This window comes from Pseudomonas abietaniphila, from assembly GCF_039697315.1.
Lineage (GTDB): Bacteria > Pseudomonadota > Gammaproteobacteria > Pseudomonadales > Pseudomonadaceae > Aquipseudomonas > Aquipseudomonas abietaniphila_B.
Genome location: NZ_CP155619.1, coordinates 4,305,180 through 4,361,837 on the forward strand (window position 1 = coordinate 4,305,180; position 56,658 = coordinate 4,361,837).

The 56,658-nt window shown below is 59.6% G+C and carries 53 protein-coding genes and 1 tRNA gene; 42 read left to right on the forward strand and 12 right to left on the reverse strand.

What is annotated here, in order from left to right:
* Positions 1-51: 51 nt before the first annotated feature.
* Together ABDX87_RS18985 and ABDX87_RS18990 are read right to left on the reverse strand one after the other, a co-directional pair.
* Positions 52-714, reverse strand: coding sequence for a hypothetical protein (locus ABDX87_RS18985; protein WP_346829264.1), 663 nt, complete (start codon positions 712-714; stop codon positions 52-54).
* A 159-nt stretch (positions 715-873) separates the two neighbouring features.
* Positions 874-1,878: a LysR family transcriptional regulator gene (locus tag ABDX87_RS18990; RefSeq protein ID WP_346829265.1), complete on the reverse strand. Its 1,005-nt coding sequence runs from the start codon at positions 1,876-1,878 to the stop codon at positions 874-876.
* 67 nt (positions 1,879-1,945) lie between these two features.
* Between ABDX87_RS18990 and ABDX87_RS18995 the strand changes: the two genes are divergently transcribed.
* Entirely contained in the window at positions 1,946-2,689 is a 744-nt protein-coding gene (locus tag ABDX87_RS18995) for an SDR family oxidoreductase (RefSeq protein WP_346829266.1), read from the forward strand.
* A gap of 952 nt (positions 2,690-3,641) precedes the next feature.
* Positions 3,642-4,160, forward strand: coding sequence for a BRO-N domain-containing protein (locus ABDX87_RS19000; protein ID WP_346829267.1), 519 nt, complete (start codon positions 3,642-3,644; stop codon positions 4,158-4,160).
* 206 nt (positions 4,161-4,366) lie between these two features.
* Here the strand turns inward: ABDX87_RS19000 and ABDX87_RS19005 are convergent.
* Positions 4,367-4,451, reverse strand: a tRNA-Leu gene (locus ABDX87_RS19005).
* Positions 4,452-4,559: 108 nt separating this feature from the next.
* Between ABDX87_RS19005 and queA the strand changes: the two genes are divergently transcribed.
* From queA to ABDX87_RS19045, 8 genes are all read left to right on the forward strand, one after another.
* Entirely contained in the window at positions 4,560-5,639 is a 1,080-nt protein-coding gene (queA, locus tag ABDX87_RS19010; protein ID WP_346829268.1) for a tRNA preQ1(34) S-adenosylmethionine ribosyltransferase-isomerase QueA, read from the forward strand.
* 14 nt (positions 5,640-5,653) lie between these two features.
* On the forward strand, positions 5,654-6,769 hold the full coding sequence (tgt, locus tag ABDX87_RS19015; RefSeq protein ID WP_175500231.1) for a tRNA guanosine(34) transglycosylase Tgt: 1,116 nt from the start codon (positions 5,654-5,656) through the stop codon (positions 6,767-6,769).
* 55 nt (positions 6,770-6,824) lie between these two features.
* Positions 6,825-7,163: a preprotein translocase subunit YajC gene (gene yajC / locus ABDX87_RS19020; RefSeq protein ID WP_062383548.1), complete on the forward strand. Its 339-nt coding sequence runs from the start codon at positions 6,825-6,827 to the stop codon at positions 7,161-7,163.
* 62 nt (positions 7,164-7,225) lie between these two features.
* Positions 7,226-9,094 (forward strand): protein translocase subunit SecD, encoded by a 1,869-nt coding sequence (gene secD / locus ABDX87_RS19025; RefSeq protein ID WP_346829269.1) that lies wholly within the window; start codon positions 7,226-7,228, stop codon positions 9,092-9,094.
* Positions 9,095-9,103: 9 nt separating this feature from the next.
* Entirely contained in the window at positions 9,104-10,015 is a 912-nt protein-coding gene (gene secF, locus ABDX87_RS19030) for a protein translocase subunit SecF (protein WP_346829270.1), read from the forward strand.
* Positions 10,016-10,132: 117 nt separating this feature from the next.
* Positions 10,133-10,675 (forward strand): glycine zipper 2TM domain-containing protein, encoded by a 543-nt coding sequence (locus tag ABDX87_RS19035; protein WP_074752850.1) that lies wholly within the window; start codon positions 10,133-10,135, stop codon positions 10,673-10,675.
* A gap of 221 nt (positions 10,676-10,896) precedes the next feature.
* Positions 10,897-12,138, forward strand: coding sequence for an OprD family porin (locus ABDX87_RS19040; protein WP_346829271.1), 1,242 nt, complete (start codon positions 10,897-10,899; stop codon positions 12,136-12,138).
* Positions 12,139-12,204: 66 nt separating this feature from the next.
* Complete coding sequence (locus ABDX87_RS19045) at positions 12,205-13,803, forward strand: argininosuccinate lyase (RefSeq protein ID WP_346829272.1); 1,599 nt, start codon at positions 12,205-12,207, stop codon at positions 13,801-13,803.
* A 25-nt stretch (positions 13,804-13,828) separates the two neighbouring features.
* On the opposite strand, the gene ABDX87_RS19050 is transcribed toward ABDX87_RS19045, so the two are convergent.
* Entirely contained in the window at positions 13,829-15,049 is a 1,221-nt protein-coding gene (locus ABDX87_RS19050) for a cation:dicarboxylate symporter family transporter (RefSeq protein ID WP_346829273.1), read from the reverse strand.
* A 134-nt stretch (positions 15,050-15,183) separates the two neighbouring features.
* On the opposite strand from ABDX87_RS19050, the gene ABDX87_RS19055 reads away from it, so the two are divergent.
* On the forward strand, positions 15,184-16,119 hold the full coding sequence (locus ABDX87_RS19055) for a LysR family transcriptional regulator (RefSeq protein ID WP_346829274.1): 936 nt from the start codon (positions 15,184-15,186) through the stop codon (positions 16,117-16,119).
* A gap of 40 nt (positions 16,120-16,159) precedes the next feature.
* On the opposite strand, the gene suhB is transcribed toward ABDX87_RS19055, so the two are convergent.
* Positions 16,160-16,975 carry a type III secretion system regulator SuhB gene (gene suhB, locus ABDX87_RS19060; RefSeq protein WP_346829275.1) on the reverse strand — a complete coding sequence of 272 codons (816 nt, stop codon included), beginning with the start codon at positions 16,973-16,975 and terminating at the stop codon, positions 16,160-16,162.
* A gap of 236 nt (positions 16,976-17,211) precedes the next feature.
* Here suhB and trmJ point away from each other — a divergent pair, with 236 nt between their 5' ends.
* The 23 genes from trmJ to ABDX87_RS19175 all read left to right on the forward strand — a co-directional run bounded on the left by trmJ (position 17,212) and on the right by ABDX87_RS19175 (position 36,961).
* A complete protein-coding gene (gene trmJ / locus ABDX87_RS19065; protein WP_346829276.1) occupies positions 17,212-17,985 on the forward strand; it encodes a tRNA (cytosine(32)/uridine(32)-2'-O)-methyltransferase TrmJ in 774 nt (257 codons plus the stop codon).
* Positions 17,985-18,770 (forward strand): serine O-acetyltransferase, encoded by a 786-nt coding sequence (gene cysE, locus ABDX87_RS19070; RefSeq protein WP_346829277.1) that lies wholly within the window; start codon positions 17,985-17,987, stop codon positions 18,768-18,770. The genes trmJ and cysE overlap by 1 nt, the downstream gene beginning before the upstream one ends.
* Positions 18,771-18,941: 171 nt before the next feature.
* Complete coding sequence (iscR, locus tag ABDX87_RS19075; RefSeq protein WP_074752842.1) at positions 18,942-19,433, forward strand: Fe-S cluster assembly transcriptional regulator IscR; 492 nt, start codon at positions 18,942-18,944, stop codon at positions 19,431-19,433.
* Between the two features lie 44 nt (positions 19,434-19,477).
* Entirely contained in the window at positions 19,478-20,692 is a 1,215-nt protein-coding gene (locus ABDX87_RS19080) for an IscS subfamily cysteine desulfurase (RefSeq protein ID WP_346829278.1), read from the forward strand.
* Between the two features lie 92 nt (positions 20,693-20,784).
* Positions 20,785-21,171, forward strand: coding sequence for a Fe-S cluster assembly scaffold IscU (iscU, locus tag ABDX87_RS19085; RefSeq protein WP_062383507.1), 387 nt, complete (start codon positions 20,785-20,787; stop codon positions 21,169-21,171).
* A 38-nt stretch (positions 21,172-21,209) separates the two neighbouring features.
* On the forward strand, positions 21,210-21,533 hold the full coding sequence (gene iscA / locus ABDX87_RS19090) for an iron-sulfur cluster assembly protein IscA (RefSeq protein WP_346829279.1): 324 nt from the start codon (positions 21,210-21,212) through the stop codon (positions 21,531-21,533).
* Between the two features lie 8 nt (positions 21,534-21,541).
* Positions 21,542-22,060, forward strand: a complete 519-nt coding sequence (hscB, locus tag ABDX87_RS19095; RefSeq protein ID WP_346829280.1) for a co-chaperone HscB — start codon at positions 21,542-21,544, stop codon at positions 22,058-22,060.
* 45 nt (positions 22,061-22,105) lie between these two features.
* Positions 22,106-23,968, forward strand: coding sequence for a Fe-S protein assembly chaperone HscA (gene hscA, locus ABDX87_RS19100; protein WP_346829281.1), 1,863 nt, complete (start codon positions 22,106-22,108; stop codon positions 23,966-23,968).
* A gap of 3 nt (positions 23,969-23,971) precedes the next feature.
* Positions 23,972-24,313, forward strand: coding sequence for an ISC system 2Fe-2S type ferredoxin (gene fdx, locus ABDX87_RS19105; protein ID WP_062383494.1), 342 nt, complete (start codon positions 23,972-23,974; stop codon positions 24,311-24,313).
* Between the two features lie 13 nt (positions 24,314-24,326).
* Positions 24,327-24,527 carry a Fe-S cluster assembly protein IscX gene (iscX, locus tag ABDX87_RS19110; RefSeq protein WP_346829282.1) on the forward strand — a complete coding sequence of 67 codons (201 nt, stop codon included), beginning with the start codon at positions 24,327-24,329 and terminating at the stop codon, positions 24,525-24,527.
* A 90-nt stretch (positions 24,528-24,617) separates the two neighbouring features.
* Positions 24,618-25,043: a nucleoside-diphosphate kinase gene (ndk, locus tag ABDX87_RS19115; protein WP_346829283.1), complete on the forward strand. Its 426-nt coding sequence runs from the start codon at positions 24,618-24,620 to the stop codon at positions 25,041-25,043.
* A 27-nt stretch (positions 25,044-25,070) separates the two neighbouring features.
* Positions 25,071-26,219 carry a 23S rRNA (adenine(2503)-C(2))-methyltransferase RlmN gene (gene rlmN, locus ABDX87_RS19120; RefSeq protein WP_346829285.1) on the forward strand — a complete coding sequence of 383 codons (1,149 nt, stop codon included), beginning with the start codon at positions 25,071-25,073 and terminating at the stop codon, positions 26,217-26,219.
* Between the two features lie 26 nt (positions 26,220-26,245).
* Positions 26,246-27,004 carry a type IV pilus biogenesis/stability protein PilW gene (gene pilW / locus ABDX87_RS19125; protein ID WP_346829286.1) on the forward strand — a complete coding sequence of 253 codons (759 nt, stop codon included), beginning with the start codon at positions 26,246-26,248 and terminating at the stop codon, positions 27,002-27,004.
* Positions 27,004-28,026, forward strand: coding sequence for a RodZ domain-containing protein (locus tag ABDX87_RS19130; protein WP_346833565.1), 1,023 nt, complete (start codon positions 27,004-27,006; stop codon positions 28,024-28,026). Before pilW ends, ABDX87_RS19130 begins: the two co-directional genes overlap by 1 nt.
* 3 nt (positions 28,027-28,029) lie before the next feature.
* Positions 28,030-29,139, forward strand: a complete 1,110-nt coding sequence (gene ispG / locus ABDX87_RS19135) for a flavodoxin-dependent (E)-4-hydroxy-3-methylbut-2-enyl-diphosphate synthase (RefSeq protein WP_074752832.1) — start codon at positions 28,030-28,032, stop codon at positions 29,137-29,139.
* Between the two features lie 21 nt (positions 29,140-29,160).
* Positions 29,161-30,450, forward strand: coding sequence for a histidine--tRNA ligase (gene hisS / locus ABDX87_RS19140; protein ID WP_346829287.1), 1,290 nt, complete (start codon positions 29,161-29,163; stop codon positions 30,448-30,450).
* A gap of 36 nt (positions 30,451-30,486) precedes the next feature.
* Complete coding sequence (locus ABDX87_RS19145) at positions 30,487-31,128, forward strand: YfgM family protein (RefSeq protein ID WP_346829288.1); 642 nt, start codon at positions 30,487-30,489, stop codon at positions 31,126-31,128.
* Positions 31,121-32,272 carry an outer membrane protein assembly factor BamB gene (gene bamB, locus ABDX87_RS19150; protein WP_346829289.1) on the forward strand — a complete coding sequence of 384 codons (1,152 nt, stop codon included), beginning with the start codon at positions 31,121-31,123 and terminating at the stop codon, positions 32,270-32,272. Before ABDX87_RS19145 ends, bamB begins: the two co-directional genes overlap by 8 nt.
* Before the next feature lie 152 nt (positions 32,273-32,424).
* On the forward strand, positions 32,425-33,894 hold the full coding sequence (gene der, locus ABDX87_RS19155; protein ID WP_346829290.1) for a ribosome biogenesis GTPase Der: 1,470 nt from the start codon (positions 32,425-32,427) through the stop codon (positions 33,892-33,894).
* Between the two features lie 119 nt (positions 33,895-34,013).
* Positions 34,014-35,162: a pyridoxal phosphate-dependent aminotransferase gene (locus ABDX87_RS19160; RefSeq protein ID WP_346829291.1), complete on the forward strand. Its 1,149-nt coding sequence runs from the start codon at positions 34,014-34,016 to the stop codon at positions 35,160-35,162.
* Positions 35,150-35,941: an amidohydrolase gene (locus ABDX87_RS19165; RefSeq protein WP_346829292.1), complete on the forward strand. Its 792-nt coding sequence runs from the start codon at positions 35,150-35,152 to the stop codon at positions 35,939-35,941. The genes ABDX87_RS19160 and ABDX87_RS19165 overlap by 13 nt, the downstream gene beginning before the upstream one ends.
* A gap of 58 nt (positions 35,942-35,999) precedes the next feature.
* A complete protein-coding gene (locus ABDX87_RS19170; RefSeq protein WP_346829293.1) occupies positions 36,000-36,434 on the forward strand; it encodes a hypothetical protein in 435 nt (144 codons plus the stop codon).
* A gap of 119 nt (positions 36,435-36,553) precedes the next feature.
* A complete protein-coding gene (locus ABDX87_RS19175) occupies positions 36,554-36,961 on the forward strand; it encodes a hypothetical protein (protein ID WP_346829294.1) in 408 nt (135 codons plus the stop codon).
* A 210-nt stretch (positions 36,962-37,171) separates the two neighbouring features.
* On the opposite strand, the gene leuA is transcribed toward ABDX87_RS19175, so the two are convergent.
* The 3 genes from leuA to xseA form a co-directional block, all read right to left on the reverse strand.
* Complete coding sequence (gene leuA, locus ABDX87_RS19180; protein WP_346829295.1) at positions 37,172-38,857, reverse strand: 2-isopropylmalate synthase; 1,686 nt, start codon at positions 38,855-38,857, stop codon at positions 37,172-37,174.
* Positions 38,858-39,289: 432 nt separating this feature from the next.
* Positions 39,290-40,132 carry a peptidoglycan DD-metalloendopeptidase family protein gene (locus tag ABDX87_RS19185; protein WP_346829296.1) on the reverse strand — a complete coding sequence of 281 codons (843 nt, stop codon included), beginning with the start codon at positions 40,130-40,132 and terminating at the stop codon, positions 39,290-39,292.
* 3 nt (positions 40,133-40,135) lie between these two features.
* Positions 40,136-41,515 (reverse strand): exodeoxyribonuclease VII large subunit, encoded by a 1,380-nt coding sequence (gene xseA / locus ABDX87_RS19190; RefSeq protein WP_346833566.1) that lies wholly within the window; start codon positions 41,513-41,515, stop codon positions 40,136-40,138.
* 238 nt (positions 41,516-41,753) lie between these two features.
* Between xseA and ABDX87_RS19195 the strand changes: the two genes are divergently transcribed.
* The 4 genes from ABDX87_RS19195 to guaA all read left to right on the forward strand — a co-directional run bounded on the left by ABDX87_RS19195 (position 41,754) and on the right by guaA (position 46,434).
* Positions 41,754-42,539: a sulfite exporter TauE/SafE family protein gene (locus ABDX87_RS19195; RefSeq protein WP_346833567.1), complete on the forward strand. Its 786-nt coding sequence runs from the start codon at positions 41,754-41,756 to the stop codon at positions 42,537-42,539.
* A gap of 72 nt (positions 42,540-42,611) precedes the next feature.
* The gene (locus ABDX87_RS19200; RefSeq protein WP_346829297.1) at positions 42,612-43,160 is read left to right on the forward strand and encodes a sugar ABC transporter ATPase; all 549 of its coding nucleotides are present in this window, start codon (positions 42,612-42,614) and stop codon (positions 43,158-43,160) included.
* Positions 43,161-43,286: 126 nt separating this feature from the next.
* Positions 43,287-44,756, forward strand: a complete 1,470-nt coding sequence (guaB, locus tag ABDX87_RS19205; RefSeq protein WP_346829298.1) for an IMP dehydrogenase — start codon at positions 43,287-43,289, stop codon at positions 44,754-44,756.
* 100 nt (positions 44,757-44,856) lie between these two features.
* Positions 44,857-46,434, forward strand: a complete 1,578-nt coding sequence (guaA, locus tag ABDX87_RS19210; protein ID WP_346829299.1) for a glutamine-hydrolyzing GMP synthase — start codon at positions 44,857-44,859, stop codon at positions 46,432-46,434.
* Positions 46,435-46,697: 263 nt separating this feature from the next.
* On the opposite strand, the gene ABDX87_RS19215 is transcribed toward guaA, so the two are convergent.
* Entirely contained in the window at positions 46,698-47,069 is a 372-nt protein-coding gene (locus ABDX87_RS19215) for a PH domain-containing protein (protein WP_346833568.1), read from the reverse strand.
* A gap of 268 nt (positions 47,070-47,337) precedes the next feature.
* Here ABDX87_RS19215 and ABDX87_RS19220 point away from each other — a divergent pair, with 268 nt between their 5' ends.
* Positions 47,338-48,708 carry a multicopper oxidase family protein gene (locus ABDX87_RS19220; protein ID WP_346829300.1) on the forward strand — a complete coding sequence of 457 codons (1,371 nt, stop codon included), beginning with the start codon at positions 47,338-47,340 and terminating at the stop codon, positions 48,706-48,708.
* On the forward strand, positions 48,708-49,190 hold the full coding sequence (gene tadA / locus ABDX87_RS19225; RefSeq protein ID WP_346829301.1) for a tRNA adenosine(34) deaminase TadA: 483 nt from the start codon (positions 48,708-48,710) through the stop codon (positions 49,188-49,190). The genes ABDX87_RS19220 and tadA overlap by 1 nt, the downstream gene beginning before the upstream one ends.
* Before the next feature lie 225 nt (positions 49,191-49,415).
* Here the strand turns inward: tadA and mltF are convergent, their stop codons facing one another.
* Positions 49,416-50,876, reverse strand: a complete 1,461-nt coding sequence (mltF, locus tag ABDX87_RS19230) for a membrane-bound lytic murein transglycosylase MltF (protein ID WP_346829302.1) — start codon at positions 50,874-50,876, stop codon at positions 49,416-49,418.
* Positions 50,877-51,091: 215 nt separating this feature from the next.
* Between mltF and purL the strand changes: the two genes are divergently transcribed.
* Together purL and ABDX87_RS19240 are read left to right on the forward strand one after the other, a co-directional pair.
* On the forward strand, positions 51,092-54,991 hold the full coding sequence (gene purL, locus ABDX87_RS19235; protein WP_346829303.1) for a phosphoribosylformylglycinamidine synthase: 3,900 nt from the start codon (positions 51,092-51,094) through the stop codon (positions 54,989-54,991).
* A gap of 6 nt (positions 54,992-54,997) precedes the next feature.
* Positions 54,998-55,309, forward strand: coding sequence for a YqfO family protein (locus ABDX87_RS19240; RefSeq protein ID WP_346829304.1), 312 nt, complete (start codon positions 54,998-55,000; stop codon positions 55,307-55,309).
* A 167-nt stretch (positions 55,310-55,476) separates the two neighbouring features.
* Here the strand turns inward: ABDX87_RS19240 and ABDX87_RS19245 are convergent, their stop codons facing one another.
* Positions 55,477-56,040 carry a L,D-transpeptidase family protein gene (locus ABDX87_RS19245; RefSeq protein ID WP_346829305.1) on the reverse strand — a complete coding sequence of 188 codons (564 nt, stop codon included), beginning with the start codon at positions 56,038-56,040 and terminating at the stop codon, positions 55,477-55,479.
* A 49-nt stretch (positions 56,041-56,089) separates the two neighbouring features.
* On the reverse strand, positions 56,090-56,641 hold the full coding sequence (locus ABDX87_RS19250; protein ID WP_346829306.1) for an NUDIX hydrolase: 552 nt from the start codon (positions 56,639-56,641) through the stop codon (positions 56,090-56,092).
* Between the last annotated feature and the right edge of the window lie 17 nt (positions 56,642-56,658).

Genomic DNA, 56,658 nt, shown 5'->3' on the forward strand with positions numbered 1-56,658 from the left:
CGACCAAACCTGAACGCCAACAGTTCTATCGCGCTTCAACGTCGAGCAGGGTCACTCGCTGTACTCAGCCTCCAGCGCCGCCAGGTCTTTTTCGATCACCTTCATCAACATTTCCCACTCCCCCTGAGTGCGTTTCAGGGCCTCGCCTTCGCGAGAGTAGAGGAAGTCGATGATGTTGGCGGTTTCCTTGGCCTTGGTGGTCGGGCGGAAGGCGTCCATGCTCAGCACGCGCGCCAGCATGTCCAGTTCCGTGGCGTGGTTGACCCACTGCCAGTCATCCTTGATCACCACCTTGTCGATGAGGATGCACTGCTTCTTGAAGTTGCGCAGGCTCGCGCCAAACGGGCTGGCCGCCAGCAACGAAGTAATGCGCGACCCTTCGCTGTTGGCCTTGTCCACTGCATTGGGGCCGAAGAACCACTCGTTGAAACTCAGCTCGATTTCGCGAAAGGCGACGTTGGCATCCCAAATGATGCCCAGCGCCTTGTTGTGAATGATCTCGTTCTTCCACGCTCGGTACGCCTTGAACGCCAGGCCCACCAGGCCTATCGCCGCGAGCGCCTGCACCAGCGCGGAACACGAATTGATGACGTCATACGCGCGCGCCGACCCTGAGAAGCCGGCACCGGTGTAGGACTCGTAGAACACCGCGCCGGTCATCGCTGCAAGAGCGAACAAGGCGCAATAAAACCCGAACGCATAAGGATCTTTCATTGTTGTTTTTATCCGATCAGCGAGGTTAAACGTTTGGTCCATTCGCTCTGGATCAGTCAATTTTCAGGCTAGTTGAGAACTGGGGTTTTGCAGGGGCGAGGGGATGAAAAAGGGCAGGTGGTTGAATCCGGGCTCAGAGCAAAACCGGACACGCCAACCCTATCCGTTCTCCCTCGACGACTTGGGAAAACTTGCTTTGTCCGAAAGACAGGCAATCAGATGGTCATACACCAACCGGACTCTGGGCGGCACCGGCCCTGACTGGGTGCGGTACACAATCAAGTCCACCGTCGGCGGCGCGCAGTCGGCGAGCACCTCGACCAGCAAGCCGTCACTCAGATGAGGCTCCGCCAGATAGTGCGGCATCTGCGCGAACGCCAGCCCGGCCAGTACAAACTCCAGTTCTGTTTCCGGGTCATCGCAGCTGAACGCAGGGGAGGGCGGCAAATAACTCTCACCGTCCGAAAAGAACCATGGCCACGGCCTGCCGTTGTTCCGGTCGATCAGCACCGACAGCGGCAACGGCTTGAGCGCCTCCATGCTCGACGGTGCGCCCACCGCTGCAATCAATGCAGGGGCCGCCACGATCTTCAACGGCACCTGCGCCACTGCCCGCGCGATGAATCGCCGATCACGCACCGCCCCGATACGGACCCCGATGTCGATCCGCGACAGCACCGCATCCGTCAGTTGGTCATCCAGATTCAACTCGATTCGCAACCCGGGATGCTGTTGCATCAGCGGCTTTAGAAACTCCGCCATATACAGCTTGCCGATGGCATGGGGCGCGGTGATCCCGACACGGCCAACGATCTCGGCGCTCTTCGGTTTTGAGTGAGACACGAACAGCCGGTCAAACTGATTCAACGTCTCCCGCGCCTGCTGCGCGATCTCTGCCCCGAACGCCGTGAGCGTCGCCTGTCGTGTGCTGCGATGAAAGAGCGGCTCGGCAAAGGTGCGCTCCAGCTCCTTGATCGCCCGCGTCACCTTCTGCGGCGATGTCCCCAGCCGATGCGCAGCCTCACGAAAGCTCGGCGCTTCCACCGCGACCAGAAAGACACGGAGCATTTCCATGCGATTGAGCATTGATCGGGATCCTTGTTGCGACGTTGAGATGAAGAGCGTGTTCCAGAAAGTGGAATTCTCAAAGCCAAACTCTTCCATTTTCTGAGCAGAAGATCCACTGCAAACTCCTGCTCAACCACCTCCCACCCTCTGCAGGAGATTCACCATGAGCAACGGTATCCAAGGCAAAGTCGTCGTCATCACCGGCGCGAGCAGCGGTCTGGGCGAATCAACCGCCCGCCATCTGGCCAAACTCGGCGCCAAAGTCGTCCTTGGCGCACGTCGTCAAGAGCGCATGGACGTCATCGTCCAGGACATCAAAGCCACAGGCGGCGAAGCATCGGCCTACACCGTCGACGTCACGCGCCGGGAAGATCTGACCGCGCTGGTGGAAAATGCCATCAAGGACTTCGGCAAAGTCGACGTCATGATCAACAACGCCGGCTTCATGGCCATCGCGCCCATCGCCGAACTGCGCGTCGACGAGTGGGACCGCATGATCGACATCAACGTCAAAGGCGTGCTCTACGGCATTGCCGCCGCGCTGCCGAAATTCGAAGCCCAAGGTTTTGGCCACTTCATCAACATCTCGTCCGTGGCCGGCATCAAAGTCTTCAGCCCGGGCGGCTCCGTCTACAGCGGCACCAAATACGCCGTGCGCGCCATCTCCGACGGCCTGCGCCACGAAGTCGGCGGAAAAATCCGCACCACCACCATCGAACCCGGTGCTGTGGACTCCGAACTCAAATTCGGCAGCGGCCACCAGCCAAGCGCCGACGTCGTGAAAGAGTTCTACAAACAAGCCATCCCCGCCGAATCCGTCGCCCGCGCAATTGCCTACGCGATCGAACAACCGGGCGATGTCGACATCAACGAAATCGTCCTGCGCCCGACCTCGCAGGATTTCTGATCCAGTGAGCGGGGTTGCGACAGGCCCGCCCCTGTCGCAACCCACGCAATGCTCGCGCCCCCTGCAATAGATCGTCTCAAGAGTCACCCCTGTAGGAGCGACCGGGGTGGCGTTCCACCTTGCCCGCGATCTGCCGAGAACCGGCAACAAAACCTGTGCATGCGGAGTACCAGGCACAATCAAGTCGCCTGATTCTGCCCGGAAGACGTAGGAGCGCGCTTGCCCCGCGATCTGCCGGGAACCGGCAGCAAAACTGTGCATGCAAAGTACCGGGCACAATCAAGTCGTCTGATTCTGCCCGGAAGGCGTAGGAGCGTGGCTTGTCCCGCGATCTGCCGGGAACCGGCAGCAAACCCTGTGCATGCGGAGCACCAGGCACAATCGAGTCGCCGTTTCTGCCCGGAAGGCGTAGGAGCGCGGTTTATCCCGCGATCTGCCGGGAACCGGCAGCAAACCCTGTGCTCTCGGAGTACCAGGCACAATCGAGTCGCCTGGTTCTGCCCGGAAGGCGTAGGAGCGTGGCTTGTCCCGCGATCTGCCGGGAACCGGCAGCAAAACCCGTCAACCTGTCCCTACCAGGCAGACCTAGATCCAAAGGTACTTGTAGGACGTTTCTGAATTTCCGCCGTCGGGTTGTCGACGAACAATGCCCACGTTAGCCTCCCCGCCGTCGTTGTGATCAGCGACCGGATTTGACGATCTGAGACTAAGGCGCACAGCGCTCCAACTATGCTTTGAGCTATTACGCTTGCAGCACGTGTTATGGCAGCTGTGCGTCGGAGACCTTCGGGTCTGCCGGTAGCCTTAGGCCGGTTCGTCAACCTTCGCACAGCTGCCACCTAATGTTTGACGACATTGGAGCCAGCGCTAACTAAGGAGCTTCACCCATGCAGGTATCGCATCAACCCAAATCCCCACCCCCATCGCTAACCCCGGAAAGGGAAACCAGGCGATGACCGACTGCTTCGAACCTCAAATCTTCATCCGCCACCACCGCCAACTCCGCGCTTTCCAGCTCGAAAACCAAGCCTGGTTCTGCCTCCAGGACACCGCCCGCCTCATGGGCAAACCCCTCGACGAACGCGCCACCTACAAACTCGATCCAGACCAACGCCGCACTGCCTGGCTACACAGCAACGGCCAATGGAGCAAACAACTCCTCATCAGCGAATCCGGCCTCTTCGCCATGCTGGTCCACCACTACGTCCCCGAAAACCGAGCGTTGAGGCATTGGCTGACCCACGAGGTATTGCCAGCGTTGCGTGACAAGGCCGAGCCGCATTCGCCCAGTATGGACGCCATGAAATGGTCGGGATGTTCGGTGGGGTTACTGCAATGGCAGAGCGACTATTGGGTGCGGTTAAGGGACATGCCCGAACTCATGGTCGAGCGGAGTGCGAAGCGTAACGTCGTCCGCGATGGCTGGAAGAGCGTTTTGAGCAGATGGCGAGATAAGTTGATCGGTAGATGATGGTGGGGCGAGGGGGTATTTGAGGGGACGCATGCGCAAATAGCGGGCATTGGTGTCAGGGAAACGTGCCCATAACGATCCGGATTCTGGACGGGAAGATAACCCCGCTCACCTCATCTACAAATCCTGCCCACAAAAAAACCGGCTCAAATCTGGCCGGTTTCTCTGTGCTTCAAGCTACGTAACCACTTGAAGGTGTTGCTGTTTGGTGCCCCGAGGGAGACTCGAACTCCCACTCCTTTCGAAAACGGATTTTGAATCCGCCGCGTCTACCAATTCCGCCATCAGGGCTCAATGGCGGCGAAGTATAGAGACGCTCCTACCGTTGGTCAATCATGTTTCATGGTCAATTTTCACTTATTCGGCTAAACTTCCCGGCCCTGCTAGACGAACCCCATCATGCGTGTCGCTGACTTTACCTTCGAGCTCCCTGATTCATTGATCGCTCGCCATCCTTTGGCGGAGCGACGCAGCAGCCGTTTGCTGACCCTCGACGGGCCAAGCGGCGCGCTGGCACACCGCCAATTCACTGATTTGCTGGAGCATTTACGCCCCGGCGATCTGATGGTTTTCAACAATACCCGGGTGATTCCGGCCCGTTTGTTCGGGCAGAAAGCCTCGGGCGGCAAGCTGGAAATTCTGGTGGAGCGGGTGCTCGATCAGCACCGCGTGCTGGCGCACGTGCGCTCCAGCAAGTCGCCTAAAGCGGGTTCGACGATCCTTATCGATGGCGGTGGCGAGGCCGAGATGGTCGCGCGCCACGATGCGTTGTTCGAGCTGCGTTTTGCCGAACCCGTGCTGCCGTTGCTGGAGCGCGTCGGGCACATGCCGCTGCCTCCTTATATAGATCGCCCGGATGACGACGCCGATCGCGAGCGTTATCAGACCGTGTACGCGCAGCGTGCGGGTGCGGTGGCGGCGCCGACGGCGGGGCTGCATTTCGATCAGACGATGATGGGCGCGATTGCCGAGAAGGGCGTCGAGACGGCGTTCGTGACGCTGCACGTCGGCGCGGGGACGTTCCAGCCGGTGCGCGTGGAGCGGATCGAAGATCACCACATGCACAGCGAATGGCTCGAGGTCACGCAAGACGTGGTCGATGCCGTTGCCGCGTGCCGCGCCCGTGGCGGTCGGGTGATCGCGGTCGGTACGACCAGTGTGCGTTCGTTGGAAAGCGCGGCGCGCGATGGCGTGCTTAAGCCGTTCAGTGGCGACACCGACATCTTCATCTACCCGGGGCGGCCGTTTCATGTGGTCGATGCCTTGGTCACCAACTTCCATTTGCCTGAATCCACGCTGTTGATGCTGGTTTCGGCCTTCGCCGGTTACCCGGAAACCATGGCGGCCTACGCGGCAGCGGTGGAGCACGGTTACCGCTTCTTCAGTTACGGTGATGCGATGTTCATCACCCGCAATCCCGCGCCGACTGCCCCTGAGGGTTCAGACCCTGTGGACTCGGCCTCAGAGGATCAAGCATGAGTCGCACCTGTCGTATGTCGTTCGAGCTGTTGGCCACTGATGGCAAGGCTCGTCGTGGTCGTCTGACCTTTCCCCGTGGCGTGGTCGAAACCCCGGCGTTCATGCCGGTCGGTACCTACGGCACGGTCAAGGGCATGCTGCCTCGGGATATCGAAGCCACGGGTGCGCAGATCATCCTCGGCAACACCTTTCACCTGTGGCTGCGTCCAGGCACTGAAGTGATCAAGGGCCACGGCGACCTGCACGATTTCATGCAGTGGAAAGGGCCGATCCTGACCGACTCCGGTGGTTTCCAGGTGTTCAGCCTGGGTGCCATGCGCAAGATCAAGGAGGAGGGCGTGACCTTCGCTTCTCCGGTGGATGGCGCCAAGGTGTTCATGGGCCCGGAAGAGTCGATGCAGGTCCAGCGTGATCTGGGCTCGGACATCGTGATGATTTTCGACGAATGCACGCCGTACCCGGCGGACGAAGACGTCGCGCGCACCTCCATGGAATTGTCGCTGCGTTGGGCCAAGCGGTCGAAGATCGCCCACGGCGAAAACACGGCGGCGCTGTTCGGCATCGTTCAGGGCGGCATGCATGAAAACCTGCGCATGCGCTCGCTGGAAGGCTTGAACGAGCTCGACTTTGACGGCCTGGCCATTGGCGGTCTGTCGGTGGGCGAGCCCAAGCACGAAATGATCAAGGTGCTGGACTATCTGCCAGGCCGCATGCCGGCTGAAAAACCTCGTTACCTTATGGGTGTAGGCAAGCCGGAAGACCTGGTTGAAGGTGTGCGCCGCGGAGTCGACATGTTCGACTGCGTGATGCCTACGCGCAATGCTCGCAACGGTCATCTGTTCATCGACACCGGTGTCCTGAAGATTCGTAATGCATTTCATCGCCACGATGAATCGCCTCTGGATCCGACCTGCGATTGCTACACCTGCAAGAACTTCTCCCGCGCTTATCTGCATCACCTGGACAAGTGCGGCGAAATGCTGGGGAGCATGCTCAATACGATCCACAATTTGCGGCATTACCAACTGCTTATGGCTGGTTTGCGCGAGGCTATTCAACAGGGTACATTGGCCGCCTTTGTCGACACGTTCTATGCCAAACGCGGGCTTCCCGTGCCGCCGCTGGACTGAATGACATCCGGTCTTACCGCTTCTTATTATTAAAATTATGCAACTGGAGTGTTAAATGAGCTTTTTCATTTCCAATGCCATGGCAGACGCCGCGGCACCTGCGGCCGCTGGCCCGGCAGGTTCGGGTTTTGAGTGGATTTTCCTGGTCGGCTTCCTGGTCATCTTTTATCTGATGATCTGGCGTCCTCAGGCCAAGCGTGCCAAAGAGCAGAAGAACCTGCTGGGCAACTTGCAGAAGGGCGACGAAGTTGTCACTTCCGGCGGTATCGCGGGCAAGATCAATAAAGTGACTGACGATTTCGTGGTGATCGAAGTTTCCGACACCGTTGAGCTGAAGATCCAGAAGGGCGCCATCGCTGCCACCCTGCCGAAGGGCACTCTGAAAGCCATCTGATTCCAGTCTTTTACCAATCGACGGGGCGCGCAAGGCGCCCCGCGTTATAAGCAGGCGGCGTGATGTTGAACAAATACCCTCTGTGGAAATACATCCTGATCCTGGCAGTGCTAGTGGTCGGCTTTATTTATTCCGCACCCAATCTCTACCCTGATGACCCGGCCGTTCAGGTCAGCGGCGCAAGCACCGCGCTGCAGGTCACTCAGGCTGATCTGGATCGCGTAAGCAAGGCGCTTACCGATGCTGGCATCGCGGTCAAGGGCGCGTCTCTGGCCGAGAATGGCAAGGGCGGTTTGTTGCGTCTGACCAAGCAGGAAGACCAGCTGCCAGCCAAGGATGTCGCACGCAAGGCACTGGGTGACGACTACGTCGTTGCACTGAACCTGGCACAAACCACGCCGAAGTGGTTGCGCAATCTGGGCGCCAGCCCGATGAAGCTGGGTCTGGACCTTTCCGGCGGCGTGCACTTCCTGCTCGAAGTGGACATGGACAAGGCGCTCAACGCTCGTCTGAATGTCTACGAAGGCGAAGTGAAGAGCCTGTTGCGCAAGGAAAAACTGCGTTATCGCAGCCTGCCGCAAGACGGCAATGCTATTCAGCTGGGCTTCAGTGACACCGATTCCCGCGAGCAGGCCCGTGCCCTGATCCGCAAGGACTACACCGATTTCGATATCACCATGACCGATCGTGGTGAGATGCCGATCCTGCGTCTGGCGATGACCCAGGCCAAGGTCGCCGAGATTCGTGAATACTCGATCAAGCAGAACTTGACCACCGTGCGTAACCGGGTCAACGAACTGGGTGTGGCCGAGCCACTGGTTCAGCGTCAGGGTGCCAACCGCATCGTGGTTGAGCTGCCGGGCGTGCAGGACACTGCCGAAGCCAAGCGTATTCTCGGCAAGACCGCCAACCTTGAGTTCCGTCTGGGCGCAGGCCCCGATGACACCAAGGCCACCACTGAAATGTTCGAGTTCCGCGAAGGCGGTCGTCCGGCAGCAGCGGTTGAGCGTGGCCTGATCATCACCGGTGACCAGGTGACTGACGCCAAGGCTGGCTTTGACGAACACGGCCGTCCACAGGTGAACATCAAGCTGGATGGTCACGGTGGCGATCTGATGAGCCGCGCAACCCGCGCCAACGTCGGTCGCAGCATGGCGGTGATCTTCATCGAGCAGAAACCGACTACAACCTACACCAAGCAGATGGTGGATGGCGTCGAGAAAGACGTGCCGGTCCAGACCTTCAAAGAAGAGAAGAAGATCATCAGCCTGGCGACCATCCAGTCGCCGCTGGGTGCTCAGTTCCGCATCACCGGCCTGAACGGTCAGGGTGAGTCTTCTGAGCTTGCGTTGCTGCTGCGTGCCGGTGGTCTGGCTGCGCCGATGTACTTCGCTGAAGAGCGCACCATTGGCCCGAGCCTGGGTGCCGACAACATCACCAAGGGCGTTCACGCATCGCTCTGGGGCATGCTGTTCGTTTCGCTGTTCATCCTCGCCATCTACCGTTTCTTCGGTTTGATCGCGACCGTCGCACTGGCCTTCAACATGGTCATGCTGCTGGCGCTGATGTCACTGCTGGGTGCAACGCTGACCCTGCCAGGTATCGCCGGTATCGTGTTGACCATGGGCATGGCGGTGGACGCCAACGTGCTGATCTTCTCGCGTATCCGTGAAGAGATCGCCAATGGCATGACCGTGCAGCGCGCGATCAACGAAGGTTTCGACCGCGCCTACACCGCGATCCTCGACGCCAACCTGACGACGTTGCTGGTCGGCGGCATTCTCTTCGCGATGGGCACCGGCCCTGTGAAGGGCTTTGCGGTGACCATGTCGCTCGGGATCTTTACCTCGATGTTCACAGCCATCATGGTGACCCGCGCAATGGTCAACCTGATTTTTGGTGGTCGTGACTTCAAGAAGTTGTGGATTTAAGGGGCTGCCATGAAACGTACCATCAACTTCATGGGCGTTCGCAACGTTGCGTTCGCCATCACCATGCTCCTTACCGCACTGGCGTTGTTCAGCTGGTTCCATAAAGGGCTCAACTTCGGTCTGGACTTCACCGGCGGTACGCTGATCGAACTGACTTACGAGCGTCCTGCCGATCTGGGCAAGGTGCGTGAGGAGCTGGTTTCTTCGGGTTACCACGAGGCCATCGTGCAGAGCTTCGGTGCAACCACCGACCTGCTCGTGCGTATGCCGGGTGAAGATCCACAGCTGGGTGCCCAAGTGGCCGAAGCGCTGCGCAAGACCGGTGCTGACAACCCTGTGACCGTCAAGCGTGTCGAGTTCGTCGGCCCGCAGGTCGGTGAAGAACTGCGCGATCAGGGCGGTATCGGCATGTTGCTCGCGCTGGGCGGCGTACTGATCTACCTGGCCTTCCGCTTCCAGTGGAAGTTCGCGGTCGGTGCGATTGTCTCGCTGATCCACGACGTGGTCGTGACCATGGGTATCCTGTCGTTCTTCCAGGTGACCTTTGACCTGACGGTACTGGCCGCGGTGCTCGCGATCATCGGCTACTCGCTCAACGACACCATCGTGGTATTCGACCGGGTTCGTGAGAACTTCCGCCTGCTGCGCAAGGCATCGCTGATCGAGAACATCAACATCTCGACCACGCAGACCCTGCTGCGCACCATGGCGACGTCGATTTCCACCTTGCTCGCCATCGTGGCGCTGTGGATCTTCGGTGGCGACAGCCTGCACGGTTTTTCCGTCGCGCTGTTCATCGGCGTTCTGGCAGGTACGTACTCCTCGATCTACATCGCCAACGTGGTGTTGATCTGGCTGAACCTGCGCAGTGAAGACCTGCTTCCACCCGTGACGACTGACAAGGTGGACGATCGTCCTTAACGATCCATCCGACCGGTCATCATGTAAAAAGGCGCGAGTGTGAACTCGCGCCTTTTTTTGTGCTCCAAGGCTGGGAGTAGCGCGAGCAATTGCGCTGAATATCACCAGGAGGTTCACGTGAACAAGTCGTTGCTAGTTGGTGCAGTATTGGGTGCTGTCGGTGTCACCGCCGGTGGCGCTTTGGCCACCTATAGCCTCGTAAAATCAAACGGCCCAGAGTACGCAGAAGTACTCGCCGTCGAGCCTGTAAAAGAACAGATCAAAACGCCACGCCAAGTGTGCAAAGACGTCGCGGTGACCCACCGCGCGCCGGTCAAGGACGAGCACCAGATCGTCGGCAGCGTCATCGGTGCCGTCGCCGGTGGGCTGCTCGGTAATCAGGTGGGTGGTGGTAACGGCAAGAAGATCGCGACCGTTGCCGGTGCTGTCGGTGGTGGTTATGCCGGTAACAAGGTTCAGGAAGGCATGCAAAACCGCGACACTTACACGACCACTGAAAGCCGTTGCAACACGGTCAACGATATCAGCGACAAGGTCGTGGGCTATAACGTGAAGTACAAATTGAACGACAAGGTTGGCCAAGTCCGTATGGATCGTGATCCGGGCAGCCAGATTCCAGTCAACAAGGACGGTCAGCTGGAGTTGAGTCAGGCTCAGTAAGCCTGACCGTCGGCCCCGCTTCAAATAAACGCCCCATTGAATGGGGCGTTTTTTTTGTCCGGATTTTCCTCATATCCATAAAGTATTGAATGGGTAGTAACTATATATTTTTAATCGCCAATCTCGCCGCGTAAGCTTTTTCATGTGGCCCCGCGACGGACGCGTTACCGGGCTCGCACGACAAATCTAATAAGAATCAGCGACGACACGCGGGAATAAAAATGCATAAAAACCCTGTTGCCCTTGGCCTCACGTCGGCTGCCTTCGGGTTGACCATGGCGTTTCCTGGCTTCGCCGAAGCCGACTTTTTCGAGGACAGCAAAGCTGATCTCGAACTTCGCAATTTCTACTTCAACAGTGACTACCGACAGGACGGCGCCAGCCAGTCCAAGCGTGATGAATGGGCCCAGGGCCTGATCCTCAATTATGAGTCCGGGTTTACCGACGGCACGGTCGGCTTCGGTGTCGATGCCATTGGCCTGTTCGGCCTGAAACTGGATTCCGGTCCTGACCGTCGCAACACCGGACTGCTGCCAGTCGGGGATGAAAAGGCCCCAGATGACTACGGCCGCGCAGGCGTGACCGCCAAGGCGCGAATCTCCAAGAGTGTGTTGCGGGTCGGCACCTTGCTGCCGAGATTGCCGACGGTACTCCCCAACGATGGGCGTCTGTTGCCGCAGACCTTTCGGGGTGCACAGGTGACGTCCAGGGACATCACCGACATGACCCTCAATGTCGGCCGCCTGACCAGTAATACTGAGCGCAATGACAGCGGGCACGAAGACATCGAGGCTGAAGGAAAGGGCCTCAAGGGTGGCCGTCCCAGCGACAAGTTCGACTTCGCCAGCGCAAGCTACAACTGGAGCAAGGGGCTGACCACGTCTTACAACTACGGGGGGCTTGAGAACAACTATAAGCAACACATCGTGACGCTGGTTCACAGCTTTCCGCTGGGCGAGTCACAGTCAATCAAGAGTGACCTGCGTTACGCGCGTTCGCTCAAGGACGGTAACACCAACGTCGACAACACGGCCGTCGGCGCGAAGTTCACCTACAGCGTCGCAGGCCACGGTTTTGGCGTGGCGTATCAGCGCATGAACGGCGAAACCGGGTTTCCGCACCTGGCGGGCACCGACTCCTTCCTCGTCAATTACGTGATGATTTCTCCGGATTTCGCCAACCCTGAAGAGCGCTCATGGCAGGCCCGTTACGACTATGACTTCGCAGCGGCGGGTTTGCCTGGCTTGAGCTTCATGACGCGCTATCTGCAGGGCGACAACTTCGCTCGCGGCAACAAAGAAGGCACCGAGTGGGAGCGCAACACCGACATTGCCTACGTGTTCCAGAGTGGCGCACTGAAGAACCTCGAACTGAGGTGGCGCAACGGCACCTACCGCAGTAACGGCGGCAACAACATCGACCAGAACCGCGTCATCGTTAGCTACACGCTGCCGCTGCTCTGAGTACCGACACATTTGACACCTTCCCGACAACGCTCATCTTCGGCACTCGCCGCAACGGAGCTTGATATGCCCATAAGAAAGTCCCTCATCCATCTCGCCATCGCCTTCGCGCTGTTCAACAGCTATGGCGCTTATGCGGCCAACACGGCCGAGTTGCCGTGTGCGACGACGGAGCAATGCGCCGCCCAGGCGGCGAAAATCGGCGCCACGGTCGATAAATCGAGCGCCAAAGGCAACAAGGGCGACAGCCAGTTTTCCTGGCTGAACCGCATCAACAAAGCCTCGATTGTCATGTTGACCGAAGAAGGCATTGTGAAACCCGAAATGGGCCAGAAGATCGCGACCGGCGTGCGCTACGCCATCGATCAGGCCGATCAGCCCAACGGCAAGCGCCCGAGCGATGTGCTGCAACTTGAGCAGATCATGACCGACAAAATCGGCCCGGAAGCTTCGTTGATTCATTCGGGTCGCAGTCGTCAGGACATGCTCGCCACTTACCGTCTGGCCAAACTCCGTTCGGACGTGCTGGCCTACAGCGAAGCCATGAACGCGACCCGTAAACGCCTGCTGGACCTCGCCGACAAGAACATCGACACCCTGATTCCGGCCTACACCAACGGTGTCCAGGCGATGCCGATCACTTATGCGCACTACCTGCTGGCATTCGAGGCCTCGTTTGATCGCGACGGGCAGCGAATCCGCGAGCTGTATCAACGCCTGAATCAGAGTCCGATGGGCACTGCCGTGCTGGCCAACTCGGCTTACCCGCTGAATCGCGAGCGCATGGCCGAGTTGCTGGGTTTCGATGGCGTGCGTGAAAACTCTCTGGATTCCAGTCAGATTTCCACCTACGACATCCCGATCGAGGCTGCAAATATCGCGTCGTCCTCGGCGATTCGGGTGGGCGCGATGATTGGCGACATCCACACTCAGTATCACCAGATTCGGCCGTGGTTGTTGCTGGACGAAGAAAAGACCTACACCAGCAGTGCGATGCCGCAGAAACGGAATCCGGGGTTGTTGATGCGTGCGCGGGAAAGCGCATCCGACGTGGTGGGGCTGGCGCAAAGCGTGACCTTGCGCGCGCACAACGTCACGCCCGGCATGACTGACTACAAATTCGCCTTCGACTCGCTGGGCGTGTTCGATTCGACCAAAGAGATGTTCGGTGCGATGGATGCCGTGCTGGATGCGTTACAGGTCAATCCGCAGCGTGCTCGCGAAGAACTGGAAAACGAATGGACCACCTCCATGGAACTGGCGGACACGCTTGAGCGTACCCAGAAAGTGCCGTTTCGCATTGGCCACAGCTTCGCGTCACTCATCGTCGAGCAGGCCCGCGATCAAGGCCTGACGCCGAAAACTTTCCCGTATGCCGATGCGCAAAAGCTCTACACCCAAGCGGCGGACAAGTATCAGTGGAAGCAGAACACCCTGCCTCTGGATGAGGCGACTTTCCGCGCGTCATTGTCGCCGGAAAACATGGTCAAGACCCGTAAAGGCACGGGTGGGCCTCAGCCCGAAGAGGTCAAGCGCATGCTGGCCGAGGCGCACAAGACGCTGGATGCCGATCAGGCGTGGCTGCGTGAGCGTCGGGAAAAGCTGACCCAGGCGGAAGGTAACCTGGATCGGGCGTTCGAGAAATTGCTGTCGTCCAAAGGCTGACGTCACTCGGTTTCTGTCCGGAGGGCTACGTTCTTCGGGCAGAAACAAAAGCAATTGCATTCTGCCAACGCGCAATCGCCAGGCACGCCACGCAGTTGCCCAGCACGTTGGTTAACACCCTGCATTTCATCAGCCGCTCCACGCCCAGCAGCAAGCCGACCCCTTCCAGAGGCACGAGGTGAAACAGGTTCAGCGTGGCGATCAATGTGAAGAAGGCCGAACCCGCCATGCTGGTCGAGCCCAGTGACGTCACCAGTGATATCAGCAGCAGCGTCAGGAGTTCGCTGCCGGTCAGTTCGATCCCTGCCATCTGCGCCAGGAACAGCGCCGCTGTGATCAGGTAGATATTTGAACCGCTGAGGTTGAAGGTATAGCCGGTGGTCATCACCAAGCGAGTCAGTTGCCGGTCGCAGCCCAGCGCCTGCATCTTCTCGATCAGGCCAGGCAGCGCGGCCACGGAGGAGCCGGTGAAGGTCACCAGCAGCAACTCGTCCTTCAGATGCACGATCAACCGCCATAGCGGAACCCCGGACGCCTGGGCCACGGGGGCCAATATCAGCAGTACGAACGCGGCCGATGCCAGGTACATAACGGCCACGAACTTTAGCAGCGGTAATGCCGACGCCGGGCCGAATCGTCCGATGGTGAAGGCGATGGCGCCAAAAGCGGCAAGCGGTGCAAAACGTAGAATGACTTTCAGAACCTTGAAGAGCAGGCCCACGGCCTTTTCCAGCAACGCGCGCAAAGCATCGGCATGAGGATGCCCCTTCGCGCGGGCGAGCAGGGCTCCTGCCAGTAACCCGGAGAGCATGATCGGCAATATCGGGTTTTGCACAAGTGCACGGGTAACGACAGCCCCTGCGGCTGACCACGAAAACTCGCTACGGGTCGTGTCCGCATCGAGCAAGGGCAGGGACAGATCTGACGTACTGGATGCGACCCCATTACCCGGATGCAGGACTTCTGCGATCAGGCAGCCCAGCAACAACGACAGCAGCGCCATCGTCTGGAAATAGATCAGGACCCTGGACCCCAGCCCGCGTTGCCTGACCTGCAAACCGGCGACGCCCGACGCAATCAAGAGGAACATCATGAACGGCATCAGCCAGCCGATGACGCGAATGAATCCATCGCTCAGCGGTTTCATGTCCACGGCAAGTCGCGGGTCGAAAGCACCCAGCAGCATGCCGCAGGCGATGGCCATGAGCAGGTGGAGCGTGGGATTTCGCAGAAGCCTGAGTGGCATCGGTGTTCCGGGTTTTCAGCGTATTTATTGTTATGAGCGTGCCTTGTCAGCGCTGGATGGATTGGGCACGCTTGCCGGTCAATGTCGCGTTGATCGGGCGGCCATCATAAAACCTTGATGCGGGATAGACCACCATGGAGCTTCGTCATCTGCGCTATTTCGTCATGGTGGCCGAGGAGCGCCATTTCACGCGTGCCGCCGCTCGCCTGAACATGCAGCAACCGCCGCTCAGCCAGCAAATTCGCGCGCTGGAAGAAGAACTTGGGTTCGACCTGTTCAAGCGTCACCCCAAGGGCGTGGATCTGACGGCGGGTGGTTTGGTGTTCCTACAGGAGGCTCGGGGCATTCTGGCACGTGTCAAAGAGGGTTCGCTCAAGGCGTCCCGTGCCGCTCATGGTATCGAAGGCCAGTTGAGCATCGGTTTCACCAGTTCGGCCGCCGCTCATCCGCTGATCCCGCGCATCATTCGCGCTTACCGTGAGCGTTATCCAGGCGTTGCGGTTTCACTCAAGGAGGGGAGTGCGCAAAAGCTCACGGAGATGAGCATTGAGGGAGGTGTCGACGTCGGCATTCTGCGGGCTCCGGTCAGTCGTCATCAGAGCATCGAATTTCATCGCCTGCTCAACGAGGAAATGCTGCTCACCCTGCCTGTGGGTCATCGCTTGCTGGCGGAGCATCACCCGTCTGCGAAGCCGCCGTCCATTTCGCTCGATGACCTGCAGGATGAGCAGTTCATTCTCGTGCGACGGCCCGGTGCTCCTGGGATGTACGCCAACCTGATCAAAGCCTGTCAAAACGCAGGCTTCAATCCGAAGATCGCCTTCGAGGTGGAGCGCATGCTGACCAACGTCAGTCTGGTGGCCGCGGGCGCAGGGATCTCCATCGTCCCGGCTTCGATGAAGGATGTGCACAAAGAGAGTGTCGTCTATTGCCCGATTGCTCATGCCAGGCCTCGGCTGCATGCGCCGATCACGCTGGTGTGTCGCAGCTTCAATCAGCTGCCGCCGTTGCAGAACTTCATTGATTTGTCGCGCGAGCTCAGCGGGCGCAGAGCGCTGCCGCGAGCATAAAAAAACCGGCACAGGGCCGGTTTGTTTGCAGCGGCGAAGCTTAGCGCTTCAGCGAGGCTGGAACGTACGGAGCGATCGAGGTCAGTACGGCTTTGAAGCACTTGGTGTTGCCGGCAACGATGTGGCCCTTCTCGAGGAATTCGTGGCCACCGTTGAAATCGCTGACCAGTCCGCCTGCTTCCTGAATCAACAGGGCGCCAGCAGCCATGTCCCACTCGGACAGACCCGATTCCCAGAACGCGTCAAAGCGACCGGCAGCCACATAAGCCAGGTCCAGGCTCGCTGCGCCAGCGCGGCGGATACCAGCGGTCTGGCCAACCAGCGAACGGAACATGTTCAGGTAGTTTTCGAGGTTATCCAGCTGGTTCTCGCGGAACGGGAAACCGGTGCCGAGGAGGGCGCCTTCCAGGCTCTTGCGAGGGCTGACGCGCAGGCGGCGGCCGTTCAGTTGAGCACCACGGCCACGGCTGGCGGTGAATTCTTCCTGGCGGACCGGGTCCAGAACAACGGCGTGTTCCAGGCGACCACGGTATTTGCAGGCAATGCTGACCGCGAAGTGCGGAACGCCACGAACGAAGTTGGTGGTGCCGTCGAGTGGGTCGATGACCCAAAGGTAATCGGCGCCTTCACCGCTGCCTTCGCGCAGGCCGGTCTCTTCGCCAAGAATGCCATGAGTGGGGTAAGCCTTAAGCAGGGCGTCAATGATGACTTTTTCTGCTGCGCGATCAACCTCGGTTACGTAGTCTTTCGCGTCTTTTTCGTCGACCTTGATGGTATCCAGGCGCTCGATGGAGCGGAAAATCAATTCGCTGGCGCTGCGGGCGGCGCGCAGCGCGATATTCAGCATGGGCTGCATGGATGTATCACCTAGGTCGTTAAAGAGAGCCGGGCATTCTATGGGTTCTTTCCGACGATTTCCAGCGCGAGTGCAGCCTTTACCCTGCGTCCGGTCGCCTCATTACCCCTTGAACGTCGCTGGTCCTGCGCGCCTTAACGGTGTATCTAGGTCGAATGGCGCACGGGTTCATAGCCTTGCGCCGGGCGCTTCTGTAAGATTCGTCCCCCTTTTCACCTGCTAGCGAGACTTCACCAGTGCTGCAAAATATTCGTGTCGTCCTGGTCGGTACCAGTCATCCGGGAAATATCGGTGGCGCTGCTCGTGCCATGAAGAACATGGGGCTTTCGCGTCTGGTGCTGGTTGATCCGGCGATGTTCCCCCACCACGAAGCGGACGCCCGTGCGTCGGGGGCTGGCGACATCCTGGAAGGTGCCCAGGTGGTCGCAACGCTTGAGGATGCGCTGGTGGGCTGCAATCTGGTGCTGGGCACCAGTGCGCGGGACCGCCGCATTCCCTGGCCGTTGCTCGACCCGCGCGAGGCGGGCGTGAAGACCGTTGAGCACGCCGCGCAGGGCGAAGAAATCGCCCTGGTATTTGGTCGCGAATACGCCGGTCTGACCAACGAAGAGCTGCAACGCTGTCATTACCATGTGCACATCCCGTCCGACCCGGAATTCAGCTCGCTGAATCTGGCGGCTGCGGTACAGGTACTGAGCTACGAAACCCGCATGGCGTGGCTCGCGGCAGGTGGGCAGGCGACCAAGGTCGAGAAATTCGAAGTCAACTCCGTACGCAGCACCGAGCTTGCGACAATGGATGAGATGGAGAAATTCTATGAGCATCTGGAAGCCACGCTTGTGACTATTGGCTTCCTCGATCCGGAAAAGCCTCGTCATCTGATGGCCAGGTTGCGCCGGCTCTACGGACGCTCCGCTGTCAACCGATCTGAAATGAGCATTTTGCGTGGCATCCTCACCGAGACTCAGAAAGCGGCCAACGGTGAGCCCTACAAGCGGAAGGATCAGTGATGTTCGAGCGTCTGCGAGAAGACATTCAAAGCGTGTTTCACCGTGACCCGGCAGCCCGAAACGCATTCGAAGTGCTGACCTGCTATCCCGGTATGCACGCGATCTGGTTGCATCGTTTGTCTGGCTGGTTGTGGCGCAATGACTTGAAGTGGCCGGCCCGTATGGTCTCCAACTTCGGTCGCTGGTTGACGGGTATCGAAATCCATCCCGGCGCCAAAGTCGGGCGGCGCTTCTTTATCGATCACGGCATGGGCATCGTCATTGGCGAGACGGCCGAGATCGGCGACGACGTGACGCTTTATCAGGGTGTGACCCTGGGCGGCACCAGCTGGAATAAAGGCAAGCGTCATCCGACGCTGGAGTCCGGCGTTGTCGTGGGTGCGGGTGCCAAGGTGCTGGGCCCGTTCACTGTGGGGGCGGGCGCCAAGGTCGGTTCCAACGCCGTGGTGACCAAGCCGGTGCCGGCGGGTGCGACAGTGGTCGGTATTCCCGGGCGGATCATCGTCAAGTCAGACGACAGCGAGGCTGAAGCCAAGCGCAAGGCGATGGCCGAGAAGATCGGTTTCGATGCGTACGGTGTGAGCGAGGACATGCCGGACCCTGTCGCCAAAGCGATCGGTCAGTTGCTGGATCACTTGCAGGCAGTGGATGTGCGCATGGAAGACATGGGCAAGGCGCTCAAGAGTCTGGGGTGCGAATACCGTGAGAAGGCGCTTCCGGAGTTGCATCAGGAAGTCTTCGATTGCATTAAAGAGCGCAGCGAAACCAAAGCCGTCCACGACTAAAGGAGGGGGTGGGGGCTGGAAAACGCATAAGTGCCATTCCAGTCTGGGTTTTGCTATGATACGGCCCGCTGTTTTGCGGGTAATCCCGACTGTTTCACTAGGTCTTATAGTTGACTTAAATACTCGGGAATAGCATACTCGCCCTCATTCCGAACCTCCGCGGTACACGTCATGCGACTGACTACAAAGGGCCGATACGCCGTCACTGCCATGCTTGATCTGGCATTGCACGCGCAGCATGGGCCAGTGTCTCTGGCCGATATCTCCGAGCGGCAGGGGATTTCCCTTTCCTACCTCGAGCAACTGTTCGCCAAGCTGCGCCGCAGCAATCTGGTGTCCAGCGTGCGTGGGCCCGGCGGTGGCTACCAGCTGTCCCGTACGATGCAAGGCATTCAAGTGGCGCAGGTGATCGATGCGGTCAACGAATCGGTCGACGCGACACGCTGTCAGGGACTCGGTGATTGCCATGCTGGCGATACCTGTCTGACCCACCACTTGTGGTGTGACCTCAGCCAGCAGATTCACGAATTTCTAAGCGGTATCAGCCTGGCCGACCTCGTCACTCGCCGTGAAGTGCAGGAAGTCGCCCAACGTCAGGATCTGCGTCGTTGCAACAACAAGACGCAGCAACTGGACAAGATTGAAACATCCGCCGTTGAGTGAACGCAGATGAACGCGCGGCGCGCCTGCCCGATAGGAGATATTCAATGAGATTGCCGATTTACCTCGATTATTCCGCGACGACCCCGGTCGACCCGCGTGTTGCGCAGAAAATGAGCGATTGCCTGCTGGTTGATGGCAACTTCGGTAACCCGGCGTCGCGCTCCCACGTCTTCGGCTGGAAAGCAGAAGAAGCGGTCGAGAATGCCCGTCGTCAGGTCGCTGATCTGGTCAACGCCGACCCGCGTGAAATCGTCTGGACCTCCGGTGCTACCGAGTCCGACAACCTGGCGATCAAAGGTGCTGCGCATTTCTACGCCTCCAAAGGCAAGCACCTGATCACCAGCAAGATCGAACACAAGGCTGTCCTCGACACCATGCGCCAACTGGAGCGTGAAGGTTTCGAAGTCACCTACCTGGAGCCGACCGAAGACGGTCTGATCACTCCGGCCATGATCGAAGCGGTCCTGCGTGACGACACCATCCTGGTTTCGATCATGCACGTGAACAACGAAATCGGCACCGTGAACGACATCGCTGCGATTGGCGAGCTGACCCGTTCGCGCGGCGTGCTGTTCCATGTCGACGCTGCTCAGTCCACCGGCAAGGTCGACATCGACTTGTCGAAGCTGAAAGTCGACATGATGTCCTTCTCGGCCCACAAGACCTACGGTCCAAAGGGCATTGGCGCGCTGTACGTAAGCCGCAAGCCGCGTGTTCGCATCGAAGCGACCATGCACGGTGGCGGTCACGAGCGCGGCATGCGTTCAGGCACACTGGCGACTCACCAGATCGTCGGCATGGGTGAAGCGTTCCGCGTCGCCAAAGAAGACATGGCTGCCGAGAACGTGCGCATCAAGGCACTGAGCGACCGCTTCTACAAGCAGGTCGAGCACCTGGAAGAGCTGTACGTCAACGGCAGCATGACCGCACGCGTACCGCACAACCTGAACCTGAGTTTCAACTACGTCGAAGGCGAGTCGCTGATCATGGCGCTCAAGGACCTCGCGGTGTCGTCCGGTTCTGCGTGCACTTCGGCTTCCCTGGAGCCGTCCTACGTGCTGCGCGCCCTGGGTCGCAACGACGAGCTGGCTCACAGCTCGATCCGTTTCACCTTCGGCCGTTTCACCACGGAAGAAGAGATTGACTGGGCTGCGCAGAAAGTTTGCGAGGCTGTCACCAAGCTGCGCGCTCTGTCGCCGCTGTGGGACATGTTCAAAGACGGTGTCGACATCTCCAAAATCGAGTGGGCGGCGCACTAATTTAAAGTCGCCACAGATGCGGCGCTCTAAAAACGCGTTGTACGGTTTTTGAAGTGTCGCGAGAGCGATTTACCTGATGAGAGGATTGCACCATGGCTTACAGCGAAAAGGTCATTGACCACTACGAGAACCCGCGCAACGTCGGCAAGATGAACGCGGAAGATCCTGATGTCGGCACCGGCATGGTCGGCGCTCCAGCGTGCGGCGACGTGATGCGCCTGCAGATCAAGGTCAACGAGCAAGGCATCATCGAAGACGCCAAGTTCAAGACCTACGGCTGCGGTTCTGCCATCGCTTCCAGCTCCCTCGCCACTGAGTGGATGAAGGGTAAGACCCTGGACGAAGCAGAAACCATCAAGAACACTCAACTGGCGGAAGAGCTGGCGTTGCCGCCGGTGAAAATCCACTGCTCCGTACTCGCTGAAGATGCCATCAAGGCCGCTGTTCGCGACTACAAGCAGAAGAAAGGCCTGCTCTAAGCAGTCTTCATCCCGCTTGCAAGAGGTAAGGAGTTCCGATGGCTATCAGCATGACCGAAGCTGCCGCTAACCACGTGCGTCGCTCCCTTGAAGGGCGCGGCAAAGGTGACGGCATTCGTCTGGGTGTCCGCACGACCGGGTGTTCTGGCCTGGCGTACGTTCTCGAGTTCGTCGACGAGCCGGAAGGCGAAGACACGGTGTTCGAGTACCACGGCGTCAAGGTGATCATCGATCCCAAGAGCCTGGTTTACCTCGACGGCACTGAGCTCGATTTCGTCAAGGAAGGGTTGAACGAAGGCTTCAAGTTCAACAATCCCAATTCGCGCGGTGAATGTGGCTGCGGCGAAAGCTTCAACGTTTGAGGCTGACTGTGGGCACTCCTTGTCATTTCGCTTTATTCGATCTGCAGCCGGATTTCCGTCTGGATCTCGACCTGCTGGCGACGCGTTACCGCGAGCTTGCCCGTAGCGTGCACCCCGACCGCTTCGCTGACGCTTCCGAGCGTGAGCAGCGCGTTGCGCTGGAGCGCTCGGCGAGCTTGAACGATGCCTATCAGACGCTGAAGAACGCGCCTAAACGGGCGCGTTATCTGTTGGCGCTCAAGGGCGAAGTTCCGCTTGAAGTCACCGTGCAGGACCCTGAGTTTCTGATGCAGCAGATGCAATGGCGCGAAGAACTCGAGGACTTGCAGGACGAAGCGGACCTGAACGGTGTCGCGACGTTCAAGCGTCGGCTCAAGGTGGCGCAGGAAGAACTGAACGAAAGCTTCGCGGCCTGTTGGGATGATGCTGCACAGCGTGAGCAGGCCGAAAGGTTGATGCGCCGCATGCAGTTCCTCGACAAGCTCTCTTACGAAGTGCGCCAGCTGGAAGAGCGCCTCGACGATTAACCCCGCGCCGCCCTTGGGCGGCGCGCCAGTGATATCAGAAAAGCAATGGCTCTACTGCAGATCGCCGAACCCGGCCAAAGTCCAAAACCTCATCAGCGTCGTCTGGCCGTCGGGATCGATCTCGGCACCACCAACTCGCTGGTGGCTGCGTTGCGCAGCGGCATCAGTGAACCGCTTCCCGATCAAAACGGGCAGGTCATCCTGCCGTCGGCGGTGCGTTACCACGCCGATCGCGTCGAAGTGGGCCAGTCGGCCAAAGACGCTGCCGCCACCGATCCCCTGAACACGATCATTTCGGTCAAGCGCCTGATGGGCCGCGGCATCTCCGATGTGAAGCATCTGGGCGATCAACTGCCTTACCGCTTCATCGGCGGTGAGTCGCATATGCCGTTCATCGAGACGATTCAGGGCGCCAAAAGCCCGGTTGAAGTTTCTGCCGATATCCTGAAGGTACTGCGTCAGCGTGCCGAAGCGACGTTGGGTGGCGATCTGGTCGGTGCAGTGATTACCGTGCCAGCCTATTTCGACGACGCTCAGCGCCAGGCGACCAAGGACGCCGCCAAACTGGCGGGTCTGACGGTCCTGCGTTTGCTCAACGAGCCGACTGCGGCAGCCGTGGCTTACGGTCTGGACCAGAACGCCGAAGGTGTCGTGGCCATTTATGACCTGGGCGGCGGCACTTTCGATATTTCGATTCTTCGCCTGACCGGCGGTGTGTTCGAAGTCATGGCCACCGGTGGCGACAGCGCACTGGGCGGCGACGATTTCGACCACGCCATCGCCAGCTGGATCATTACTGAAGCCGGTCTTTCCGATGACCTCGATCCTTCGGCCCAGCGCAGCCTGATGCAGACTGCCTGTGCGGCCAAGGAAGCGCTGACGTACACCGATTCGGTCGACGTCGTACACGGTGCGTGGACGGGCGTGCTGACCCGCGCAGCGTTCGACGCGCTGATCGAGCCAATGATTGCCCGCAGCCTCAAGGCCTGCCGCCGCGCCGTGCGTGACAGCGGTATTGAGCTGGATGAAGTCGAAGCCGTGGTCATGGTCGGCGGATCGACCCGCGTGCCCCGCGTTCGCGAAGCCGTTGCCGATCTGTTCGGTCGTCAGCCGTTGACCGAAATCGACCCTGATCAAGTGGTGGCCATCGGTGCCGCGATCCAGGCCGACACATTGGCGGGCAACAAGCGTGACGGCGGCGAGCTGTTGCTGCTGGACGTGATTCCACTGTCCCTGGGGCTTGAAACCATGGGCGGTCTGATGGAAAAGGTGATCCCGCGTAACACCACGATCCCGGTGGCGCGTGCGCAAGAGTTCACCACGTATAAAGATGGCCAGTCGGCCATGATGATTCACGTGCTGCAAGGCGAGCGTGAACTGATCAGCGACTGCCGTTCACTGGCGCGTTTTGACCTGCGCGGCATTCCCGCCATGGTCGCGGGTGCCGCCAAGATTCGTGTCACCTTCCAGGTCGACGCCGACGGTCTGCTGAGCGTGTCCGCTCGCGAGCTGGCGTCCGGCGTGGAATCCAGCATCCAGGTCAAGCCGTCCTACGGGCTGACCGACGGCGAAATCGCTCGCATGCTCAAGGATTCGTTCCAGTATGCCGGTGACGACAAGGTCGCTCGTGTGCTGCGTGAGCAGCAGGTCGACGCCCAGCGTCTGATCGAGGCTGTCGAAGGTGCGCTGCAGGCGGATGGCGAGCGCTTGCTCGACGCCGAAGAGCGCATGGTTATCGACATGCAGGTGGACGAACTCCGTGAATTGATGAAGGGCACCGACGGTGCGGCCATCGAGCAGCAGACCAAGCGTCTGTCGCAGGTGACCGATGCCTTCGCGGCCCGCCGCCTGGACTCGACGGTGAAAGCCGCGTTGGCAGGGCGCAACCTGAATGAGATTGAGGAATAACTGATGCCGCAGGTCATTTTTCTGCCACACGCCGAGCATTGCCCGGACGGTATGGTTGTCGAGGCCGAAACCGGCAAGTCGATTCTCGAAGTGGCACATGACAACCACATCGAAATCGAGAGTGCTTGCGGCGGCGTCTGTGCCTGCACCACTTGTCACTGCATCATCCGCGAGGGTTTCAATTCCCTGGAAGAGGCTGACGAGCTGGAAGAGGACTATCTTGATCGTGCCTGGGGCCTGGAAGCGCAATCGCGTCTGTCCTGCCAGGCGAAGGTCGGCACTGAAGACCTGACCGTCGAGATTCCGAAATATTCGCTTAACCATGCAGCTGAAGCGCCGCACTGACCGAGGGATTGTCATGAGCTACGGTTGGAATGATGTACAGCGTATCGCCGAGGAATTGTACGAGGCTCATCCAGATACCGATCCGTATTCGGTTAGCTTCGTCAAACTGCAGCAGATGATTCAGCAACTGCCTGATTTCGACGACACCTCTGGCCGAGTCGGCGAGAAGGTGCTCGAAGCGGTTCAGACCCTTTGGGCCGATGAAATAGACTGATCATCTTTGCACGTTAGGCAATACACCAGAACCCGCGTATAATTCGCGGGTTTAATTTTTCGCAACAATCACTGTTTCTGGAGTTACACCATGGCTGTTCAACGTACTTTCTCGATCATCAAGCCTGACGCCGTTGCTAAAAACGTAATCGGCGAAATCACCACCCGCTTCGAAAAAGCCGGTCTGCGTGTTGTGGCTTCGAAACTGAAGCAACTGTCCAAGGCCGAAGCAGAAGGTTTCTACGCTGAGCACAAAGAGCGTGGCTTCTTCGGTGACCTGGTTGCTTTCATGATCTCCGGTCCGGTTGTCGTTCAGGTTCTGGAAGGCGAAAACGCCATCGCTCTGAACCGTGAGCTGATGGGCGCTACCAACCCTAAAGAAGCGGCTGCCGGCACCATCCGCGCTGACTTCGCCGAGTCCATCGACGCCAACGCTGTTCACGGCTCGGACTCCGAAGCTGCTGCCGCTCGCGAAATCGCTTACTTCTTCGCTGCTACCGAGGTAACCGCTCGCTAAGCTGCCGCTGCGAGTGAGGGTGAATCCATGACTGATACAACTGGCAAAATCAACCTGTTGGGTCTGACCCAGCCGGAAATGGAAAAATTCTTCGAGTCCATCGGGGAGAAACGCTTCCGCGCCGGTCAGGTCATGAAGTGGATTCACCATTTTGGCGTCGATAATTTCGAAGCCATGACGAACGTCGGCAAGGCGCTGCGCGAAAAGCTCGAGCGTCGTGCCGAAATTCGTGGTCCTGAAGTCGTCAGCGAGGACATTTCCACCGACGGTACCCGTAAATGGGTCGTTCGCGTGGCGTCCGGCAGCTGCGTCGAGACTGTCTACATTCCGCAAGGCAAACGCGGCACCCTGTGTGTTTCGTCCCAGGCGGGCTGCGCGCTGGATTGCAGTTTCTGCTCTACCGGCAAGCAAGGCTTCAACAGCAACCTCACCGCCGCCGAAGTGATCGGTCAGGTGTGGATTGCCAACAAATCCTTCGGCAGTGTCCCGGCTACCGTCGACCGTGCCATCACCAACGTGGTGATGATGGGCATGGGCGAGCCATTGCTGAACTTCGACAATGTCATCTCCGCCATGCATCTGATGATGGATGACTTCGGCTATGGCATTTCCAAGCGCCGGGTGACCTTGTCCACCTCGGGCGTGGTACCCATGATCGATGAGCTGGCCAAGCACATCGACGTTTCGCTGGCCCTGTCGCTGCACGCGCCAAACGACGCGCTGCGCAACCAGCTGGTGCCGATCAACAAGAAGTACCCGTTGAAAATGCTGCTCGAGTCCTGCCGCAACTACATGTCGGCACTGGGCGAGAAGCGTGTGCTGACCATCGAATACACGCTGCTCAAGGACATCAATGATCGTCCGGAGCACGCGGTCGAGATGATCGAGCTGCTCAAGGACACCCCTTGCAAGATCAACCTGATCCCGTTCAACCCGTTCCCGCATTCGGGTTACGAGCGTCCCAGCAACAACGCGATCCGTCGTTTCCAGGATCTGCTGCATCAAGCCGGATATAACGTCACCGTGCGTACCACGCGCGGCGAGGACATCGATGCTGCCTGTGGCCAGTTGGTCGGGCAGGTAATGGACCGCACGCGTCGCAGCGAACGTTACATCGCTGTGCGTGAGCTCAGCGCAGAGACCGACGGGACCCAGGTCGCGGCGGCCCGCACCTGACTGCGAACTTGACTGAGAGGATCTCTATGTCCCTGCGCGCTGCGCTGCTGCTGTGTTTTGCCACGTTGCTGGTAGGTTGTGTGTCCACTGGCAACGTCGATCCGCTGAGTACCGGCAAGGGACGTGATGAAGCTCGTCATGCATATGTGCAATTGGGCCTCGGCTATCTGCAGCAAGGTCAGATGGAGCGGGCGAAAGCGCCGCTGAAAAAGGCGCTTGAGCTGGACAGCTCGGACGCCGACGCAAACGCTGCCCTGGGACTTGTGTTTCAAGCCGAACTCGAACCTGAGCTGGCCAATGAGTATTACACCAAGGCACTGTCCTCACGTCCCAAGGACGCACGCATTCTCAACAATTACGGTGGTTTTCTTTACGAGCAAAAGCGCTACAAGGAAGCTTATGAGCGCTTTCAGCAGGCCGCCGATGATAATCTCTACGCCGAGCGCGCCAGGGTCTTCGAGAATCTGGGCATGACGTCCCTGATGCTGGGAAATCGTGACGCAGCACTGGAAGAATTCACCAAAGCCTTGAGGCTTGATCGTCAACAACCGCGCGCGTTGCTCGAAATGGCTGAGATGTCTTACGAAGACAGGCATTATGTGCCGGCACGTGACTATTACGACCGTTTCAGCCAGCTTAGTGAGCAGAATGCACGTAGCCTGTTGCTGGGCACACGGTTAGCAAAGGTTTATGACGATCGCAACAAGGCAGCCAGTTATGGCCTGCAACTAAAAAGACTCTATCCCGGTACGCCGGAATATCAGCAATACCTGTCGGAGCAATGATGAAAGCGGCGCATCCCGAAGTTGTAGCAGCCACTCGCAGAAATCCTGGTGAAACGTTGCGCCAGGCTCGCGAGAGCAGAAACTGGTCGCTGCCAGATGTGGCTTTGAGGCTGAACCTCACCGCGACTTCCCTGGGTTATGTAGAGTCGGGCGATTTCGACAAGCTCCCCGGCCATACCTTTGCCCGGGGTTACATTCGTGCCTACGCGAAACTGATGGGCCTGGATCAGGCAGCCCTGGTCAGCGAGTTCGATCAGTACACCGGCACCGACGGCAAGGGCAGCAACGTTCATGCCCTGGGTCGTATCGAAGAACCTGTGCGCCTGTCCCACAATATCCTGCGCATTGTCAGCCTGTTGCTGCTGATCGCGCTGATCGGTGGCGGCTTTGTCTGGTGGCAGGATCAGGCGACGCTGCGCGGTAAAGAGCCGACCAGTCTGGGCATGGAGCACGTCGAAGTCGAAAGCGCAGACGGCACCACACAGATTCATCCGCTGGACGAGCCGGAAGATCAGGCTGTCGCTGACGCACAGAGCAATACGTCTGCGCCGCTGCCATTGAATAACGCCGAGCCGGCCGCCGCCGTACCGACGACGCCGACTGCACCGACCACCGCCGCGCCAGCCACAGGTGCAGCGGCGACTGCGCCTGCGCATGGCACCGCAGCCACACCTGCTGCTCCGGCGCACACCGCGCCGACGACGCCCGCCACGGCTGCCGTACCTGCGCCAGCCCCTGCTCAAACGCCAGCCACCACTGAGGCTGCGCCGGTTCCCGCGGGTTTCGGTCAGGTGCATATCACGTTCAATGCCGACTGCTGGTTTCAGATCACCGACGGTAACGGCAAGGTGCTGACCAGTGGCCTCAAGCGCACTGGCGACAGCGTCGATGTCAGCGGCAAGCCGCCTCTTGCGGTCCGACTGGGCGTGGCCCGTGCTGCACAGGTCAGCTACAACGGTCAGCCGGTCGACGTCGCACCTTTCACTTCGGGCCAGACGGCTCGCATGAAGTTGGGGCAATAAGTCATGCACGGCGAATCTCCGATCAAACGTCGCGAATCTCGTAAAATCTGGGTCGGCTCGGTGCCGGTCGGTGGCGATGCCCCGATCGCTGTACAGAGCATGACCAATAGCGACACCAACGACGTCGCTGCAACCGTTGCACAGATCAACCGTCTGGAAGCCGCAGGCGTGGACATCGTCCGCATTTCCGTCCCGGACATGGACGCCGCCGAGGCGTTCGGTCGTATCAAGCAGCTGGTCAAGGTGCCTCTGGTCGCCGATATCCACTTCGACTACAAGATCGCGCTGCGCGTGGCCGAGCTGGGTGTCGATTGCCTGCGGATCAACCCGGGCAACATTGGCCGTGAAGACCGTGTTCGCGCGGTGGTCGATGCTGCGCGTGATCGCGGCATTCCGATTCGTATCGGCGTAAACGCCGGTTCGCTGGAAAAAGATCTGCAGAAGAAATACGGCGAACCGACGCCAGCGGCGTTGGTCGAGTCTGCGCTGCGCCATGTCGAGCACCTCGATCGCCTTGATTTCCAGGACTTCAAGGTCAGCGTCAAAGCCTCCGATGTGTTCATGGCCGTGGAAGCCTACCGTCTGTTGGCCAAGCAAATCGTTCAGCCGTTGCACCTTGGCATCACCGAAGCCGGTGGATTGCGTTCAGGCACAGTGAAATCGGCCGTCGGCCTAGGTATGCTGCTGGCCGAAGGAATCGGCGATACCATCCGTATCTCGCTGGCCGCCGATCCTGTCGAGGAAGTGAAAGTCGGTTACGACATCCTCAAGTCGCTGCACCTGCGTTCCCGTGGCATCAACTTCATCGCCTGCCCGAGCTGCTCGCGGCAGAACTTCGATGTGGTCAAGACCATGAACGAGCTGGAAGGGCGCCTTGAAGATCTGCTGGTCCCGCTCGATGTCGCGGTGATCGGTTGCGTGGTGAACGGTCCGGGCGAAGCCAAGGAAGCCCATATCGGCCTCACTGGCGGCACGCCGAACCTGATCTACATCGATGGCAAACCGTCGCAAAAGCTGACCAATGACAATCTGGTGGACGAGCTTGAACGCTTGATCCGCGAGAAAGCGGCCGAGAAGGTCCAGGCCGACGCAGCGCTGATCGTTCGCGGCTAACCCAGTTTCCAAGGAATTTTTGTGAGCAAGTCCCTGCAAGCCATTCGTGGCATGAACGACATCCTGCCGGACCAGACGCCGCTGTGGCGCTACTTCGAAGGCACCGTATCGCGTTTGCTGGATAACTACGGTTATCGCCAGATCCGCATGCCGATCGTCGAGTTCACCGAGCTGTTCAAGCGCTCCATTGGAGAAGTGACCGACATCGTCGAGAAAGAGATGTACACCTTCGCCGACCGTAACGGCGACTCGCTGACCCTGCGCCCTGAAGGCACGGCGGCGTGCGTACGTGCGGTGCTCGAGCATGGCATCACGGGCGGTGGTCAGGTGCAGAAGCTCTGGTACATTGGCCCTATGTTCCGCCACGAGCGTCCGCAGAAAGGCCGTTATCGTCAGTTCCACCAGATCGGATGCGAAGTGTTCAACCTCGACGGTCCGGACATCGACGCCGAGCTGATCGTGCTGACCTGGCGTCTGTGGGGCCTGCTGGGCATCCGCAACGCGGTCAAGCTCGAACTCAACAGCCTGGGCACCAGCGAAGCGCGTGGACGTTATCGCGAAGCGCTGGTCGAGTACCTCTCGGCCCGCCTCGAACAGCTGGACGAAGACAGCCAGCGCCGTCTGAAAACCAACCCGCTGCGCGTGCTTGACACCAAAAACCCTGAAACCCAGGCGGTGCTGGTCGATGCGCCGAAGCTGGCGGACTACCTGGACGACGAGTCACGGGTTCACTTCGAAGGCCTCAAGGCGCGTCTCGACGCGGCTGGCATTCCTTACGTGATCAACCCGAAACTGGTTCGTGGTCTGGACTATTACAGCAAGACCGTTTTCGAATGGGTCACCGACCAACTGGGTGCTCAGGGCACTGTCTGCGCGGGCGGTCGTTACGACGGTCTGGTCGAGCAGATGGGCGGCAAGCCGACCACCGGCGTGGGTTTTGCCATGGGCATCGAACGTCTGGTGCTGCTGCTGGAAACCCTGGAGCAGGTCCCGGAAGAGATTTCGCGCACCATCGACGTGTACGTCTGTGCCTTTGGCGAAGCCGCAGAGCTGGCTGCCCTGGCGCTGTCGGAACGTCTGCGCGATCAGGCACCGAACCTGCGTCTGCAGGTCAACGCCGGAGCTGGCAGTTTCAAGAGCCAGTTCAAGAAAGCCGACAAGAGCGGCGCGCTGTATGCGCTGATCCTGGGCGATGAAGAGCTGGCTCGCAAGGAAGTGGGCGTCAAGCCTCTGCGCGGTCAGGGCGAACAACAAAATATTGCCTGGGATGCTCTTTCCGAGCACCTGGCCACCTGCATCGTGCAGGGTTGAAGCTGATAAACAGCCGAATCAGATAGGAGTATTGGGGTGTCGAGTACCGATGATGAACAGCTGGCGGCGGTAAAAGACTGGTGGCAGCGTAACGGCAAGCCCCTGGTCACCGGCGGTCTGCTCGCGGTGATCGTTGTGTTGGGCTGGCAAGCCTGGCACCGCTATCAGAACAACCAGGCACAAGGTGCTTCGGCCCTGTACCAACAGTTGCTGGAAACAGCCTTGACCCCAAGTGGCCAGGCCGATGCCGGCCGTGTGGCGGAAATCGCCGGCAAGCTGAAAAGCGAATTTGGCGGCACCCCGTACGCACAGTACGGCAGCCTGTTCGTGGCCAAGGTCGCGGTCGAAACCGGCAAGCTGGACGATGCTGCAAACGAACTGAAAGCGGTCAACGACAAGCCGGCCAACCCGACGCTGGGTGAAATCGCCCGTCAGCGTCTGGCTCGCGTGCTCGCGGCACAGAACAAGGCAGAAGACGCGCTGAAGCTGCTCGACGGTCAGGTCGACAAGGCATTCGCGGCCAGTCGTGAAGAGCTGCGCGGTGATCTGCTGGTTCAGCTGGGTCGTACCGACGATGCTTATGCTGCATACAAAAAGGCCAAGGCTTCGCTGTCCGAGGAAGCGGCAGTGGGTGGCTTGCAAATGAAGCTCGACGATCTGGCGAAAGGGGATGCGTGACGTGATTCGTTGGAAACATGCAGCATTGCTGGCTCTGGCCGTTTTGGCCGCGGGTTGCAGCAGCAACACCAAAAAGGAATTGCCTCCGGCCGAGCTGACCGACTTCAAAGAAGAAGTGGTCCTGCAAAAGCTGTGGAGCCGCTCGGTCGGTGACGGCCAGGGCGACATCTACAACATGCTGGTTCCGGCCATCGACGGCGAGAACATTTACGCGGCGGACGCCAACGGTCTGGTCATGGCGATCAACCGTAGCAATGGCGACGTGGTCTGGAAGAAAGAGCTCGAGCAGCCTGTTTCCGGCGCCGTCGGCGTGGGCTCCGGCCTGGTCATGGTCGGCACCCTGCGCGGTGAAGTGATCGTCCTGGACGAAGCCACGGGCGAGCAGAAGTGGAAAGCCAAGGCGACCAGCGAAGTGCTGTCTTCGCCGGCCACCAACGGTGATGTGGTTGTTGCTCAGACCCAGGATGACAAGGTCATCGGTTACGATGCTGCGACCGGTAATCAGCGCTGGATCTACGAAAGCAGTCCTGCGGTTCTGACCCTGCGCGGCACCGGTGCTCCGATTGTCACCAACCAGCTGGCGGTCGCGGGCCTGTCGACCGGTAAGGTCGTGGCACTGGACATCAACAACGGCGTGCCGGTCTGGGAGCAGCGCGTAGCTATTCCACAAGGTCGTTCGGAACTGGACCGCGTGGTCGACATCGATGGCGGCCTGCTGTTGTCCGGCTCGACCCTGTACGTCGCGACCTACCAAGGCCGTGTCGCGGGTCTGGAACTGCAGAGCGGCCGTGTGTTGTGGCAGCGTGATGCATCGAGCTACTCGGGCGTTGCCCAGGGCTTTGGCAGCGTCTACGTTTCCCTGGCCAACGGCACGGTTGAAGGCGTCGATGAGCGTTCTTCCACCGCACTGTGGAGCAATGACTCGCTGGCGCGTCGTCAGTTGGGTTCGCCGGAAGTGTTCTCCAGCTACGTAGCAGTGGGCGACATGGAAGGTTACCTGCACCTGCTCAGCCAGGTTGACGGTCACTTCGTCGGCCGTGAAAAGATCGACAGCGACGGCCTGCGTGCACGCCCGCTGGTGTCGGGCAACACCATTTACGTCTTCGGCAACAGTGGCAAGCTGGAAGCCCTGACGATCAAGTAGTGGCTGTCTATGCTTGAGGAGGCCAGTCAACCGGCTTTCCTCGAGCGGCCCCGCTCTGACGGGGCTTGCGGCACTTCGGGTGCCGCTCCGAACTCCGGCCGCTGCCTTGCAGCGGCTTTTGTATTTTCTGAAATAACGAAGTGGAGAGCCGCATGGTTCCCGTAATCGCCCTGGTGGGTCGACCGAACGTCGGCAAGTCCACCTTGTTCAACCGCCTGACCAGGACTCGCGACGCCATCGTCGGCGACTTGTCCGGTCTGACCCGTGATCGCCAATACGGTGAGGCCAAGTGGCAAGGGCGTACCTACATCCTGATCGACACCGGCGGTATTTCCGGTGATGAGCACGGCATGGACGAAAAGATGGCCGAGCAGTCGCTGCTGGCCATCGAAGAAGCCGATGTCGTGTTGTTCCTGGTGGACGCCAAGGCCGGCTTCACCGCCGCCGACCAGATGATTGGCGAGCACCTGCGCAAGCGCAACAAGACCTCGTACGTGGTCGCCAACAAGGTCGACAACATCGACCCTGACATGGCCCGCGCCGAATTTGCGCCATTGGGCATGGGCGACGCGATTCCGGTCGCCGGTGCTCACGGTCGCGGCATCACCCAGATGCTGGAAATCGCCCTGAGCGAATTTCCGAAAGACGCGGACGAAGTGGAAGAGGGTGAAGAAGAGGACGTTGCTGAAGGCGAAGAAGCCAAGCGCATCCCGGGCCCGAGCGAAAAAGACGGTATCAAGATCGCGATCATCGGTCGTCCGAACGTCGGCAAGTCGACGCTCGTCAACCGCATGCTCGGCGAAGACCGCGTCATCGTCTACGACCAGCCAGGCACGACCCGCGACAGCATCTACATCCCGTTCGAGCGCAACGACGAGAAGTACACGCTGATCGACACCGCCGGTGTGCGCAAGCGCGGCAAGATCCACGAGGAAGTCGAAAAGTTTTCCGTAGTGAAAACCCTGCAGGCGATCAAAGACGCCAACGTGGTGATCTTCGTGATGGACGCCCGCGAAGGTGTGGTGGACCACGACCTCAACTTGCTGGGCTTTGCCCTGGAAGCAGGCCGCGCACTGGTCATCGCTTTGAACAAGTGGGACGGCATGGTCCCGAGTGAACGTGACTACGTGAAGACCGAGCTGGAACGCCGCTTGTTCTTCGTCGACTTCGCCGACATCCACTTCATCTCGGCGCTGCACGGCACGGGCGTGGGTAACCTCTACCAGTCGGTTCAGAACTCGTTCAAATCTGCCGTGACCCGCTGGCCGACCAGCCGCCTGACGCAGATTCTCGAAGATGCCGTTAGCGAGCACGCGCCACCGATGGTTGCCAGCCGCCGCATCAAGCTGCGTTATGCCCACTTGGGCGGCGCGAACCCGCCGATCATCGTGATCCACGGTAACCAGGTCGACAAGGTACCGAAGTCTTACGTCCGCTACCTCGAAAACACCTACCGTCGTGTGCTCAAGCTGGTCGGTACGCCGATCCGCATCGAGTTCAAAGGCGGCGAAAACCCGTACGAGGGCAACAAGAACACGCTGACCGACCGTCAGGTCAACAAGAAGCGTCGCTTGATGTCGCACCACAAGAAGGCCGACAAGAAGCGCAAGGATAAGCGCTGATTGTGTAACGGTCTTTCTTCGAAAAAGGCGCCTTTGGCGCCTTTTTTTGTGTTCGCCGTATGGGCTATCCTGCGAGTCCCCGTGCCGTTCTGGAGCCGGGTGTGGAGCAGGAAAACCCTATGATCACCAGCAAATTGCCGAACGTTGGCACCACCATCTTTACCGTGATGTCCCAGCTTGCAGCCGAAACCGGGGCGATCAATCTTTCTCAGGGTTTTCCCGATTTCGATGGGCCCGACGCGCTGCGTGAGGCCCTCTGCCGTCACACCATGGACGGCCACAACCAATATGCGCCGATGACCGGCCTGCCCGCATTGCGCGAGCAGGTGGCCGCCAAGATCGCCCGATCCTACGGGCGTCAGGTCGACATGAATACCGAGGTCACGATCACCCCGGGTGCGACCCACGCGATTTTCTGCGCGATTCAGACCGTGGTGCGTGCCGGCGATGAAGTCATTGTTTTTGATCCGAGCTACGACAGTTACGAGCCCTCGGTCGAACTCGCGGGCGGCCGTTGTGTGCACGTGCAGCTCAAGGACGGTGATTTCTCCATCGACTGGGAAAAGCTCAATGCGGCGCTGAGCCCGCGTACGCGCATGATCATCATCAATACGCCACACAACCCGAGTGGTGCCTTGATCACACGTGGGGAACTCGACCAACTGGCCGCGTTGATTCGGGATCGCGACATCTATCTGGTCAGCGACGAAGTCTACGAGCACTTGGTGTTCGACGGCGTGAAGCATGCCAGCGTGCTGGCGCACGAAGAGCTTTATCAGCGTGCCTTTGTCGTCAGTTCCTTCGGCAAGACGTACCACGTGACGGGCTGGAAAACCGGTTATCTGGTCGCGCCACCTGCGCTGACCGCCGAAATGCGCAAGGTCCACCAGTTTGTCGGGTTCTGCGGTGTGACGCCTTTGCAGTGGGCGTTGGCCGACTACATGGCTGAGTGCCCTGAGCATGTAGAAGAGCTGCCCGCGTTCTATCAGGCCAAACGGGACTTCTTCTGCGATCAGCTGGAGTCGTCGCGCTTCACCTTTACGCGAGCCGCAGGGACCTACTTCCAACTGGTCGATTACTCGCAGATCCGTCCGGACTTGAACGACGTCGAGATGTCGCTATGGATGACCCGTGAGCATGGCGTCGCGAGCATTCCGATCTCCGTGTTCTATCAGAATCCGCCTGAAGGCCAGCGCATCATCCGGCTGTGCTTTCCCAAGCGAGAGGAGACGTTGCGTCAGGCAGCGGAAAAATTATGCGCGATCTGAGCGATCTGCCGAACCTGAACATCGCCCTGGTACAGACCACCCTGGTCTGGCACGACTGCAAAGCCAACCATGCGCACTTCGAGGATTTGCTCGACCAGGCTCAAGGTGCCGATCTGGTGATCCTGCCGGAGATGTTCACCACCGGCTTCTCCATGGAGTCCGAAGCACTCGCCGAACCCGAGAACGGCGTGACGTCTAAATGGCTGCTGGCGCAGGCCAAACGCATCAACGCTGTGGTGACCGGCAGCGTGATCGTGCGTGCGGCCGATGGCAGTCATCGCAATCGTCTGCTGTGGGCGCGACCTGACGGCGAGCTTCTGCACTACGACAAGCGCCATCTCTTCCGCATGGCGGGTGAGCATGAGCATTACAGTCCGGGCGAGCGGCAGGTGCAGTTCGAACTCAAGGGCTGGCGGATTCGTCCGCTGATCTGCTACGACCTGCGGTTCCCGGTTTGGAGCAGAGATGCGCGCGACACCGACTTGTTGTTGTACACCGCTAACTGGCCGGGGGCCCGCCGTCAACACTGGAACCGCCTGTTGCCCGCTCGGGCCATTGAGAACCTGTGTTATGTGGCGGCAGTGAACCGTATCGGTACCGACGGCAAAGGGTTTGCCTACACCGGCGACAGTCAGGTACTGGATTTCCAGGGCGAAAGCCTGTTGAACATTGGGGAGGCGGACGGTGTTTTCCATGTCAGCCTGTCTGCCGAGAGCCTGGCCGCGTACCGGCAGAAATTCCCGGCCTATCTCGACGCTGATACATTCGAGATACACTAAGTTCATAGAGTCAGAGGGGGATGCGGTCGATAGCGTTGTACCCAAACAGGAGATCGGTATGACCACCATCAACGCGTCCTCACTCACTTCGTACGCCAGTACCTTCACCGTTGCCGTCAAGAAAGACACCGCGACGGCTGACAGCGACGACACCTCGACCACCGCAGCCGCCGCATCGACTTCGGCTTCCGCATCGGGCGCTGCAGGCGGCGCACAGGCTGCGGGCGGCGCCAGCGGTAGCTCGGATTCTTCCAGCGAAAGCGAGCAGGCGATCGAGAAGCTCGAGCAGCAGATCAAGGAAACCGAGAAGCGCTTGCAGGAGCAAGAAGAGCAATTGGCGGCGGCTCAGGCGAGCAAAGGCTCCGATGAAGAAAAATCTCAGCGTGTGATGGCCATTCAAGGTCAGATCTCGACGACCACCGCCAGCCTGGCCACTCAGGAAGCAGCGCTGGTCCAGCTGCAAAAGTCCGGCAGTATCAACACCACCGCGTAAAACGTTGACGAAAGCGTTCCATGGCCCACGCCGTGGGGCGCTTTTGCGCGCGTATGAAAGATGGCCTTCAGTTCTTTGTAAGCCAGCCGATACAAAGTGCACTAAACAGGAGTTTGATCATGACCACTATCAACACCAGTTCGTTGAGTGCTTACTCCAGCGTGTTCACGGCTGGCTTCAAGAATGATGAGTCCACCAAGAGCGATGCCACTAACGCCAGCGTGAACCTGCGCGGCAACGTTTATCAATCGCCTGGCGCTTCAAAGTCAGGCGAAGCAGAGAGCGGGGGCAGTCCGCGAGAGCAGGCCATCAAGCAGTTGCAGGAGCAGATCAAGCAGACGCAGAAGATCCTCCAGCAACAGCAGCAGCAATTGGCCGTCGCCCAGAACAGCAAGGCGCCGGAGCAGGAGAAGGCCACGCAGGTGCTTGCTATTCAGCAGCAGATTTCCGGCACGATGGCGCAATTGAGCGCGCAGCAGGCGGCGCTGCTGGAATTGATGAAAGGCACGGTCAAGACCACCGCTTGATCTAACCCGCGTTTACAAACAAAAGGCCCTGAAGCATTCACTTCAGGGCCTTTTTCGTAGCGTGCATACAACGATCATCTGCGCGGTTGTTTCAGATCTGTGGGAGCGAATTCATTTGCGAGAGGCCAGTACAGTCGACGAATCTTTCTCGTCTTGAATACCGCATCGCGAATGAATTCGCTCCCACAAGGCTCAGAATCAGGCTTCAGATTACGCGGCTTTCGCTGCGTCTTCCGCTTGAGACAACGCACGGTTCAACGCGCTGAACAGGGCTTTGAAGCTGGCAGTGGTGATGTTTTCATCAATGCCCACGCCGTGTACCGCACGCTCGCCGTTCACCCGCAGTTCGATGTAGGCAGCGGCCTTGGCCGTGGTGCCTGCGCCGATGGCGTGCTCGTTGTAGTCCATGATCTCGGCGTTGACTGGCAAGCCGGCCACCAGCGCTTCCAGCGCACCGTTACCCTTGCCGCGCCAGTGCAGGTTGCTCTCGCCGTCGCCCTTGGCAGTGACTTCGACTTCTACCGCACTGTGGCCGTTTTCTTCCTGCAGGCGATGGCTGACCAGCGCATACGGTTTGTTGGCTTGCAGGTATTCGCGCTTGAACAGCGAATAGATCTGCTCAGCGGTCATTTCCAGGCCCAGACGGTCGGTTTCGCCCTGAACCACCTGACTGAACTCGATCTGCATGCGACGCGGCAGGGAGATGCCGTATTCCTGCTCCAGCAGGTAGGTGATACCGCCTTTGCCCGACTGGCTGTTGACTCGAATCACCGCCTCGTAGCTGCGACCGATGTCCGCAGGGTCGATGGGCAGGTAAGGGACTTCCCACAGCGTGCCTTCCTTCTGCTGGGCAAAGCCCTTGCGGATGGCGTCCTGGTGGGAGCCGGAGAACGCGGTGTGAACCAGGTCGCCGACATACGGGTGACGCGGGTGAACCGGAATCTGGTTGCACTCCTCGACGACTTTGCGCACGCCGTCGATGTCGGAGAAGTCCAGCTGCGGGTTCAGGCCCTGGGTGTACATGTTCAGTGCGACCGTCACCAGGTCGACGTTGCCGGTACGCTCGCCGTTGCCGAACAGGCAGCCTTCGACGCGATCTGCGCCCGCCATCAAGCCCAGTTCGGTCGCTGCTACGCCAGTGCCACGGTCGTTGTGGGTGTGCAGGCTGATGATCACGCTGTCGCGACGGCTGATGTTGCGGCAGAACCACTCGATCTGGTCGGCGTAGATATTCGGGGTAGCGACTTCAACGGTGGCCGGCAGGTTGAGAATCACCTTGTTCTGCGGCGTGGCGTTCCACACTTCGATGACCGCGTCGCAGACTTCCTTGGCGAAATCCAGCTCAGTGGCGCTGAAGGTTTCAGGCGAGTACTCGAATTGCCACTGGGTTTCCGGCTGCTGTGCGGCGTATTTGACGAACAGCTTGGCGGCGTTGACCGCGATGGCCTTGATGCCGTCCTTGTCCTGATTGAAGACGATGCGACGGAAGGACGGGGACGTGGCGTTGTACAGGTGAACGATGGCTTTCTTGGCGCCGCGCAGGGATTCGAAGGTGCGTGCGATCAAGTCTTCACGGCCTTGGGTCAGCACCTGAATGGTGGTGTCGTCCGGGATGTGGCCGTCTTCGATCAGGGTGCGCACGAAGTCAAAATCAGTCTGGGAGGCCGCCGGGAACGAGGCTTCGATTTCCTTCACACCGACCTGCACCAGCGTCTTCCAGAAACGCAGCTTCTTGACCGAATCCATCGGCTCGATCAGCGACTGGTTACCGTCACGCAGGTCGGAACTGCACCAGATCGGCACCTCGGTAATGGTCTTGGAAGGCCAGGTGCGGTCAGGCAGGTCGATGACAGGAAACGCGCGGTACTTCTGCGAGGGATCTTTGAGCATGGTCATGTGGACAGTCCTTTTTGTACTCAGGGCCGAGAGAAGGCGGCCAGCCGATTAATGCGAGGTGTAGCGTCGAGGCACCGCGATTTAGCCTGGCAGTCGTGCACTGACGAGACTGAGGCAGCGATGTTGACGCAGCAGAATGAGGGTTTGAGAGGCTTTCATGTGCTCAACCGTAACCAATGGGGTGAAAGGTGGCAAGCAGTTGAAAAAAATTGGGAGAAGTTTTCGATAGCCCCGCGCTAATGAGATTTATCGGCAGGTTATCTCTGTTTTGCGAGATTTTATTGCCGGGCTGTTTCAGTCTGCGCAACTCGGCTAATTGTAGGAGCGCGCTTGCCGCGATTGCGCTGTGTCAGGCAACAATTAGCTGACTTGACCTCTCGCAATTGCGGGCAAGCGCGCTCCTACAGGGTTCAGACCGGCGAATCCCTTGGCCTACGGCTGAAACGCGTTGATAAAAATCGCCGGGTCCACGCGCGCATCGTTCAGGCTGACGTTCCAGTGCATGTGCGGGCCTGTCGCGCGACCGGTTGAACCGACGCGACCCACGACGCCACCCCGAGGTACGGCGTCGCCGACTTTCACGTCGATCTTCGACATGTGGCAGAACATGCTGATGAAGCCTTGCCCGTGATCAACGAACACTGTGTTGCCGTTGAAAAAGTAATTGCCGATCAGGATGACCTTGCCCGCAGCGGGTGACTTGATCGGTGTGCCCGCAGGGACAGCGAAATCCAGGCCAGCATGGGGGTTGCGCTCTTCACCGTTGAAGAAACGGCGCACGCCGAACTTGCTCGACAGCGGGCCGTCGACCGGTTTGTCCAGCAACAGGTTACTCGGCGTTCCTGGCGTGAAACTGCGGTAGGCGCGCATTTGCACCTCCAGCTCCTGCTCGATGCGTTTCAGGTCATCCGGATTCGGATTGACCTGGCGTTGGTTCTTCAGGGTGATGTGCTGCTCGGGGTACTTTTTGCTGGCGACGACAAACGGCAGCGTGCGACCGCCACTGCTCACCTGCTGGGACGTGCCGGGCTTGATCGTCAGCGGGATGCCAACGATGGCCAGCCAGCGGGCGTCCTGATCCTTGACCACCAGCACCGGCTTGCCCTGCCAGGTCGCTTTAGGCGCCTGAGCGGCCGGACCGAGATCGACCACCGCCACGCCACCGGGCACCGGCTTGTTCAGCAGGCGAGAAATGTAGCTGTCGGCGTAAGCGGGCAGCGTCACGCAAAGCGCCAGCGCGACGCCGGCCAGAGAGCGGGAAATAAAAGGCAGCATCGGTCAATCCAGAAGAGAAAGGGTGACGGGCGTCAGGTGGTTATCTTCAACGCGCACGTGCAGTTCGCCCTCGGCCAGTTTCGCGGTCAGGCGCTGGCCGGTGTGAGTCTGTTCGGCCGTCCGGATCGCCTTGCCGCGCTCGTCCAGCAAAATGCTGTAGCCGCGTCCCAGCGTCGCCAATGGGCTCACCACGTTGAGTGTTTGAACCTGCGTTTGCAGTTGTAGGCGGCGGGTCTTGATGTTCTCCTTGATCGCACGCGGCAGGCGTTCGGCCAGGACGTCCAGTCGCTGGCGCAGGAACGCCAGCGTGCGTCCAGGGTGTTGCGCGGCCAGACGGCTTTCCAGGTGACTCATGCGCACCTGCCGTTTGTGCATCTGCTGCTCGAACGCACGGCGCATGCGCATGTCCAGATCATCCAGACGTTGAGCGCGCTGGCGCAGTCGTTCACCCGGATGACGCAGACGCCGCGAGATACCGTCCAGCCTCAGTCGCTCACGCATCAGGCGATCTTGCATACGACTGATCAACCGCCGTTGTAGGTTGTCGACGCGGCGGTGGAGGTCGCTGGAATCGGGTGCCAGCAGTTCAGCCGCAGCGGAGGGCGTCGGCGCGCGAACGTCGGCGACGAAGTCACTGATGGACACGTCGGTTTCGTGACCGACCGCGCTGACAATGGGCGTCACGCACGCGTCGATGGCGCGGGCGACCGCTTCCTCGTTGAAGCACCACAGGTCTTCCAGCGAGCCGCCGCCGCGGGCAAGGATCAAGGCGTCGAAGCCGCGAGCGTCGGCCAGTTTCAGCGCACGAACGATCTGGTTGATGGCTTCGCGTCCCTGCACGGCGGTGGGGATCAGCGTCAGTTCCACCTGCGGCGCGCGACGGCGGAACACGCTGATGATGTCGCGAATCACCGCGCCCGTGGGCGAACTGATGATGCCGATCCGTTGAGGGTGCAAGGGCAGGGCGACTTTGCGCTCGGCGCTGAACAGTCCTTCAGCGCTGAGTTTTTCTTTCAGCGCATCGAACGCCAGTCTCAACGCGCCGTCACCGGCGGGTTCGACGGTATCGAGGATCAACTGATAGTCGCCGCGACCTTCAAACAGGGAAACCTTACCCCGCACTTTCACCGCTAGCCCATCTTTCAGCGCCTGACGCACGCGCGCGGCGTTGCTGCGGAACAAGGCGCAACGCACCTGGGCGCCTGTGTCCTTCAGCGTGAAGTACACGTGACCGGACGCCGGGCGCGACAGGTTGGAAATCTCCCCCTCGACCCAGATACTGGCGAAAACGTCCTCCAGCAACACGCGGGCGCGGCCGTTGAGCTGGCTGACAGTGAGGACTTCCCGGTCAAGGCCGAGTCTTGCGAAGGGGTCTTTGATCATGCGGGGCATGATAAAGGCATTGGGGCCAGGGTCACCAGACTAATAGATGACGCAGGAAACCCTGTGGGAGCGAATTCATTCGCGATGGATCGGTACATTCAATAGATATCTCGCCTGATACGTCTTTCGCGAATGAATTCGCTCCCACAGATGGATCTGTATTCCACCCTGAATATCCGCTGACCCATCCTGCGTCCCGGGATATTCTGTGGGCCGCCGTTCATTCATGGAAGACATGATGCTCACCGTCCTCACCGAGTTGTCGAGTGCTTTCACTGAGTTGGGATTGAGCCCGACTGACTGGCTATTGATAGAGGCCGGCGTCATCGCCGCCTATCTGGTATTCGCCATTGCCGGTTTTGGCACGGCCCTGGTCGCAGGTCCCGTCCTGATTCATTTCATGCCGTTGTCGCGGATCATCCCGCTGCTGGTGATGCTGGATTTCCTCGCCGCGTTCAGCCATTTACTGCCGTCGCGTCAATCAGTGGTGCGCGCAGAGCTGCTGCGCATGGTGCCGTGCATGGCGGTGGGTTGTACGCTGGGTGTGCTGTTCTTGCTGAATCTCAAATCCGATGTGCTGCTGTTACTGATGGGATTGTTTCTGATCGGCTATTCGGTTTACAGCCTTGCCGTGAAGGTGCGCCCGACCCAGCTCTCGGCAGGCTGGTCGATTCCGATGGGCACCGTGGGCGGGTTGTTTGGTGCGCTGTTTGGCAGTGGCGGCTTTTTATATGCGATGTACCTCAACGGCCGCCTGACCGACAAGACGCAGGCCCGTGCCACGCAAAACGCGCTGATCAGTTGCAGCACCATCGTACGCCTGAGCCTGTTTGTCATCACCGGCGTGTACGCCCAGATCTCCCTGCTGTTACTGGCGGTGTGCCTGTTGCCGGCCATGATTATCGGCTCCTGGATCGGTCGGCGCCTGGTCATGCGCCTGTCGCGTGAGATGTTCGTGCGTCTGGTGACCTGGATGGTATTGCTCAGCGGCATCACGCTTATCGGTCGTTATTTTGCCGGCTGAGGAAGCCATACTTGACGTCAACAGCGGGGGTATTAAGCTGCCGCCCCCGATCAAACGTCAGACAGGCCCGTCATGAACACCCAAAGCATCATCGTCCCGCAAATCTCCAGCTTTCCTGCGCACGAAGCGAAGGCGCGGGCGATTTTGCGCTGGCTGGTGAAGCTGGACGTGGTGGAAGCATCCCTGACCACCTGCGGGCGCAGTTTCAATCGGATGGCGTATGCCATCGCACCCGGCGCGCGGCGTTTTGTCGAAAACCCGGATGCTTTGCCTTACGGTCAGGCGGTCAATGGCCTGGAAATCGTGCTTAAGCGCTGCATCTATACCCCGCAGCAGGGTTTCAAGGAGGAGGCCGGTTGCCCCGAGTGTCGGCGGGAGATCGGTGAGGCGCTGTTCGACAGTCTGGAAGAATGGATGCCGGGCCACACCGACAACTTCATCTGCCCGGAATGCCGCCATGAAGACGACATCAACGGCTTTCTGTTTCTGGATCCGTGCGGCTTTTCCAACCTGGGTTTCATCTTCAATGACTGGCTGGATGCCGGCTTCAAGGCGAGCTTCCTGGAAGAATTCGCCGAACGTCTGGATCGTCCCGTGTCCTTCGTCAAAGTTCGCCTATAAGTACGGAAAGCAGTGATAGAGCGGGTCGATCATTCTGATTATTAAATAGACTGATCTTTACATTGAGCAACAGCAGGTGTCTGGGTATAATGGCGCGCTTCCATTTTCCCGCTCGGGAGCCCAGCGATGCTGCGTATCAGCCAAGAAGCCCTTACATTCGACGACATTCTCCTTGTGCCCGGTTATTCCGAGGTGCTTCCCAACGAAGTCAGTCTGAAAACCCGATTGACCCGTGGCATCGAACTGAACATCCCCCTCGTTTCCGCCGCTATGGACACCGTTACTGAAGCCCGTCTGGCAATCGCCATGGCTCAGGAAGGCGGCATCGGCATCATCCACAAGAACATGACCATCGAGCAGCAAGCTGCCGAAGTGCGCAAGGTCAAGAAGTTCGAAGCGGGTGTGGTCAAGGACCCGATCACCATCGAGGCGGATGCCACCGTTCGTGATCTGTTCGAATTGACCCGTCAACACAACATTTCCGGTGTGCCGGTTCTGCACGACGGCGAGCTCGTTGGCATCGTGACCTCTCGCGACGTACGTTTCGAAAATCGTATGGACATCCCTGTTCGGGAAGTGATGACGCCGAAAGAGCGTCTGGTCACTGTTCGTGAAGGCGCCGACAAGTACGAAGTACGCGATCTGCTGCACAAGCACCGCCTTGAAAAAGTCCTGATCGTCGACGACAAGTTCGCGCTTAAGGGCATGATGACCGTCAAGGACATCGAAAAATCCAAAGCCTACCCGCTGGCCAGCAAGGACGACCAGGGTCGTTTGCGTGTTGGCGCTGCGGTCGGCACCGGTAAAGACACCGGTGAGCGCGTCAGTGCCCTGGTCGCTGCCGGCGTTGACGTCATCGTTGTCGACACCGCCCACGGTCACTCCAAAGGCGTGATCGACCGCGTTCGCTGGGTCAAGCAGAACTTCCCCGACGTCCAGGTCATCGGCGGCAACATCGCCACCGGCGCTGCTGCACGTGCACTGGTCGAAGCGGGCGCTGACGGCGTCAAGGTCGGTATCGGTCCTGGTTCCATCTGCACCACACGTATCGTGGCTGGCGTCGGCGTTCCGCAAATCAGCGCCATCGCCAACGTTGCATCGGCGCTTGAAGGCACCGACGTTCCCCTGATCGCCGACGGCGGCATCCGCTTCTCCGGTGACCTGTCCAAGGCCATCGTGGCCGGTGCCTACTGCGTGATGATGGGCTCGATGTTCGCCGGTACCGAAGAGGCACCGGGCGAAATCGAACTGTTCCAGGGTCGTTCTTACAAGGCGTACCGTGGCATGGGCTCTCTGGGTGCAATGTCCCAGGCGCAAGGCTCCTCGGACCGCTACTTCCAGGACTCATCGGAAGGTGCCGAGAAACTGGTACCGGAAGGTATCGAAGGCCGTGTTGCCTACAAGGGCTCGCTGACCGCCATCGTTCACCAACTGATGGGCGGCCTGCGTTCTTCCATGGGTTACACCGGCAGCGCCGACATCCAGGAAATGCGCACCAAGCCTGAATTCGTACGCATCACCGGCGCCGGCATGGCCGAGTCTCACGTTCACGACGTGCAGATCACCAAGGAAGCGCCGAACTATCGCGTAGGTTGATCTGAAATGCGCCTGATAAACCGGGCGCGTTTCAAGAATTGTGTAGCGGGGCTGTTCATTACAGCCCCGTCTTGTTTCTGATTTTCGACGAGAATGACTCATGGCCCTCGACATTCACGCCCACCGTATCCTGATCCTCGACTTCGGTTCCCAGTACACCCAATTGATCGCCCGTCGCGTGCGTGAGATCGGCGTTTACTGCGAACTGCACCCGTTCGACATGGACGACGAAGCGATCCGCGAATTTGCTCCAAAAGGCGTCATCCTCGCCGGTGGCCCCGAGTCCGTGCACGTCGCTGACAGCCCGCGTTGCCCGCAAGCGGTCTTCGATCTCGGCGTTCCGGTTTTCGGTATTTGCTACGGCATGCAGACCATGGCCGAGCAGTTGGGCGGTAAGGTTGAAGGTTCCGAACTGCGTGAATTCGGTTACGCCCGCGTCGACGTCGTCGGCAAGAGCCGCCTGCTCGACGGCATCGAAGATCACATCGACGCTGACGGCCTGTTTGGCCTCGACGTGTGGATGAGCCACGGTGACAAGGTCACCAAGATGCCAGCTGAGTTCCATATTCTGGCCAGCACCCCAAGCTGCCCGATCGCCGGCATGGCCGACGACACCCGCGGCTACTACGGCGTGCAGTTCCACCCGGAAGTGACCCACACCAAACAGGGCGGTCGCATCCTGTCGCGCTTCATTCTCGACATCTGCGGCTGCGAAGCGCTGTGGACGCCTTCCAAGATCGCGGAAGACGCTATCGCTCAGGTTCGCGCGCAAGTCGGCACCGACAACGTCCTGCTGGGTCTGTCCGGCGGTGTTGACTCGTCCGTCGTTGCCGCGCTGCTGCATAAGGCAATTGGCGACCAACTGACCTGCGTCTTCGTCGACAACGGTTTGCTGCGTTTGCACGAAGGTGAGCAAGTGATGGCCATGTTCGCCGAGAACATGGGCGTCAAAGTGATCCGCGCCAACGCCGAAGAGCAGTTCCTCAACAACCTGGAAGGCGAAAGCGATCCAGAGAAGAAGCGCAAGATCATCGGCCGTACCTTCATCGACGTGTTCGATGCCGAGTCGAGCAAACTGGACAACATCAAGTACCTGGCACAGGGCACCATTTACCCTGACGTGATCGAGTCCGCTGGCGCCAAAAGCGGCAAGGCTCACGTGATCAAGTCGCACCACAACGTGGGCGGCCTGCCGGAAGAAATGAACCTGAAACTGGTCGAGCCACTGCGCGAACTGTTCAAGGACGAAGTGCGTCGTCTGGGCCTGGAACTCGGCCTGCCGTACGACATGGTCTACCGCCACCCGTTCCCGGGGCCAGGCCTGGGCGTGCGCATCCTCGGCGAAGTGAAGAAGGAATACGCCGACCTGCTGCGTCGCGCCGACCACATCTTCATCGAAGAGCTGCGCAAAGCCGACTGGTACCACAAAGTCAGCCAGGCCTTCGTCGTCTTCCAGCCGGTCAAATCGGTCGGCGTGGTCGGTGACGGCCGTCGTTACGCCTGGGTCGTCGCCCTGCGTGCCGTGGAAACCATCGACTTCATGACCGCACGTTGGGCGCACCTGCCTTACGAACTGCTGGAAACCGTCAGCGGCCGCATCATCAACGAAATCGAAGGCATCTCCCGCGTTACCTACGACGTGTCGAGCAAGCCGCCGGCGACGATTGAGTGGGAATGATCCCGCGTCCGGCATCTTCCGGAACGAGCTAGCAAGAAATAGCCTGAGGCCCGCGTAATTGCGGGCTTTTGGTTTTTTGGGGGCTGGGAGATTTTTGCAGCTTTGTGCATTGAGTTTCGCGTGTGCGATGCGGGCAGGCCGGAAAATAATGCTCACCATCATCGACCTTATGAAATTTAAAATTAACGCTAGTCTTCGGCCCTTTCTAAATAACAAAGCCGGATGCAACCTCGTCGAGGCCCATCCGGCTCTGTCGTTTCTGATCAACCAAAAATGTGTCTGGAAATCAGCTGTGAGATTTCGATGATCGATGTCTTGCCGGTGAATTCGAATTTCACTTTGCCCAGTGCGGAGAAGTAAATCTCGAGCTCCGAGTCGAGGTCGAACGTGCCGGAAGTCTCGACCGAGTAGGCCACGATGTTTTTGTAGGGAAGGGAGGTGAAGTCTTTCTTGCTTCCGGTGATGCCCTGCACGTTCACCGCGATGATGCGCTTGTTGGTGAAGACCACGCCGTCGCGCATGGACTTGTAGGCGTCAATGACGGTTTCACCCTCCAGCAGCAACGCCGTGACGCGCTCTGCGTATTCGTTGTTTTGCTTGAGTTTGAAAAAGCCTTTGTTGTTGAAGTCGATCATCCTTGGAACATCCTGTGAGGTGGGCATCAATCCAGCTCCGCTGAGCGGGTCGGGGCGATTCTGGCGCAGGCGGGTTTCTGCGACAAGCAAACGGCAAGTGCGAGCTGGCAGGCTTTCGGTGTCATCCGGGCTCGTTTGATACGAAATATGTACCGTGTCACTCCTGCGCTTAAGTTTGTGCAAACGCGGGTGTATCTTATCCGCCCTTCGCAAAGTCTCTCATTTAGCGCTTTGTTTCGTTTCAGGCTTTATACAGGTGCCGCAACCGATGTCTTTCACCCGTCGACAAATTCTCGGAGGTCTTGCCGGTCTCGCCGTGGTCGGGCTCGGCGCGGGTGGGGCATCGCGGTACTGGCTTGGGCGCACGGGCCCGGGTGAAGGGCATGACTACGAGTTGATTGCCGCGCCGCTGGATGTCGAGCTGGTTTCTGGTTTCAAGACGCCCGCCTGGGCGTTTGGGGCGACGGCGCCAGGGACTGAGTTGCGGGTTCGGCAAGGTGACTGGCTGCGTGTGCGCTTCATCAATCAATTGCCTGTGGAGACGACCATTCACTGGCATGGCATTCGGTTGCCGCTGGAGATGGACGGCGTGCCTTATGTGTCGCAGCTGCCGGTCAAGCCGGGCGAGTACTTCGACTACAAATTCCGCGTGCCTGACGCGGGCAGCTATTGGTATCACCCGCACGTCAGCAGCAGCGAAGAACTGGGGCGCGGGCTGGTCGGGCCGTTGATCGTCGAGGAACGCGAGCCAACCGGATTTGCTCACGAACGGGTCGTCAGTCTGAAAAGCTGGCATGTCGACGAGCAGGGCGCCTTCACTGATTTCAGCGTCACTCGCGAAGCGGCTCGTGAAGGGACGGCGGGGCGCTTGTCGACGATCAATGGTGTGCCGCAGGGCGTGATCGAGCTGCCGGCAGGGCAGATCACCCGCGTGCGCATTCTCAACCTCGATAACACGGTGACCTATCGGCTGAACCTGCCGGACGCCGAGGCGATGATTTATGCGCTGGACGGCAACCCGGTCAAGCCGCGTCCCTTGGGCAAGGATTACTGGCTCGGGCCGGGGATGCGCATTTGTCTGGCGATCAGGGCGCCTGCGGCCGGCGAGGAACTGTCGCTGCGTAACGGTCCGGTGCGGTTGGGGACCTTCCGCTCGGTGGCCAGTCACGACGCTCCCGGCCAATGGCCGCCCGAGCTGCCCGCCAATCCCGTCGCCGAGCCCGACCTGGCCAACGCTGAGAAGCTCAACTTCAACTTCGAATGGGTCGGCTCGATGTCGGTCACTGCCGAGGGCAAGCCGCCAAGCCTGTGGCAGATTAACGGCAAAGCCTGGGACATCACGGACAAGACCTGCGCTGACCGGCCAATCGCCAGGCTGGAAAAGGGCAAGAGCTACATCTTCGAACTGAAGAACATGACCCAGTATCAGCACCCGATCCACTTGCACGGGATGAGCTTCAAAGTGATCGCGTCCAACCGCAAGGACGTGATCCCGTATTTCACCGACACCTACCTGTTAGGTCGAAACGAGCGCGCGCGCGTCGCGCTGGTAGCGGATAATCCCGGCGTGTGGATGTTCCACTGCCATGTGATCGATCATATGGAAACCGGTCTTATGGCCGCTATTGAGGTTTCGTAATGCGGCAGCCGCACATCATTGATCGCAGCCGCGATCAGCATTTCATGCGAGAAGCACTGGCGCTGGCCGCCGAAGGCGCGCTGCTGGGCGAGGTTCCGGTAGGCGCGGTGGTGGTTCAGGACGGCGAGATCATCGGTCGCGGTTTCAACTGCCCGATCAGTGGCAGCGACCCGAGCGCGCACGCTGAAATGGTTGCTGTTCGCGCGGCGGCTCAGGCGGTCAGCAACTACCGTCTGCCGGGCAGCACGCTCTATGTCACGCTCGAACCCTGCAGCATGTGCGCAGGCCTGATCGTGCATTCGCGAATCACGCGCGTGGTGTTCGGTGCCACCGAGCCCAAGGCGGGCGTGGTGCAGAGTCAGGGGCAATTCTTCACTCAGCCTTTTCTCAACCATCGGGTGTTGTTCGAAGGCGGCGTTCTGGGCGAGGAGTGTGGGGCGATGTTGAGCGAGTTTTTCAGAATGAGAAGGGCGAAAGGTTGATGCGTGTTTCGCGTCTGTTTCGGCCCTGACGAGCGTCGAATGACCTGGGGGAGCGAGCCTGGTCTGGGCTGCATTTGGACGAAGACTGATGGTCGGCCGGTAAATGAGCAGCGACCGTAATGCCGCCTTCGCGAGCAAGCTCGCTCCCACAGTCTTAACTGGCCCCGGAAAATTAGTTACTTGCTCAACTTCCTGTGGGCAGTCCGGCCATCATGCAGGCAGTGATCAGAGCGGGGCTTTTTCTTCCGGCGGCTTGGTCTTGTCCACACCCGGCACATGCAGGTTGCCTTCCGCCACCTGACTGCCTTCCAGCTGCGGCTGGGTGACCCATGTCAGAATGTCGTAATAACGGCGGATGTTCGCGACGAAGCTGACAGGCTCGCCCCCTCGGGCGTAACCGTAGCGCGTCTTGCTGTACCACTTCTTCTGCGAGAGGCGCGGCAGCATCTTCTTCACGTCCAGCCATTTGTTCGGGTTCAGGCCTTCGCTTTCCGCCAGCTTGCGCGCGTCGTCGAGGTGGCCCGTGCCGATGTTGTAGGACGCAAGCGCCAGCCAGGTGCGATCCGGTTCCTGGATGGTGTCCTCAAGCTGATCCTTTACGTAGGCGAAATACTTGGCGCCGCCTTGAATGCTTTGCTTGGCATCCAGCCGGTTGGAAACGCCCATCGCTTGCGCGGTGCTTTGGGTCAGCATCATCAGGCCGCGAACACCGGTCTTGGACGTCACGGCCGGTTGCCACAACGATTCCTGATAGCCGATCGCGGCCAGCAAGCGCCAGTCGACCTGCTCTTGTTTGGCGGCGGCCTGGAAGTGCTTCTCGTATTTCGGCAGGCGTTCCTGCAAGTGCTGGGCGAAGGTGTAGGCACCGACATAACCGAGTACGTCGACATGCCCGTAATAACGGTCTTTGAGCCGCTGCAGCATGCCGTTTTTCTGCATCTTGTCGAGAAAGCTATTGATCTCGTTCAGCAGGCTGTTGTCATCGCCCAGCGCCACGGCCCAGCGTTGGTCGCGCCCGTCGCCCAGATCGAACGCCACGCGCACGTTGGGGAAATAGACCTGGTTCATTGCCAGTTCGTTGGAGTCCACCAGTGTCAGGTCGATCTGGCCTTCATCGACCATGCGCAGCAGATCAACGACTTCGACTTGATCGGATTCTTCGTAGTTGATGCCGGGATACTTGACCTTCAGCGCTGCCAGTTGCTCGGCGTGACTGCTGCCTTTGAGCACCAGGATGCGTTTGCCGACCAGGTCGCCCGGATCGGTAGGGCGGGACTGACCGTTGCGGTAGATGACCTGAGGCGTGACCTCAAGGTAAGAGTGCGAAAAACGCACCTGCTTCGCGCGATTTTCGGTGCTGACCAAACCGGCGGCGGCCAGCACGGGACCACCGGGTTTATTCATCTGATTGAACAGGTCGTCAAGGTTGTCAGCGGTTTCGATCTTCAGCTCCACGCCCAGATCGTCGGCGAAACGCTTGACCAGTTCGTACTCGAAACCGGTTTCACCGTTGCGGTCCTGGAAGTAGGTCGCCGGGCTGTTGCGGGTGACGACGCGCAGGACGCCATCCTCCTTGACTCGTTCCAGCGTGTTGGGTTTCTCAACACAGGCACCGAGCAGCAGGAAGATTCCGGTTGCGATGAGCCACTTGGCACAGCGTGGGCGGAAATCAGATGGGGAAAACATCGGTGCAGTATACGCAAAGCGCACTGACCGCCATATCTCGACAGAGATGATCGCGTCTGATAGAGCAGTCGGATTTTTTACTCATCTCAGTAGGGGATCCGCAAACACCGACATTCGGATGCGCAGAAGCCTTTGTTTCGGGTGCCGAAAGCCCCCGGTTTAGGCTAGAATGCACGGCCTCAAAGCACACCCCCTTCCCCGAGGCTGTCCCGACGATGTTGATCTTGCGTGGTGCTCCCGCCCTTTCCGCCTTCCGCCACAAGAAATTACTTGAGCAGCTGAACGATAAAGTTCCGGCTGTGAGTGGCCTGTACGCTGAATTCGCTCACTTCGCTGAGGTTGCCGGCGTCCTGACAGAGGATGAGCAGCAAGTCCTTGCCCGTCTGTTGAAATACGGCCCGAGCGTGCCGGTTCAAGAGCCTCGTGGCCGTCTGTTCCTGGTGCTGCCGCGTTTCGGCACCATCTCGCCGTGGTCGAGCAAGGCCACCGACATCGCCCGCAATTGCAGCCTGACCAAGATCCAGCGTCTTGAGCGTGGCATTGCCTTCTATGTAGAAGGTCAGTTCAGCGAAGCCGAAGCACAGATCATCGCCGACCTCCTGCACGACCGCATGACCCAACTGGTCCTGAGCGCGCTGGAAGAGGCAGCAGGCTTGTTCAGCCACGCCGAGCCCAAGCCGCTGACCGCAGTCGATGTGCTGGGTGGCGGCCGCGCCGCGCTGGAAAAAGCCAACGTCGAGCTGGGCCTGGCCCTGGCCGAAGACGAAATCGATTATCTGGTCAACGCCTTCACCGGCCTGAAGCGCAATCCGCACGACATCGAACTGATGATGTTCGCCCAGGCGAACTCCGAGCACTGCCGCCACAAGATCTTCAACGCCAGTTGGGACATCGATGGTCAGAGCCAGGAAAAAAGCCTGTTCGGGATGATCAAGAACACCTACCAGATGCACAACGAAGGCGTTCTGTCCGCTTACAAGGACAACGCATCGGTCATCGTCGGCAGCGTGGCGGGTCGTTTCTTCCCGAACCCTGAAACCCGCCAGTACGGTGCGGTGCAGGAGCCGGTGCACATCCTGATGAAGGTCGAGACGCACAACCACCCGACCGCGATCGCTCCGTTCCCGGGCGCCTCCACCGGTTCCGGTGGCGAGATCCGCGACGAAGGTGCGACCGGGCGTGGCGCCAAGCCGAAGGCTGGCCTGACGGGCTTCACCGTTTCCAACCTGAACATCCCGGGTTTCGAACAGCCTTGGGAAAAGCCATACGGCAAGCCTGAGCGCATCGTCACCCCGCTGGACATCATGATCGAAGGCCCGCTGGGCGGCGCTGCGTTCAACAACGAATTCGGTCGTCCGGCGCTGACCGGTTACTTCCGGACGTTCGAGCAGTCGATCAACACCCCGCACGGCGAAGAAGTCCGTGGTTATCACAAGCCGATCATGCTGGCGGGCGGTATGGGCAACATCCGTGCAGAGCACGTGCAGAAGGGCGAAATCACGGTCGGCGCCAAGCTGATTGTGCTGGGTGGCCCGGCGATGCTGATTGGTCTGGGTGGCGGCGCGGCTTCCTCCATGGCGACCGGCACCAGCTCGGCTGATCTGGACTTCGCATCGGTTCAGCGGGAAAACCCTGAAATGGAGCGTCGTTGCCAGGAAGTGATCGACCGCTGCTGGCAGCTGGGCGACAAGAACCCGATCGCGTTCATTCACGACGTCGGTGCGGGTGGTCTGTCCAACGCCTTCCCAGAGCTGGTCAATGACGGTGGCCGCGGCGGCCGTTTCGAATTGCGCAACGTGCCGAACGACGAGCCAGGCATGGCCCCGCTGGAAATCTGGAGCAACGAGTCCCAGGAACGCTATGTTCTGGCCGTTAGCGCGCCTGATTTCGAACGCTTCAAAGCCATTTGCGAACGCGAGCGTTGCCCGTTTGCGGTCGTCGGTGAAGCCACCGAAGAGCCACAACTGACCGTGACCGACAGCCACTTCGGCAACAGTCCTGTGGACATGCCGCTGGAAGTGCTGCTCGGCAAGGCGCCGCGCATGCACCGTTCGGCGAACCGCGAAGCCGAACTGGGCGACGATTTCGACCCGAGCACCCTCGACCTCGAAGAAAGCGTCCAGCGCGTTCTGCATCACCCGGCCGTGGCGAGCAAGAACTTCCTGATTACCATTGGCGACCGCAGCATCACCGGTCTGGTCAATCGCGATCAGATGGTCGGCCCTTGGCAAGTGCCTGTGGCTGACGTGGCTGTCACCGCGACCAGCTTTGACGTTTACACCGGTGAAGCCATGGCCATGGGCGAGCGCACGCCGCTGGCACTGCTGGACGCGCCAGCGTCCGGTCGCATGGCGATCGGCGAGACCCTGACCAACATCGCGGCCTCGCGCATCGGCAAGATTTCCGACATCAAACTGTCGGCTAACTGGATGTCCGCAGCCGGTCACCCGGGCGAAGACGCTCGGTTGTACGACACCGTGAAAGCGGTCGGCATGGAATTGTGCCCTGAGCTGGGCATCACCATTCCGGTGGGCAAGGACTCCATGTCCATGAAAACCCGCTGGAGCGATGAAGGCGCGGAAAAAACCGTCACCTCGCCGATGTCGCTGATCGTCACCGGCTTCGCGCCGGTCACCGACATTCGTGGCACCCTGACCCCGCAACTGCGTATGGACAAGGGCCTGACCGACCTGATCCTGATCGATCTGGGCCGCGGCCAGAACCGTATGGGTGCGTCGATTCTGGCGCAGACCCACGGCAAGCTCGGCAAGGCTGCACCGGACGTCGATGACGCTGAAGACCTGAAGGCGTTCTTCGCCGTGATTCAGGGCCTGAACGCCGACGGCCACCTGCTGGCTTATCACGACCGTTCTGACGGCGGTCTGATGACCACCGTGCTGGAAATGGCGTTCGCCGGTCACTGCGGTCTGAACCTGCAACTCGACACCCTGACCGGCAAGCGTGAAAAAGTCGCGGCCATCCTCTTCAACGAAGAGCTGGGTGCGGTGATTCAGGTACGTCATGACGCCACCCCGCTGGTGCTTGCACAGTTCAGCGCTGCCGGCCTGGGCGATGACTGCGTTGCGGTCATCGGTCAGCCAGTGAACAACAGCGAAGTGACCATCAGCCTGAATGAAGAAGAGCTGTTCAAGGGTGATCGTCGTCTGCTGCAACGTCAGTGGAGCGAAACCAGCTACCAGATCCAGCGTCTGCGTGATAACGCTGACTGCGCCGATCAGGAATTCGATGCGCTGCTGGAAGAAGACAACCCGGGCCTGAGCGTCAAGCTGGGCTACGACGTCAACGACGACATCGCTGCGCCTTACATCAAGAAAGGCGTGCGCCCACAAGTGGCGGTCCTGCGTGAGCAAGGTGTGAACGGTCAGGTCGAGATGGCGGCTGCGTTCGACCGCGCCGGTTTCGCTTCGGTTGACGTGCACATGAGCGACATCCTCGCGGGTCGTGTCGATCTGAACGAGTTCAAAGGTCTGGTCGCCTGTGGCGGCTTCTCCTACGGCGACGTGCTGGGCGCCGGTGAAGGCTGGGCCAAATCGGCCCTGTTCAACAGCCGCGCCCGTGATGCCTTCCAGGGCTTCTTCGAGCGCACCGACAGCTTCGCGCTGGGCGTGTGCAACGGTTGCCAGATGATGTCCAACCTGCACGAGCTGATTCCGGGCAGCGAGTTCTGGCCACACTTCGTTCGCAACCGCTCCGAGCAGTTCGAAGCGCGCGTGGCGATGGTTGAGATCCAGAAGTCGGCGTCGATCTTCCTGCAGGGCATGGCCGGTTCGCGCATGCCGATCGCCATCGCTCACGGTGAAGGTCACGCGGAGTTCAAGTCGCCTGAGGCTCTGCTCGAAAGCGATCTGTCCGGCACCGTGGCAATGCGTTTCGTCGACAACCACGGCAAGGTCACCGAAACCTATCCGGCCAACCCGAACGGCTCGCCGCGCGGTATCACCGGCCTGACCACCCGCGACGGTCGCGTCACCATCATGATGCCGCACCCTGAGCGCGTGTTCCGTGCGGTGAACAACTCGTGGCGTCCGGACGAGTGGAGCGAGGACGGTGCGTGGATGCGTATGTTCCGCAACGCTCGTGTGTGGGTTAACTGATAGACGATGTACAAGCTCGCTTTCTTCGTTCCACCGAGCCATGTGGAGCAGGTCAAACGCGCAGTGTTCGCCGCCGGTGCGGGGCGAATCGGCGCGTATGACTGCTGCTCATGGCAGGTGCTCGGTCAAGGTCAGTTTCGCCCGCTGGACGGCAGCCAGCCGTTCATTGGGCAAACCGGGGAGGTCGAGCACGTGGAGGAGTGGAAAGTCGAGCTGGTCGTCGACGATGCGTTGATTCAACAGGCGGTGGCGGCGCTCAAGCACAGCCACCCCTATGAAACACCCGCTTATGAAGTGTGGAAACTGGCGGATTTTTGAGTGTGATGGATCGCCACGGACGTCTCCGTGAAAACGAATTCATTGGCGAAAAACCGTACGGCCACAACAATCCTGTGAACACCCCACCCAATCACGAATGAGTTCGCGCCCACAGGAATCTGCCTCGTCCTCGCGCGAAATCGGCTGCCTGCCAAGCGGTATCGAGCTTATGGCCGAATCTCGATCATCGTGCCGTCTTTGACCAGATCCCAGACTTCGCGGATGTCGCTGTTCTTCATGGCGATGCAGCCATTGGTCCAGTCGAGCGTCTGGAAATACCACTCGGGGTAGTCCTCGCTGACCGGCGTGCCGTGGATCATGATCATGCTGCCCGGGTTCACACCCTCGCGGCGTGCGCGGGCGGAGTCGGAGATGTTGGGGTAGGAAATGTGCAGCGACAGGTTGTAGGCGTCGCTGGTCTTGCGGTAGTCCAGCCAGTAGAAACCTTCAGGCGTGCGTTGATCACCTTCCTGCAGTTTCGGCCCCTTGGGTGCCTTGCCCAGTGAGATGCGATACGTTTTAAGCGCCTCGCCTTTGCTCATCAACTGCAGCTGATGCGCGGACTTGAGCACCAGAATCTTGTCGATGCTGCGCTCGGAGATGTCCTGCGTGTCCACGACCTTTCCGCCGATGAACTTCTGCTCACTCCCTTTAGGGACGATGGTCTGAGTGAACGCCGCCTGCGACAGCGGAACGAACGACAGACATAGAACGGCAAGCAACACACGCATTTACACGGTATCCCTGAAGCGCGCGCGGCAATCGCGCGTCGTCATCTGATCAAGTGGTTTTAAGAGGGGGAGAGACAGAAAGGCAATCGGTATGCACCGGGAATTCTTGATGCCGCCGGTCGATAAAGAAGCATTCTAGGGTACGTCGAACCGTGTGGAAAGCCAGCTCTGACCATGGAATGTCGGCTTCATCGAACAGCTTCACCTCAAGGCTTTCAACGCCTGCGGCGAAATCCGCGCTGGCCATGTTGGCCCGATAGAAGATGTGCACCTGACTGATGTGCGGCACATCGATCATTGCGTACAGGTGCAGGTCTTCCAGAAGGGCGCAGGCTTCCTCGACGGTTTCACGTCGGGCGGCCTGTTCCACGCTTTCGCCGTTCTCCATGAAGCCGGCCGGCAGCGTCCAGTAACCCAGGCGCGGTTCGATGGCGCGTCGGCACAGCAAGACCTTGTTGTCCCAGACCGGTAGCACGCCGGCGACAATATTCGGGTTCTGGTAATGAATCGTGTGGCAGTGTTCGCACACGTAGCGGGGGCGGCTGTCGCCCTCGGGAATGCGCTGGATAACCTGTTCGCCGCATTGGCTGCAGAATTTCATGATCGAATCGGGTTCCT

Excerpts from the sequence above, each read along its gene's own strand:
- ABDX87_RS19000 (WP_346829267.1), top strand. The coding sequence starts at position 3,642 with ATGACCGACTGCTTCGAACCTCAAATCTTCATCCGCCACCACCGCCAA.
- ABDX87_RS19175 (WP_346829294.1), top strand. The coding sequence starts at position 36,554 with ATGACCACTATCAACACCAGTTCGTTGAGTGCTTACTCCAGCGTGTTC.
- ABDX87_RS19220 (WP_346829300.1), top strand. The coding sequence starts at position 47,338 with ATGTCTTTCACCCGTCGACAAATTCTCGGAGGTCTTGCCGGTCTCGCC.
- cysE (WP_346829277.1), top strand. The coding sequence starts at position 17,985 with ATGTTCGAGCGTCTGCGAGAAGACATTCAAAGCGTGTTTCACCGTGAC.
- ABDX87_RS19240 (WP_346829304.1), top strand. The coding sequence starts at position 54,998 with ATGTACAAGCTCGCTTTCTTCGTTCCACCGAGCCATGTGGAGCAGGTC.
- ABDX87_RS18995 (WP_346829266.1), top strand. The coding sequence starts at position 1,946 with ATGAGCAACGGTATCCAAGGCAAAGTCGTCGTCATCACCGGCGCGAGC.
- iscA (WP_346829279.1), top strand. The coding sequence starts at position 21,210 with ATGGCTATCAGCATGACCGAAGCTGCCGCTAACCACGTGCGTCGCTCC.
- ABDX87_RS19200 (WP_346829297.1), top strand. The coding sequence starts at position 42,612 with ATGAACACCCAAAGCATCATCGTCCCGCAAATCTCCAGCTTTCCTGCG.
- ABDX87_RS18985 (WP_346829264.1), bottom strand. The coding sequence starts at position 714 with ATGAAAGATCCTTATGCGTTCGGGTTTTATTGCGCCTTGTTCGCTCTT.
- secD (WP_346829269.1), top strand. The coding sequence starts at position 7,226 with ATGTTGAACAAATACCCTCTGTGGAAATACATCCTGATCCTGGCAGTG.
- hscA (WP_346829281.1), top strand. The coding sequence starts at position 22,106 with ATGGCTCTACTGCAGATCGCCGAACCCGGCCAAAGTCCAAAACCTCAT.
- ABDX87_RS19045 (WP_346829272.1), top strand. The coding sequence starts at position 12,205 with ATGCCCATAAGAAAGTCCCTCATCCATCTCGCCATCGCCTTCGCGCTG.
- fdx (WP_062383494.1), top strand. The coding sequence starts at position 23,972 with ATGCCGCAGGTCATTTTTCTGCCACACGCCGAGCATTGCCCGGACGGT.
- tgt (WP_175500231.1), top strand. The coding sequence starts at position 5,654 with ATGTCGTTCGAGCTGTTGGCCACTGATGGCAAGGCTCGTCGTGGTCGT.
- ispG (WP_074752832.1), top strand. The coding sequence starts at position 28,030 with ATGCACGGCGAATCTCCGATCAAACGTCGCGAATCTCGTAAAATCTGG.
- yajC (WP_062383548.1), top strand. The coding sequence starts at position 6,825 with ATGAGCTTTTTCATTTCCAATGCCATGGCAGACGCCGCGGCACCTGCG.
- ABDX87_RS19245 (WP_346829305.1), bottom strand. The coding sequence starts at position 56,040 with ATGCGTGTGTTGCTTGCCGTTCTATGTCTGTCGTTCGTTCCGCTGTCG.
- ABDX87_RS19050 (WP_346829273.1), bottom strand. The coding sequence starts at position 15,049 with ATGCCACTCAGGCTTCTGCGAAATCCCACGCTCCACCTGCTCATGGCC.
- ABDX87_RS19170 (WP_346829293.1), top strand. The coding sequence starts at position 36,000 with ATGACCACCATCAACGCGTCCTCACTCACTTCGTACGCCAGTACCTTC.
- ABDX87_RS19055 (WP_346829274.1), top strand. The coding sequence starts at position 15,184 with ATGGAGCTTCGTCATCTGCGCTATTTCGTCATGGTGGCCGAGGAGCGC.
- ABDX87_RS19250 (WP_346829306.1), bottom strand. The coding sequence starts at position 56,641 with ATGAAATTCTGCAGCCAATGCGGCGAACAGGTTATCCAGCGCATTCCC.
- ABDX87_RS19185 (WP_346829296.1), bottom strand. The coding sequence starts at position 40,132 with ATGCTGCCTTTTATTTCCCGCTCTCTGGCCGGCGTCGCGCTGGCGCTT.
- der (WP_346829290.1), top strand. The coding sequence starts at position 32,425 with ATGGTTCCCGTAATCGCCCTGGTGGGTCGACCGAACGTCGGCAAGTCC.
- iscR (WP_074752842.1), top strand. The coding sequence starts at position 18,942 with ATGCGACTGACTACAAAGGGCCGATACGCCGTCACTGCCATGCTTGAT.
- secF (WP_346829270.1), top strand. The coding sequence starts at position 9,104 with ATGAAACGTACCATCAACTTCATGGGCGTTCGCAACGTTGCGTTCGCC.
- ABDX87_RS18990 (WP_346829265.1), bottom strand. The coding sequence starts at position 1,878 with ATGGAAGAGTTTGGCTTTGAGAATTCCACTTTCTGGAACACGCTCTTC.
- ndk (WP_346829283.1), top strand. The coding sequence starts at position 24,618 with ATGGCTGTTCAACGTACTTTCTCGATCATCAAGCCTGACGCCGTTGCT.
- pilW (WP_346829286.1), top strand. The coding sequence starts at position 26,246 with ATGTCCCTGCGCGCTGCGCTGCTGCTGTGTTTTGCCACGTTGCTGGTA.
- iscU (WP_062383507.1), top strand. The coding sequence starts at position 20,785 with ATGGCTTACAGCGAAAAGGTCATTGACCACTACGAGAACCCGCGCAAC.
- ABDX87_RS19165 (WP_346829292.1), top strand. The coding sequence starts at position 35,150 with ATGCGCGATCTGAGCGATCTGCCGAACCTGAACATCGCCCTGGTACAG.
- suhB (WP_346829275.1), bottom strand. The coding sequence starts at position 16,975 with ATGCAGCCCATGCTGAATATCGCGCTGCGCGCCGCCCGCAGCGCCAGC.
- purL (WP_346829303.1), top strand. The coding sequence starts at position 51,092 with ATGTTGATCTTGCGTGGTGCTCCCGCCCTTTCCGCCTTCCGCCACAAG.
- xseA (WP_346833566.1), bottom strand. The coding sequence starts at position 41,515 with ATGATCAAAGACCCCTTCGCAAGACTCGGCCTTGACCGGGAAGTCCTC.
- ABDX87_RS19130 (WP_346833565.1), top strand. The coding sequence starts at position 27,004 with ATGAAAGCGGCGCATCCCGAAGTTGTAGCAGCCACTCGCAGAAATCCT.
- ABDX87_RS19195 (WP_346833567.1), top strand. The coding sequence starts at position 41,754 with ATGCTCACCGTCCTCACCGAGTTGTCGAGTGCTTTCACTGAGTTGGGA.
- tadA (WP_346829301.1), top strand. The coding sequence starts at position 48,708 with ATGCGGCAGCCGCACATCATTGATCGCAGCCGCGATCAGCATTTCATG.
- bamB (WP_346829289.1), top strand. The coding sequence starts at position 31,121 with ATGCGTGACGTGATTCGTTGGAAACATGCAGCATTGCTGGCTCTGGCC.
- ABDX87_RS19040 (WP_346829271.1), top strand. The coding sequence starts at position 10,897 with ATGCATAAAAACCCTGTTGCCCTTGGCCTCACGTCGGCTGCCTTCGGG.
- ABDX87_RS19080 (WP_346829278.1), top strand. The coding sequence starts at position 19,478 with ATGAGATTGCCGATTTACCTCGATTATTCCGCGACGACCCCGGTCGAC.
- rlmN (WP_346829285.1), top strand. The coding sequence starts at position 25,071 with ATGACTGATACAACTGGCAAAATCAACCTGTTGGGTCTGACCCAGCCG.
- ABDX87_RS19160 (WP_346829291.1), top strand. The coding sequence starts at position 34,014 with ATGATCACCAGCAAATTGCCGAACGTTGGCACCACCATCTTTACCGTG.
- leuA (WP_346829295.1), bottom strand. The coding sequence starts at position 38,857 with ATGACCATGCTCAAAGATCCCTCGCAGAAGTACCGCGCGTTTCCTGTC.
- ABDX87_RS19215 (WP_346833568.1), bottom strand. The coding sequence starts at position 47,069 with ATGATCGACTTCAACAACAAAGGCTTTTTCAAACTCAAGCAAAACAAC.
- mltF (WP_346829302.1), bottom strand. The coding sequence starts at position 50,876 with ATGTTTTCCCCATCTGATTTCCGCCCACGCTGTGCCAAGTGGCTCATC.
- guaB (WP_346829298.1), top strand. The coding sequence starts at position 43,287 with ATGCTGCGTATCAGCCAAGAAGCCCTTACATTCGACGACATTCTCCTT.
- iscX (WP_346829282.1), top strand. The coding sequence starts at position 24,327 with ATGAGCTACGGTTGGAATGATGTACAGCGTATCGCCGAGGAATTGTAC.
- guaA (WP_346829299.1), top strand. The coding sequence starts at position 44,857 with ATGGCCCTCGACATTCACGCCCACCGTATCCTGATCCTCGACTTCGGT.
- queA (WP_346829268.1), top strand. The coding sequence starts at position 4,560 with ATGCGTGTCGCTGACTTTACCTTCGAGCTCCCTGATTCATTGATCGCT.